The sequence below is a fragment of the Thiobacillus sp. genome (genome assembly GCF_024708915.1).
Genome location: NZ_JANJXQ010000073.1, coordinates 1 through 55,806, shown reverse-complemented (window position 1 = coordinate 55,806; position 55,806 = coordinate 1). Strand labels below are relative to the sequence as shown.

55 protein-coding genes and 3 pseudogenes (1 of these 58 only partly in view) are annotated in these 55,806 nt (G+C 65.1%); 22 read left to right on the top strand and 36 right to left on the bottom strand.

The genetic code is table 11. The features are described from left to right. The 6 genes from prmC to grxD form a co-directional block, all read left to right on the top strand. Positions 1-131 carry the 3' portion of a peptide chain release factor N(5)-glutamine methyltransferase gene (prmC, locus tag Q0L94_RS05860; protein ID WP_296751145.1) on the top strand. 751 nt of this gene lie to the left of the window's left edge, so 131 of the gene's 882 nt are visible here — the last part of the coding sequence; its start codon lies beyond the left edge, outside the window; its stop codon occupies positions 129-131. Between the two features lie 140 nt (positions 132-271). Beyond that, on the top strand, positions 272-913 hold the full coding sequence (locus Q0L94_RS05855) for a hypothetical protein (RefSeq protein ID WP_296751143.1): 642 nt from the start codon (positions 272-274) through the stop codon (positions 911-913). A gap of 4 nt (positions 914-917) precedes the next feature. Further along, positions 918-1,190, top strand: coding sequence for an HPr-rel-A system PqqD family peptide chaperone (locus Q0L94_RS05850; protein WP_296751140.1), 273 nt, complete (start codon positions 918-920; stop codon positions 1,188-1,190). Then, on the top strand, positions 1,187-2,107 hold the full coding sequence (locus Q0L94_RS05845; protein ID WP_296751137.1) for an HprK-related kinase A: 921 nt from the start codon (positions 1,187-1,189) through the stop codon (positions 2,105-2,107). Before Q0L94_RS05850 ends, Q0L94_RS05845 begins: the two co-directional genes overlap by 4 nt. A 5-nt stretch (positions 2,108-2,112) precedes the next feature. Continuing rightward, positions 2,113-3,210 carry a nucleotidyltransferase family protein gene (locus Q0L94_RS05840; protein ID WP_296751134.1) on the top strand — a complete coding sequence of 366 codons (1,098 nt, stop codon included), beginning with the start codon at positions 2,113-2,115 and terminating at the stop codon, positions 3,208-3,210. Between the two features lie 63 nt (positions 3,211-3,273). After that, positions 3,274-3,594, top strand: coding sequence for a Grx4 family monothiol glutaredoxin (grxD, locus tag Q0L94_RS05835; protein WP_296751131.1), 321 nt, complete (start codon positions 3,274-3,276; stop codon positions 3,592-3,594). Positions 3,595-3,627: 33 nt separating this feature from the next. Here grxD and Q0L94_RS05830 read toward each other — a convergent pair whose 3' ends face one another. Both Q0L94_RS05830 and Q0L94_RS05825 read right to left on the bottom strand, forming a co-directional pair. Then, entirely contained in the window at positions 3,628-4,194 is a 567-nt protein-coding gene (locus tag Q0L94_RS05830) for a hypothetical protein (protein ID WP_296751129.1), read from the bottom strand. Positions 4,195-4,273: 79 nt separating this feature from the next. Beyond that, positions 4,274-4,327: pseudogene (locus tag Q0L94_RS05825) on the bottom strand (hypothetical protein); the annotation flags it as partial. 360 nt (positions 4,328-4,687) lie between these two features. On the opposite strand from Q0L94_RS05825, the gene Q0L94_RS05820 reads away from it, so the two are divergent. Next, positions 4,688-5,218 carry a GNAT family N-acetyltransferase gene (locus Q0L94_RS05820; protein ID WP_296751127.1) on the top strand — a complete coding sequence of 177 codons (531 nt, stop codon included), beginning with the start codon at positions 4,688-4,690 and terminating at the stop codon, positions 5,216-5,218. Positions 5,219-5,248: 30 nt separating this feature from the next. Here Q0L94_RS05820 and Q0L94_RS05815 read toward each other — a convergent pair whose 3' ends face one another. The 4 genes and pseudogenes from Q0L94_RS05815 to Q0L94_RS05800 all read right to left on the bottom strand — a co-directional run bounded on the left by Q0L94_RS05815 (position 5,249) and on the right by Q0L94_RS05800 (position 7,108). Then, positions 5,249-5,932 carry an alkylmercury lyase family protein gene (locus tag Q0L94_RS05815; protein ID WP_296751124.1) on the bottom strand — a complete coding sequence of 228 codons (684 nt, stop codon included), beginning with the start codon at positions 5,930-5,932 and terminating at the stop codon, positions 5,249-5,251. A 62-nt stretch (positions 5,933-5,994) separates the two neighbouring features. Next, entirely contained in the window at positions 5,995-6,204 is a 210-nt protein-coding gene (locus Q0L94_RS05810; protein ID WP_296751153.1) for a hypothetical protein, read from the bottom strand. A 13-nt stretch (positions 6,205-6,217) separates the two neighbouring features. Then, positions 6,218-6,394: pseudogene (locus tag Q0L94_RS05805) on the bottom strand (chromate transporter); the annotation flags it as partial. Between the two features lie 201 nt (positions 6,395-6,595). After that, a complete protein-coding gene (locus Q0L94_RS05800) occupies positions 6,596-7,108 on the bottom strand; it encodes a hypothetical protein (RefSeq protein WP_296751122.1) in 513 nt (170 codons plus the stop codon). Between the two features lie 164 nt (positions 7,109-7,272). Here Q0L94_RS05800 and Q0L94_RS05795 point away from each other — a divergent pair, with 164 nt between their 5' ends. Continuing rightward, the gene (locus tag Q0L94_RS05795) at positions 7,273-8,727 is read left to right on the top strand and encodes a phospholipase D family protein (protein ID WP_296751119.1); all 1,455 of its coding nucleotides are present in this window, start codon (positions 7,273-7,275) and stop codon (positions 8,725-8,727) included. A gap of 30 nt (positions 8,728-8,757) precedes the next feature. Here the strand turns inward: Q0L94_RS05795 and Q0L94_RS05790 are convergent, their stop codons facing one another. From Q0L94_RS05790 to Q0L94_RS05765, 6 genes are all read right to left on the bottom strand, one after another. Further along, on the bottom strand, positions 8,758-8,967 hold the full coding sequence (locus Q0L94_RS05790) for a hypothetical protein (protein WP_296751117.1): 210 nt from the start codon (positions 8,965-8,967) through the stop codon (positions 8,758-8,760). 144 nt (positions 8,968-9,111) lie between these two features. Further along, entirely contained in the window at positions 9,112-9,726 is a 615-nt protein-coding gene (locus Q0L94_RS05785) for a hypothetical protein (protein WP_296751114.1), read from the bottom strand. After that, positions 9,723-10,358, bottom strand: coding sequence for an SCO family protein (locus Q0L94_RS05780; protein ID WP_296751111.1), 636 nt, complete (start codon positions 10,356-10,358; stop codon positions 9,723-9,725). Before Q0L94_RS05780 ends, Q0L94_RS05785 begins: the two co-directional genes overlap by 4 nt. A 7-nt stretch (positions 10,359-10,365) precedes the next feature. Continuing rightward, the gene (locus Q0L94_RS05775) at positions 10,366-10,959 is read right to left on the bottom strand and encodes a cytochrome c (RefSeq protein WP_296751108.1); all 594 of its coding nucleotides are present in this window, start codon (positions 10,957-10,959) and stop codon (positions 10,366-10,368) included. Positions 10,960-10,973: 14 nt separating this feature from the next. After that, on the bottom strand, positions 10,974-11,621 hold the full coding sequence (locus Q0L94_RS05770) for a cbb3-type cytochrome c oxidase subunit II (protein WP_296751105.1): 648 nt from the start codon (positions 11,619-11,621) through the stop codon (positions 10,974-10,976). Next, positions 11,611-13,266, bottom strand: a complete 1,656-nt coding sequence (locus Q0L94_RS05765; protein WP_296751102.1) for a cbb3-type cytochrome c oxidase subunit I — start codon at positions 13,264-13,266, stop codon at positions 11,611-11,613. The genes Q0L94_RS05770 and Q0L94_RS05765 overlap by 11 nt, the downstream gene beginning before the upstream one ends. Before the next feature lie 220 nt (positions 13,267-13,486). Here Q0L94_RS05765 and Q0L94_RS05760 point away from each other — a divergent pair. Then, a pseudogene (locus Q0L94_RS05760) lies at positions 13,487-13,826 on the top strand (hypothetical protein); the annotation flags it as partial. Positions 13,827-13,877: 51 nt separating this feature from the next. Here Q0L94_RS05760 and Q0L94_RS05755 read toward each other — a convergent pair. The 14 genes from Q0L94_RS05755 to Q0L94_RS05690 form a co-directional block, all read right to left on the bottom strand. Next, positions 13,878-14,249 (bottom strand): cytochrome c, encoded by a 372-nt coding sequence (locus Q0L94_RS05755; RefSeq protein ID WP_296751099.1) that lies wholly within the window; start codon positions 14,247-14,249, stop codon positions 13,878-13,880. Continuing rightward, complete coding sequence (locus Q0L94_RS05750) at positions 14,249-15,889, bottom strand: FAD-binding oxidoreductase (RefSeq protein ID WP_296751096.1); 1,641 nt, start codon at positions 15,887-15,889, stop codon at positions 14,249-14,251. The genes Q0L94_RS05755 and Q0L94_RS05750 overlap by 1 nt, the downstream gene beginning before the upstream one ends. Then, positions 15,886-16,332 (bottom strand): hypothetical protein, encoded by a 447-nt coding sequence (locus Q0L94_RS05745; protein ID WP_296751092.1) that lies wholly within the window; start codon positions 16,330-16,332, stop codon positions 15,886-15,888. Before Q0L94_RS05745 ends, Q0L94_RS05750 begins: the two co-directional genes overlap by 4 nt. A 17-nt stretch (positions 16,333-16,349) precedes the next feature. Next, positions 16,350-17,096, bottom strand: a complete 747-nt coding sequence (locus Q0L94_RS05740) for an SDR family NAD(P)-dependent oxidoreductase (RefSeq protein ID WP_296751089.1) — start codon at positions 17,094-17,096, stop codon at positions 16,350-16,352. Further along, entirely contained in the window at positions 17,093-17,326 is a 234-nt protein-coding gene (locus Q0L94_RS05735) for an NAD(P)-binding domain-containing protein (protein WP_296751086.1), read from the bottom strand. The genes Q0L94_RS05740 and Q0L94_RS05735 overlap by 4 nt, the downstream gene beginning before the upstream one ends. A gap of 84 nt (positions 17,327-17,410) precedes the next feature. Further along, positions 17,411-17,587, bottom strand: a complete 177-nt coding sequence (locus tag Q0L94_RS05730; RefSeq protein WP_296751084.1) for a hypothetical protein — start codon at positions 17,585-17,587, stop codon at positions 17,411-17,413. Between the two features lie 3 nt (positions 17,588-17,590). Continuing rightward, complete coding sequence (locus Q0L94_RS05725) at positions 17,591-19,234, bottom strand: L-lactate permease (RefSeq protein ID WP_296751081.1); 1,644 nt, start codon at positions 19,232-19,234, stop codon at positions 17,591-17,593. 48 nt (positions 19,235-19,282) lie between these two features. Beyond that, complete coding sequence (locus Q0L94_RS05720; RefSeq protein WP_296751078.1) at positions 19,283-19,501, bottom strand: hypothetical protein; 219 nt, start codon at positions 19,499-19,501, stop codon at positions 19,283-19,285. A gap of 1 nt (position 19,502) precedes the next feature. Then, complete coding sequence (locus Q0L94_RS05715; protein WP_296751076.1) at positions 19,503-21,155, bottom strand: L-lactate permease; 1,653 nt, start codon at positions 21,153-21,155, stop codon at positions 19,503-19,505. A 15-nt stretch (positions 21,156-21,170) separates the two neighbouring features. After that, positions 21,171-22,823: a gamma-glutamyltransferase gene (gene ggt / locus Q0L94_RS05710; RefSeq protein WP_296751073.1), complete on the bottom strand. Its 1,653-nt coding sequence runs from the start codon at positions 22,821-22,823 to the stop codon at positions 21,171-21,173. A gap of 16 nt (positions 22,824-22,839) precedes the next feature. After that, entirely contained in the window at positions 22,840-23,064 is a 225-nt protein-coding gene (locus tag Q0L94_RS05705; protein WP_296751069.1) for a hypothetical protein, read from the bottom strand. Further along, entirely contained in the window at positions 23,061-24,701 is a 1,641-nt protein-coding gene (locus tag Q0L94_RS05700) for an L-lactate permease (RefSeq protein WP_296751067.1), read from the bottom strand. The genes Q0L94_RS05705 and Q0L94_RS05700 overlap by 4 nt, the downstream gene beginning before the upstream one ends. Before the next feature lie 105 nt (positions 24,702-24,806). Next, complete coding sequence (locus Q0L94_RS05695) at positions 24,807-25,391, bottom strand: DUF308 domain-containing protein (protein WP_296751064.1); 585 nt, start codon at positions 25,389-25,391, stop codon at positions 24,807-24,809. Positions 25,392-25,453: 62 nt separating this feature from the next. Further along, complete coding sequence (locus Q0L94_RS05690; protein WP_296751063.1) at positions 25,454-26,998, bottom strand: hypothetical protein; 1,545 nt, start codon at positions 26,996-26,998, stop codon at positions 25,454-25,456. Between the two features lie 426 nt (positions 26,999-27,424). On the opposite strand from Q0L94_RS05690, the gene Q0L94_RS05685 reads away from it, so the two are divergent. Next, entirely contained in the window at positions 27,425-28,045 is a 621-nt protein-coding gene (locus Q0L94_RS05685) for a DUF1269 domain-containing protein (protein WP_296751060.1), read from the top strand. Between the two features lie 45 nt (positions 28,046-28,090). On the opposite strand, the gene Q0L94_RS05680 is transcribed toward Q0L94_RS05685, so the two are convergent. Beyond that, positions 28,091-28,300: a hypothetical protein gene (locus Q0L94_RS05680; protein WP_296751058.1), complete on the bottom strand. Its 210-nt coding sequence runs from the start codon at positions 28,298-28,300 to the stop codon at positions 28,091-28,093. 352 nt (positions 28,301-28,652) lie between these two features. On the opposite strand from Q0L94_RS05680, the gene Q0L94_RS05675 reads away from it, so the two are divergent. From Q0L94_RS05675 to Q0L94_RS05650, 6 genes are all read left to right on the top strand, one after another. Further along, a complete protein-coding gene (locus Q0L94_RS05675; RefSeq protein WP_296751055.1) occupies positions 28,653-30,005 on the top strand; it encodes a ferric reductase-like transmembrane domain-containing protein in 1,353 nt (450 codons plus the stop codon). 190 nt (positions 30,006-30,195) lie between these two features. After that, positions 30,196-30,690, top strand: coding sequence for a cupin domain-containing protein (locus Q0L94_RS05670; protein WP_296751053.1), 495 nt, complete (start codon positions 30,196-30,198; stop codon positions 30,688-30,690). Between the two features lie 113 nt (positions 30,691-30,803). Next, positions 30,804-31,457, top strand: a complete 654-nt coding sequence (locus Q0L94_RS05665; RefSeq protein ID WP_296751050.1) for a carboxymuconolactone decarboxylase family protein — start codon at positions 30,804-30,806, stop codon at positions 31,455-31,457. 44 nt (positions 31,458-31,501) lie between these two features. Continuing rightward, positions 31,502-32,245, top strand: coding sequence for an SDR family oxidoreductase (locus Q0L94_RS05660; RefSeq protein ID WP_296751048.1), 744 nt, complete (start codon positions 31,502-31,504; stop codon positions 32,243-32,245). 17 nt (positions 32,246-32,262) lie between these two features. Continuing rightward, positions 32,263-32,394: a hypothetical protein gene (locus Q0L94_RS05655; protein ID WP_296751045.1), complete on the top strand. Its 132-nt coding sequence runs from the start codon at positions 32,263-32,265 to the stop codon at positions 32,392-32,394. Next, complete coding sequence (locus Q0L94_RS05650) at positions 32,391-33,107, top strand: RibD family protein (RefSeq protein WP_296751042.1); 717 nt, start codon at positions 32,391-32,393, stop codon at positions 33,105-33,107. Before Q0L94_RS05655 ends, Q0L94_RS05650 begins: the two co-directional genes overlap by 4 nt. A gap of 102 nt (positions 33,108-33,209) precedes the next feature. Here the strand turns inward: Q0L94_RS05650 and ntrC are convergent, their stop codons facing one another. From ntrC to glnA, 4 genes are all read right to left on the bottom strand, one after another. Next, positions 33,210-34,628 (bottom strand): nitrogen regulation protein NR(I), encoded by a 1,419-nt coding sequence (gene ntrC, locus Q0L94_RS05645; RefSeq protein ID WP_296751040.1) that lies wholly within the window; start codon positions 34,626-34,628, stop codon positions 33,210-33,212. Positions 34,629-34,633: 5 nt separating this feature from the next. Next, entirely contained in the window at positions 34,634-35,773 is a 1,140-nt protein-coding gene (locus Q0L94_RS05640) for a histidine kinase dimerization/phospho-acceptor domain-containing protein (protein WP_296751037.1), read from the bottom strand. Between the two features lie 136 nt (positions 35,774-35,909). Beyond that, on the bottom strand, positions 35,910-36,380 hold the full coding sequence (locus Q0L94_RS05635) for a DUF4124 domain-containing protein (protein WP_296751034.1): 471 nt from the start codon (positions 36,378-36,380) through the stop codon (positions 35,910-35,912). A 117-nt stretch (positions 36,381-36,497) separates the two neighbouring features. Then, positions 36,498-37,907: a type I glutamate--ammonia ligase gene (gene glnA / locus Q0L94_RS05630; protein WP_296751031.1), complete on the bottom strand. Its 1,410-nt coding sequence runs from the start codon at positions 37,905-37,907 to the stop codon at positions 36,498-36,500. Between the two features lie 279 nt (positions 37,908-38,186). Between glnA and Q0L94_RS05625 the strand changes: the two genes are divergently transcribed. Genes Q0L94_RS05625 through mtgA form a run of 3 tightly spaced genes read left to right on the top strand, consistent with a single transcriptional unit; the run spans position 38,187 to position 40,248 of the window. Then, positions 38,187-38,642, top strand: coding sequence for a rhodanese-like domain-containing protein (locus Q0L94_RS05625; protein ID WP_296751028.1), 456 nt, complete (start codon positions 38,187-38,189; stop codon positions 38,640-38,642). 56 nt (positions 38,643-38,698) lie between these two features. Next, the gene (gene aroE, locus Q0L94_RS05620; RefSeq protein WP_296751026.1) at positions 38,699-39,550 is read left to right on the top strand and encodes a shikimate dehydrogenase; all 852 of its coding nucleotides are present in this window, start codon (positions 38,699-38,701) and stop codon (positions 39,548-39,550) included. Further along, entirely contained in the window at positions 39,550-40,248 is a 699-nt protein-coding gene (gene mtgA, locus Q0L94_RS05615) for a monofunctional biosynthetic peptidoglycan transglycosylase (RefSeq protein WP_296751151.1), read from the top strand. Before aroE ends, mtgA begins: the two co-directional genes overlap by 1 nt. Before the next feature lie 9 nt (positions 40,249-40,257). Here mtgA and Q0L94_RS05610 read toward each other — a convergent pair whose 3' ends face one another. Then, on the bottom strand, positions 40,258-41,673 hold the full coding sequence (locus Q0L94_RS05610) for an HlyD family type I secretion periplasmic adaptor subunit (RefSeq protein WP_296751023.1): 1,416 nt from the start codon (positions 41,671-41,673) through the stop codon (positions 40,258-40,260). 46 nt (positions 41,674-41,719) lie between these two features. Here Q0L94_RS05610 and Q0L94_RS05605 point away from each other — a divergent pair, with 46 nt between their 5' ends. Both Q0L94_RS05605 and Q0L94_RS05600 read left to right on the top strand, forming a co-directional pair. After that, positions 41,720-41,995, top strand: a complete 276-nt coding sequence (locus tag Q0L94_RS05605; RefSeq protein WP_296751020.1) for a BrnT family toxin — start codon at positions 41,720-41,722, stop codon at positions 41,993-41,995. Beyond that, positions 41,973-42,251 (top strand): BrnA antitoxin family protein, encoded by a 279-nt coding sequence (locus tag Q0L94_RS05600; protein ID WP_296751017.1) that lies wholly within the window; start codon positions 41,973-41,975, stop codon positions 42,249-42,251. The genes Q0L94_RS05605 and Q0L94_RS05600 overlap by 23 nt, the downstream gene beginning before the upstream one ends. A gap of 5 nt (positions 42,252-42,256) precedes the next feature. Here Q0L94_RS05600 and Q0L94_RS05595 read toward each other — a convergent pair whose 3' ends face one another. The 3 genes from Q0L94_RS05595 to Q0L94_RS05585 all read right to left on the bottom strand — a co-directional run bounded on the left by Q0L94_RS05595 (position 42,257) and on the right by Q0L94_RS05585 (position 54,280). Further along, entirely contained in the window at positions 42,257-44,401 is a 2,145-nt protein-coding gene (locus Q0L94_RS05595) for a type I secretion system permease/ATPase (protein WP_296751014.1), read from the bottom strand. A 116-nt stretch (positions 44,402-44,517) separates the two neighbouring features. After that, positions 44,518-52,959, bottom strand: coding sequence for a calcium-binding protein (locus Q0L94_RS05590; protein WP_296751010.1), 8,442 nt, complete (start codon positions 52,957-52,959; stop codon positions 44,518-44,520). A gap of 640 nt (positions 52,960-53,599) precedes the next feature. Next, complete coding sequence (locus Q0L94_RS05585; protein WP_296751007.1) at positions 53,600-54,280, bottom strand: hypothetical protein; 681 nt, start codon at positions 54,278-54,280, stop codon at positions 53,600-53,602. A 338-nt stretch (positions 54,281-54,618) separates the two neighbouring features. On the opposite strand from Q0L94_RS05585, the gene Q0L94_RS05580 reads away from it, so the two are divergent. After that, entirely contained in the window at positions 54,619-54,927 is a 309-nt protein-coding gene (locus Q0L94_RS05580) for a hypothetical protein (protein WP_296751005.1), read from the top strand. A gap of 197 nt (positions 54,928-55,124) precedes the next feature. Here Q0L94_RS05580 and Q0L94_RS05575 read toward each other — a convergent pair whose 3' ends face one another. After that, on the bottom strand, positions 55,125-55,445 hold the full coding sequence (locus Q0L94_RS05575; protein ID WP_296751002.1) for a hypothetical protein: 321 nt from the start codon (positions 55,443-55,445) through the stop codon (positions 55,125-55,127). Positions 55,446-55,806 lie beyond the last annotated feature (361 nt).

Here is a 55,806-nt window from a genome sequence, read left to right as displayed (position 1 = left end):
TGCTGGAACATGGCTACGATCAGGCGGACGCCGTCCAGGCCTTGCTGCGGGCCAGCGGCTTCCAGCGCCCCCGGAGCTGGACGGACCTGTCCGGGATTCGCCGCGTCAGCGGCGGCCATCTGTCGGAATAATTTACACGCCCGCGCCGTCCGGCAGCATGCGGCATGGTGGCGGCCTGCATGCGGTGGGCGTTTCAGGCTGGCCGATGTAATATTGGTGCGATTCTTGCTGTAATTAGCGGGACGAATCCAAACAATGATCGAGGCTTGCCATGTCTGACCGCACACCCGAAACCCACGACACGTCGCCCGAGGCGCCCCAGAACGACGCAATCGATCAGTCCCGCCGCCGACTTACCGGCGCTGCGCTGGGCGTGTCGGCGGTGTTCACGCTGGCCAGCCGCCCGGTATGGGCCAGCCAGTGCAGCATCTCGGGCATGGTGTCCGGCAACCTGTCCGCGCCCAAGGGCGCGGCCTGCGCCGGTTGCACCCCGGGTTACTGGAGCAAATGCCAGCACCTGGATTCCTGGGCCGCGACCGGCTACAGCCCGAACGATTCGTTCAATACGGTTTTCGGGGTCACGCAATACATCAACCTGAGAACCAACCAGCCCTACACCCTGCTCCAGGTGCTGGGCATGCAGGGCAACGGCAACTGCACGCCGGACAAGGTGCAGCCGAATTGCAACGCCAAACCCAACGGGCCCGCCATCGGCAACATGGGCTGCGACCCCGTTTCCGTCAACCTCGGCTTCCATGCGGTCGCCGCCCTGCTCAATTCCGCGCATCCGGACGTCAACTTCGGCTACACCCCGGGCGAATTGACCGAACTCTTCCGCAACAACCTGCATCGAGCCGCCGAACTCAAGGATTCGCTCGCCATGCTGAACGAGCGCGGCTGTCCGCTGAACTGATGCGATGGCGCCCGCTACGCCTCTCGCGTCGCGTCTGCTGAAAAGCTGGGGAGACGAAGCGGTCGTCTACGATACGGCGTCGGGCGACACCCATTATCTGAAACCCCTGACGCTGGCGTTGTATCAGCTCTGCCATGATCATCCCGGTTATACCTCGGTCGGCCTCGCCACAGCATTGGCGGCACGCCTCGGCGTGGCGAACACACCGCAATTCCATGAATCGATTGAAGACACCCTCGCCAGCCTGCGCGCAATTGGGCTGCTGAAACCCGCATGAAACTGCTGCAACTGCCCCCCGCCGAGTTGCGCAGGCAGCTGGCCGGAACCGGCGTCTGGCTGCGCACCGGGCCATTTTCGCTCAAGGTGCAGTCGCGCATCCCGCACGTGGCGGAAGGCCTGGCCGAACTCTACGGCCAGTTCGAGGTGCGCAGCGCGCACGAGGCCTTTGCCGATTTTCACGTGTCGGTCAATCCGCCCGCCAGTCTGCGCCGCTGGCTGCGCCCCCAGGTCGCTTTTTCGTTCGACGGCATGCGCCCTTTCAAGCCGCTGCCGCGCGACCAGGCTTTTCCGATGCTGGAATGGGGCCTCAACTGGTGCGTGTCGACGCAGGCGCATCACTTCCTCATCATCCACGCCGCCGTCGTCGAAAAAAATGGCCTGGCGGCGATTCTGCCCGCCCCGCCCGGCTCCGGAAAAAGCACGCTGACCGCCGGCCTGGTGCTGTCGGGCTGGCGCCTGCTGTCCGACGAACTCACCCTGATCAACCGCAAAACCGGCCTGATTCAGCCGCTGCCGCGTCCGGTCAGCCTGAAAAACCAGTCGATCGAAGTCATCCGCCAGTTCGACCCGGAAGCCTACATCAACCGTGCCTCGCACGACACCGTCAAAGGCACGGTGGCGCACATGCGGCCGCCGCGCGACAGCGTGTTGCGCCAGCACGAAGCGGCGCGTCCCGGCTGGGTGATTTTCCCCAAGTGGCAGGCCGGTGCGCCCGCCACCCTCAGCCCACGCCCGCAAGCCCAGACCTTCATGTTCCTGGCACAAAACGCATTCAATTACAGTCATTTGGGCGCCGACGGCTTTCGTGTCGGCACCGCCTTGATCGACCAGACGGCATGCTACGATTTCCGCTACGGACAATTGCGCGAGGCCGTCGCCGCATTCGACCGCCTGGCCGAGCGCCGTATTTCCTGAACCGCATGAAATCCACCTCCCGCGATCTGCTCGCCTGCACCCTGCGCTCGCCCGATTCCATCAGCCGTTTTTCCAGCAGCGAATGGGACACCCTGGTGCGGCAGGCCCGGGCGGCGGGTCTGCTGGCGCGCCTGGCGCACCGTTTTCATCGGCACGGTCTGACCGCCGCGATACCGGGCGTGGCGCGCTGGCATTTCGATGCAGCCAGAACGCTGGCCGACAAGCAGCGAACAGCCGTGCGCTGGGAGTTGCAGCAGATCCGCACCGCGCTGGCCGACCTCGACGTCCCGCTGATCGTGCTCAAGGGCGCAGCCTACGTCGCCGCCGACCTGCCCGCCGCCGAAGGGCGGCTGTTCAACGACATCGACATCCTGGTGCCGCGCGAGTATCTGCCGCGGGCCGAGTCCTCGCTCATGCTGGCCAGCTGGCACGCCAGTGGACTGTCGGAATACGACAAGCGCTATTACCGCCGCTGGATGCACGAGATCCCCCCGATGCAGCATATCCAGCGCGCCACCGTGATCGACGTGCACCACGCGATCCTGCCCGACACCGCGCGCTACCATCCCGACTCCGCCAAGCTGCGCAGCCGCGCCGTCGCGGTGGAAAGCCTGCCCGGCGTCTATGTGCTGGCGGCGGAAGACCGCATCCTGCATTCCGCCACCCATCTGTTCCACGACGGCGAACTGCCGCACGGCCTGCGCGACCTGACCGACCTCGACCTGCTGCTGCGCGACGCCGCCGTGGATCGCGAATTCTGGCCGCGCCTGGCCGCACGCGCCAGCGAACTGCAGTTGAGCCGCCCATTGTTCTACGCGCTGCGTTATCTGCGCTATTTTCTCGACACGCCCATCCCCGGCAGCATGATCGCCACGCTGGATGCCGCCGCACCCAATCGCGCCACGCTCGCCCTGATGGACAGCATTTTCAGGCGCGCGCTGGCGCCCGCCCACGCCAGTTGTGCCGATGCTTTCACGCCGGCCGCGCGCCTGGCCGCCTTCATCCGCGCCCACTGGCTGCGCATGCCTCCGCAACTGCTGATTCCGCACCTGCTCCACAAGGCATTCGTCAGCCCCTACCCGCGCACCCCCAAACCGGCTTGACGCCGACTTCGCCGCGCGTATAATTCCCGAGCATTCCAGTCAAGTATTATTCAGGAGCCTGCCATGACCCCCCTCGATCGCATTCGTGACCAAGTCACCAACAATACCGTCGTGCTGTACATGAAAGGCACGCCCCAGTTTCCGCAATGCGGTTTTTCGTCGCGCGCGGCGCAAGTGCTGCAGGCCTGCGGCCTGAAGGATTTTCTGGCGGTGAACGTGCTGGCTGATCCGGAAATCTTCGAAAACCTGAAGTACTACGCCAACTGGCCGACCTTCCCGCAGCTTTACGTCAAAGGCGAACTGATCGGCGGCTGCGACATCATGATCGACATGTACCAGAAGGGCGAGATCCAGAAGTTGCTGGAAGAAGCTCAGGCCGCCTGACGCGCCGTCCAGCACCGCGCAAAAAAGCCGACTTCATGTCGGCTCCAGACCCTGCCTCGGCGGGGTTTTTTGTTTTGCGCCGACGTCAGCCCGGCACTTCACCGGGCCGCGCCCAGCCGGCCTTAGCCAAGCTTCAGGATTCGCCGTGCGCCGTTGAGCACGACGAGACCGATGAGTGTGCCGATCACCAGATCCGGGAGGGCGAGCCCGTCCAGGCGACCAGTGCGCCGGCGGCAATCCCATGCCCATCATGAGCATGAACTGGGGCTCGCTGCCGAACACGGCGCGCCGGATCACTTCCGCCAATGCCCCCAGCGCGAGCGCTGCCTGAAGCCAGCCGGCAATGTGCGCGGCCTTCAGCTTCAGCGCCGCAGCGCGGCCTACGGCGTACAGCGCAAGCCCGTAAACCGCGGCGTCCGCGAACATGTCGAGCGAGTCAGCGATGAGGCCGGTGGACTGGGCCATGACGCCCACGACCATCTCGAAGACGAACATCGCCCCGTTGATGCCGAGCAGCAGCTTCAGCGTCCGGGCCTCGGCGGCGTCGCCCTCGGGGTCGGGGCTGAGCACCGATCCGGCGCGCTCGGTGTTTTCCAGCACGCGCGCACCCAGGTTCAGCGGAACTGAGGCGGGCCAACACCGCGTCGGGTTCTCCTTCGTGGGCCACGGTCAGCTCGCGGGCCTTCAGGTCGAACGCCAAGGCGCCCACCCCCGACGCATCCGCCAGAGCCATGCGAATGAGGTTTTCCTCGGAGGGGCAATCCATCCTGGGGACGGAGAATCGGCTCAGCCGCGAGGCGCCACCGGCGGAAACCGGCCCGGGTACGGCCTGCGAACCGCGACTGCCGGAGCAGCTATCGCCCTGGCATGTGTTCGTGGCCATGACTACAAACCCTCAAATCGATGTGGATTGATGCTGCTTCCATTCAAAACGCTCAGACAGACAGGGCGTCTGGCAACTGGAGAAAAGCCGCATGATAATTGGCGAACGGGTGTTGATGGCAGGCTGTGCCGTTCCCGCCATCCGCTCCTGCGCAGCCGAATTTTTCTGCTGGCGCCTTCGCGTACAGCCCCCCATCTTCTGGAGACCCGCATGACGAAAGGCCGCATCGTACAGTGTTCGCTGGACAGGCACGCATCGGCCATTCTGGATATCCTCAATGAAGCGATCCTGAATTCGACCGCCCTGTACGACTACGTGCCGCGGGCTCCGGAGAGCATGGGGCCGTGGTTCGCGGCCAGGGAGCAGGGCAACTTCCCGGTCATCGGCGTCGAGGACGAGGACGGCGCGCTGCTGGCGTTCGGCAGCCTGGGGACGTTTCGGGCATGGCCGGCCTACAAGTACACGGTCGAACACGCCGTGTACGTGCACAAGGACCATCGCGGCCGCGGCCTGGGCCATGAAGTCATGCTGGCCTTGATCGCAGCGGCCCGGCAGCGCGGCGTGCACGCCATGGTGGGCGGCATCGACGCGGCCAACTCGGGCAGCATTGCGCTGCACGAACGCCTGGGGTTCCGGCACGTGGGGACGCTCCCGCAGGTGGGTTTCAAGTTCGGGCGGTGGCTGGATCTGTCGTTCTACCAACTGCTTCTGGACGGGCCGCCGAATCCGGTCGACGGTTGAGCCGGACGTGCCCGCACCCTGCATGGCCTCTCAGAATCGGGCCCGTCCCGTATCATCCGCAAGCGTCCAGACGGGGCCATCCAGATGGTGGCGGGCGAACAGCTCGATCGCTTCCCGCAGCGTCCACTTGGTCCAATCTGCATCGGCGTGGCGTGCATACCATTGGCGGGCGAAGTTCCATATCTGCTCGATGGGGCGCACATCGCCCTTCGGGATGCCTCGGGACGCGCACCATGCGTCCACCTGAGCCTCGTCGCGGAACAGCAGTTGCACCGAGCACGTATAGACGACGTTGTCCCAGGCCTGCTTCATCGGGACCGGGAAATGCACGACGTAGTCGGTGTCGAGCAGCCTGCCGTTCTCGATCCGGATGACGGCGTGGTCGTCGATCGCACCCAGCCGCGTTTCGATGGTGGCCGATCCGCCGGCCAGATGCGCGAGACCTAAAGAACACCAGACACAGTTTCCCCACCATCTGCGTGTTCCGGATTTGACGACGCAGGTCGTCGGGGCCGCGGAGAACGGGTGGGCAATCCAGACCTCGTCGGAATGGGGGTGCAGCACGACGCCGTGGTTGTCGGCGAGAGCGCGCAGCGCCTGGCGGGCCTGCGCTGCATCGCAGCGGAAGCGCTCGGCGATCTCGCGCACCGTCGGCGGGCGCTGTTGCTTCAGAAAACCCGAGATGATGGCTTCGTGCAGGCTTGCATCGTTCATGGCGGTTCTTCCTTACCTGTGGTCGAGCATGTGAAATTCCGCGTCGGGGAGGCTGCTTCGCATCAGTTGCTCACCGCCATGATCCAGCCCGCCAGTCCGGCCAGCAGCACCACGAGCGCCGGCGGCATGCGCCAGACCGTCAGCAGCCCGAACAGGAGCAAGGCCAGCCCGAAATCCGCCTTGCCGTGGATGGCGCTCGTCCACACCGGGTCGTACAGGGCGGACAGCAGAATGCCGGCCATCGCGGTCTGGATGCCCGCGCGATGGCGCAAGCCCTCCCAGAATGGCGCGACCCAGTCCCAGCGCCATGCCCACCTGGCTGGTGGCCGGCCCCGGCAGGAACTGGCACAGGGCGACCAGGTCGGCGTAGCTGCGGTCGTCCAGCCAGCGGCGGCGCTCGACGAACTCCGTGCGGAAATAGCCCAGATGCGCGATCGGCCCGCCGAAGGACGTGAGCCCCAGCTTGAGGAAGGCGCCAAAAACCTCGGCAGGCGTACCGCGTGCTGCCGCGGCTTCGCGGCGTGGGACGCCGGTGGCGTCCGTCATGGGTGCATCGCTTTCCCGGTGAGTGTCCGGATGGGCGATGTGGGTTCCGGTTTTTCCTTCATGGCGAATCACGATGACGAAAAATGGATGTTCTGCCGCGGTTCAGTCCGGGCCGGTTCAATGGTCGCCCAGGAAATTCTTCAGCAGTACGATACCCAGCGACAGGGCCAGCACGGCGGCAACGATGACACCCGTGCGAAACCAGTCGGCCTGGCGGCTCCGGGCCACCGTCACCGCAGCGAGGGCGATGTAAGCGATCAATACCACGGTGATGGCCGCCGTCTCCCATGTCGCGGGCACCAGCCAGGACGTCAGGGTGAGCGCCACCCCGACGCTGGCCGCCCCGGCCACGCCGGCGGCGCTATGGAGCAGGGCTTCACGCCGGCCTTCCCCGGTATCGGTTGCGATGGCGGCCAGGCTGAAAGCGAACCAGTGCGCCACGACCAGGCCCAGAAGTATCCCCCACAACGCCCGAATCGGGCTTTCGGCGCCATGGCCGGTCTGCACGAGGGTGCCGATTGCCGCAAGCAGGCTGATCGAGACGTACAGGCCCATCGTCATCCATTCGCGTGCCAGATGACGGTCGTGCGGAACGCCGGGGGGCGGCGCCAGGTGCCGGTTACGTTTCATGGAGAAGTTGTCCTGCAAAATTCAAAGACGCAGCCGAGAAACCGACTATACCTATGCGGTGATTGATCCGGAAATACGGCGGCTCGGAGACGACCGCAGCACGTCACGCATCGGATCGGGCCGGTTGCGTGCGCCGCCCAAGCTGGGTTAAGGTCTGCCGCGCCATGAACGACAGTGCACTCGAAGCCGCCATCGCGCCGCTGGCCGCCGCGCATCCGGGATGCTCCGGCATCCATCCACTGCCCGACGGGCTCGACGCATTCGCTGCGCGCATGCTGCTGGCGCGCGCCGCCGAGCGCACGCTCGACGTGCAGTACTACATCTGGGACGACGACAAGACCGGCACGCTGCTGTTCAACGCCTTGCGCGCCGCGGCCGACCGCGGCGTGCGGGTGCGCCTGCTGCTCGACGACCACAACACGGTCGGGCTCGACGAGAAGCTGGCCGAGCTCGACACGCATCCGAACCTGGAGGTGCGGCTGTTCAATCCGCTGCGCATTCGCCGGCCGCGCTGGATCAATTACCTGATCGATTTCACGCGCGTCAACCGGCGCATGCACAACAAATCGTTCACCGCCGACGCGGTGGCCACCATCGTCGGCGGGCGCAACGTCGCCGACAAGTACTTCGACGCGACCGACGAAATCGTGTTCGCCGATCTCGACGTGCTCGCGGTCGGCCCGGTGGCGCGCGATGTCGCGGTCGACTTCGAGCGCTACTGGAACAGCGTGTCGGCGTGTCCGGTGCACCGTCTGATTCCGCGTCTGACCGATGCGCGCCGCGCCGAGCTGGCGGCGCAGGCGGCCGAGCTCGAGCGCAGCCCGGCGGTGGCCGCGTATGTGCGCGCGGTGCACGAGCTTGCGTCGCTGCGGCAACTGCTGCAGGGGCAGCTCGCGCTCGAATGGGCGCCGGTGCACGTGCTGAGCGACGATCCGGCCAAGGCGCGCGGACGCGCCGGGCGCCGGCAGCAGATGTCGTTCAGGCTCGATGCGATCGTTGGCGACTCGGTATCGAGCTTCGATCTGGTGTCGGCCTACTTCGTGCCGACCGCGCGCGGCGTCGAGGCGTTGGCGCAGCTCGCACGGCGCGGCGTCGCGATCCGCATCCTGACCAATTCGCTGGCGGCCACCGACGTCGCCGCGGTGCACGCCGGCTACGCCAAGCGGCGCCGGCCGCTGCTGCGCGCCGGCATCGAGCTGCTCGAATGGCGGCTTGCGCCGCAAGCGCCGCGCATACGCAAGCGGGTGGGGCTCGGTTCGGGCTCGGGCGGCAGCGCGGGCAAGAGCTCGGCGGCCAGTCTGCACGCGAAAACTTTCTCGGTCGATCGCCGCAGCGTCTTCATCGGTTCGTTTAACTTCGATCCGCGCTCGGCACGCCTGAACACCGAACTCGGCGTCATCATCGACAGCCCCGCGCTGGCGTGCCGCATCGCCGCCGGGATCAGCGAACATCTGGCGCAGACGGCCTGGACAGTGTCGCTGTCGCCCGACGGTGCGCTGCGCTGGCGCGGCGAGCGCGACGGGCGGCCCGAGCAGCACGACGTCGAGCCGCAGACGCGGCTCCATCAGCGCGCCGGCGTCTGGCTGCTGTCGCTGCTGCCGATCGAGTGGCTGCTGTGAGCGGGCAGGCGTTCGCTCGGCGTGCGGTGACTATTTGTTCATGTTCATGAGGTCCAGCAGCGAACAGCTCGTCTTGCGAACGAGAAGACAGTCGGCGCTGCCGGGCGTGTGCTCGAACGCGCAACTGAGGCGTTGCAACATCGCCCAGTCTTCCGCGCTGTAGGCCTGCGGCGGAAGATTGGGCGGGTAGTACACGCAGCCCGAACAAAGCTCGGCGGTGTCAGTCGGATTCGTGGACATGGTATCGAGGCGTGGCGCCGTCCTCGTCGTGATCGGGCAAGCGGATTTTACCCGTGCCATGACCGGCCTGCCTTGTGGTTTCAGATAGACCTGACGCCCCTTGTCTCTGGCCGCTGCCGGAACGCGCAGGCTGCCGGAAGATTCTCAGTGATCGCTCGCCGTCAGCTTCGCGCCCGCGCCCTCGCGCCGCACCAGCCACCAGGCCACATGCGCGAGCCAGGCCATGGCCAGCACGGCCGCCAAGGCGATGAGCCAGTGCCCCAGGCGCGCCTGGTCGTCGAGCAGGTAGGCGTTGCACAGGCGCAGCGGGGCGTCGATGTACAGTTGTCCCACCACCACCATCATGGGCAGCACATTGCCGAGGAAAAAGCCCTGCAGCACCAGCCCGGCCGCGTTCCATGACAGGCGCAACGCGGCCCCGGCCAGCAGCAGGGCGGCGCACTTGAGCGTTTCGACCAGCACGTCGTTCAGCGCCAGGTCGAGCACGCGCGGCACCATCAGCACCGACAGCACCACGCCCACGCCCGCCAGGCCGGCGATGCCATGGGCGTTCCAGCGTGCGAGGCGACGCTGCGCGCCGGGCCCCAGGGTGCCCGCCATCAGCGCACCGGCCAGCAGCCACAACGGATATTGCAGCAGCATGTGGCGCCACATGCTGGCCTCCAGCAGATGGCGCAATGGGAGGCCGGCCAGCAGCGCGAGCAGCAGCAGCCCCGCCAGCCCCTGGCGCGCAGGTGTGAACCAGGCCAGCCGCCTCATTGCGGCCTCCGCGCCAGGTGGCGCGCATAGTCCAGCGCCATCTGCTGTTCGGCCATATCGAAGATGCGCACCATGCGGCCGCGCGCGTCGAACACCAGCAGGGCGGCGTTGTGTTCGTAGTTGCCCCGGCCGTCGGGCACCACGACCACGCCCAGGCGGCGCAGCAGCGCCCGCTGCTGCGCGCCGTCCGGCACGCGCACGAAGCGCCACAGCGCCGGGTCGGCGCGCAGGCCGCGCGCATAGGCCTGCAGGGCGGCGGGGTCGTCGCGCGCACCGTCGAAACTGATGGACAGCAGCCTGACCCCGGGCGTGTGGCCTGCCGTCCGGTCGGCCTGCAGGGCGGCTTGCAGCTGCTGGAAGCTGCTGCCCAGGGACAGGCACAGGGTCTCGCAATGGGTGTAGATGAAATCCACTATCGTGGCGCCGCCATCGGTAGTCAGCAACGCGGGCAGGTCCGGCGCCGTCACGGCGGGGCCTTGCACCGCCACCGGCGGCACCGGGACGGGGCGCAAGGCCACCTCCAGGCGGCGCGCGCCCTCGTCCGTCCAGACCTGAAAATCGCAGGTCAGCCAGCGGGCGGCCGCCCAGCCGCCAAGCAGGAACAGGACGCAGAGCAGGACGGTACGCAGCATGGCCGCATCACTTCTGCAGGGTCTTGAGCGCGGCCTCGCCCTCGAACGGCGTGGTGCGGCTGCCTTCCTGGCGCGCCTCGGCAAACAGATCGGGCTGCACGGCCCCGGCCTTGTTGGACCAGTTGCCGCGGATGTAGCTGGCGATGGCCGCGAGCTCGGCGTCGCTCAAATGCTGAAAGCTGGGCATGGCGCCCGCGTACTTGCTGCCCTTGACGATGAGATCGCCCGTGATGCCGTGCAGCAGGATGTTGGCCAGCACGCGTGTGTCACCCTGCACCCATTCCGAGCCATCGAGCGGCGGGAACACGCCCGGCAGGCCCATGCCCGTGGCCTGGTGACAGGCGACGCATTGCGCGGCGAACAAGGCCTTGCCGTCGACGGCCGCACCCGGCGCGGCGGGTGCGGGGCCGGAGAGTTCGGCCACGGTGCGCTGGTCTCCATAGCGGGATAGATCCAAGGGTTCGGTGTACAGAATGTAACCCACTGCCCACAGCACCATGAAGACCACCACCAGCAGGATGACCAGCGGCATGGGCCGGATGGCTTCTTCTGGATCGATGTTTTCGCGCCGTTGCGCGCGTGTGTCCGGGTCTTGGCTCATCGCGACGGTCCTTTTCATTGCAGCGGACCCGGCTTGTCGGCCGGCGGCGCAGAGGATGGCTGGGCGCCGGGGGCCGCATGGGGCTCGGGCGGCAGGATGGGATATTCGCGCTTCAGCGACAGCAGATACTTCACCAGGTCCTGCATCTCGGGCTTGGCCACCACCACCTTGCCCGCCGGCGCGATGCCCGGCGGCAGATTGATGGCCTCCTCGCCCGGATCGAGCCTGTCCTTGACATCGAACAGATAGGGATAGGGCGGCATGATCGAGCCGGGCACATAGGCGCGCGGCTGGTACAGGTGGCCCAGGTGCCAGTCCTTGCTGGGCTGGCGCACGCCGATATTGAGCAGATCCGGCCCGGTACGCATGCTGCCCAGCAGGTGCGGCCTGTCGTAGTAGTAGTCGCCCGGTACCGAAGCGCGGCCCCAGCCGCGCTTGGCGTCCGGCGCAAAGCTCTCGGAGCGCGGCTGCTGGCTGTGGCAGTACATGCAGCCGTTGGCGATATAGACCGCACGCCCGCGCAGCTCGGCGCTGGTATAGGGTTTGAGCCCCTCGGGCGGCTTGACGTCGCGCACCTGGATGTAGGGCAGGATCACCAGCGCCGAGACGGCGATGGCGAAAGTGACCATGGCGCCGGCGGCCAGTTTGGATTCATTCTCCATGAGCCACCCCCCCGGCCTGGGGCTGCGGCGCGAACAGCGCGGCACCGGCCCGATCGGGGCCGAAGCGCAGCGCCATGGCCAGGAAGTGGCCGACGAAAATCAGGTGGCTGGCCACCATCAGGGTGCCGCCCACACTGCGCCATTGCAGCCACGGAATGGTCACGGCGACCGAGTCCATGAAGGGCCGGGACGCATCCAGCATGGCCAGCCCCTGCAGCCAGCCGCCGTAGGTGAGGCCACCGAAATAGATCAGGATGCCGACGGCCGCGAGCCAGAAGTGCCAGGAGATCAGCCTGGGGAAGGGCCATTCCCAATGCAGGATGCGCGGCATCATGAAATAGATGGCGCCAAACAGCACCATGGTGACGAAGCCGTAGGCGCCCAGATGGGCGTGCGCCACGGTGAAATGGGTGAAGTGCGCCACCTGCTGTACCGAGCGCAGGGCCTCGAACGAGCCCTGCAGCGACGACAGCATGTACATCAGGCCGCCGAACATCATGAAGCGCAGCGTGGGCGAATACAGCGCAAGGCGCATGCGTCCGCGCATCGTCAGCGCCATGTTGATCGAGAAGGCCAGCACCGGCACGATCATCATCATGCTCTGCACGATGGACAGCGTGACCAGCCAGCCCGGCACCGGCCCGCCCACCAGATGGTGTCCGCCGACCTGGGCGTAGAAAAAAGCCAGCGTCCAGAAGCCCAGAATGGACAGGTTGTACGACCTGATGGGCCGCGCAATGATCTTGGGCAGGAAGTAATAGATGGCGCCAACGGCCACCGGCGTGAACCACAGCCCCAGCACGTTGTGGCCATACCACCAGTTCATCGTCGCCTGCTGCACGCCGAAGTGCACCCCCGGCAGCTTGCCGACGATGAACAGCGTGGTGATCCACAGCAGGGCCGCAATGTGATACCAGCTCGTCACGTACAGCGACTCGGTCTTGCGGTTGACCAGCGTGTAGAGCACCGGGCCGATGATGCAGACCATGCCGGCGGCAAAGAAGATGCCGATCTGCCAGGGCATCTCCAGATACTCCAGACCATCGGTCCAGCCGATGCCGATGGCGCCGACGGCGCTGGCAACGGCCACGTTGACCAGCGCGCCGCCGATCATGATCCACATCGGGCCGATCAGCGGCCGGCGCATCAGGCGCGGCATGAGCCAGATGATGATGCCCAGCTCGGCGTTGGTGATCCAGCCGTAGAGCACGGCCGTCAGGTGCACGGTGCGGATGCGCCCGAAGGTCATCCAGGCCTCGCTCACCAGCCAGTCGGGCCAGTGCAGCTTGAGCGAGGCCGTGAGGCCGGCGATGCCGCCGAACAACAGCCACATGCAGGCAAAGGCGACGAACATGAAAACCGGAAACGCGCTGGAGCGGTCGGCGACGATGCGGTCCTCGATCTCCTGGGCGTCCGGCGGGTGGACGGAGTCGCCTGGCTCGGCCGCCACGGCCTGAAAGCGCCTGTGCCCGACCTGGCCCAGCGCCGGATCGTCGGCATGGCCGATTTCGCCGGAGACGAAGATGGCGGAAGCAGCCTTGGGATTCTCGACCAGCAGGCCCTTGCGCAGCGACCAGATGAAGGCAAACAGGGCGATGATCGATATCAGGAAGGCGCTCAGGAGGCTAAGAATGGCACTGTCCATGAATACGTGTTCCTCCGTGCGGTTGCGCCGCGCCTCATGCATTCATGAAACGCGGCGCTACCGTTCTGTCTCCCCTGATCCGCAACCCCTGAATTCCAGCCCCTGGCCTGCCGGTTTTATTTATATCACACTGTGATACAAATTCCAGAGGCTTGACGCCCGCAGCCCGGCCCCGATGTGTGAGGCAAGCCGAAAAGGATGGCGTCCGGCGGATCGTGTAATTGACGATCCGGAGGGCGAGAATGGAACGGAGACGAAGGGGAACTACACGCCCGAATTTCGGGCGGCGGCCGTCAAGCGGGTGGAGGCGACAGGCATGCCGGCAGGGAGGGCGGCGAAGCGGCGCTCGATCCCGAAAGCAGCCTGGACAACTGGGTGCGGGCGGCCATGTGCCGGGTGCTGGATGTTTCGGAGAGCGGTTACCGCGCTTGGCGGATACGCCCGCCGTCACCCGAGCGCAGGCCAATGCGCGGCTGGAAGTCGAGATCAGGGCGGCGCACGAACGGACGCGGCAGACCTCCGGCCCTGAGCGTCTGCAAGCCGATTGGGCCGACATCGGTCGCCTATATTTGGCGACCGGTGAGTCAGTTCCAAATAGAACGAAACAGACCCTATTCCGTGCCGGCCGTGTCGCGTGCCAGATAGGCACCGAGATCGGCGAGTTCCGCGTCGTTGATCTCGGTCTTGCGGAAGAAGGGCATGATCGAGATGCCGTGGCGCACAAACACCGCGACCAGCTCCGGCGTCAGTCCGGGGCGTTCGGCCAGTGCGGCCGGAACGGCGCCCTGGTAGCGGAATTCCAGTGCCTGGGTGCCGGGATGTCCGGGGCCGGCGCCGTGACAGGACACGCACCATTGCTGGTAGATCGCGCGGCCGCGCTCGATTTGCGCCGGGTCGTGCGGCTTCGCGGCTTCCTGTGCCAGGCTCGGCGACGAGCCGAAGGTCAGCGCCGCCGCGGCGGCGATCAGCAGTGCCGATTTCATCATGCCTTCCCCCGGAACCGCTTCGGCCAGATCCCGCCGCGTCCGGGCGCGATGATCCCGTTGGGGTCGATCGCGTCCTTGAGCCTGGTCCGGAATTTCAGCAGCGCGTTGTCGTTGAACGAATAGGTCTTGGCGACGACGTCCTGGAACGCCGGCCCGGTGCGGTACTCGGTCCAGCCGTGCTGTGCCGCCAGTTCCACCAGCTTCACGTACTGCTCGCGGACCTTGGCGTTGCGCGCCTTGTCGCTGCGCGAGACGAAGAACGGCACCATGAAGATGAAGGTGCGGTGCACCCAGTACGCCGGGGCGGTGAACGGGCCGACGATCGCCGGGGTGATGCCCAGTTCCTGCACCGCCTTGCCGAACACCTGGTGCGCCTTGATCAGTTCCTCGCCGCTGCGCGAGATGATCGACCCGAGCCAGACGTGGCCATCCTGGGGGTCCGGCACGACCCTGGAGCGTGCGCCGATCGAGAAGATCGACATGTTCGGGATGCCGAGCGCGACCTGGTGGTGCACCTTCTTCTTGGTCGCCTCGTCGAGCGGCAGCGCGTAGGACTCGACCTCCTCGAACTTCACGCCGTCGATGCCGGCCAGCTTCTTCTGCGCGTACTTCCAGTTGGCGTAGACCGTTTCCTTCGGCCCGTAGAAATTGAGCAGCACGCGCCAGTACTCCATGCCGCGGCTGCGCGCGTACTTCTCGAACTCTTCCGCGCTGGCGCCGCCCGGCCTGGCATGCATGTCCAGCAGTTCCTGGTCGGCCTGCACCCGCTCGGGCTCCATCATCAGCGTCATCAGGTCCAGCGGCGATGAATAGCGCGGGTTCCCGATCAGGCCCTGGTCCTCCAGGTAGTTGACGATGTCGACCAGCGGCACGATGTCGCGGTAGCGCGGCACCGAGACCTGGCACGAGAGGAAGTGCTCGGGCTCGGGCATCATCCAGAAGCCCATCTTGGTGACGATGCCGAAGTTCGATTGCGCGAACAGACCGTCGACGTAGGGACCGTAACCGTACTTGTTTTCGCCCCAGGTTTTGGCGCCCGGCACGGCGGCCATGCCGGTGCGCATGACTTCGCCGTCCGGCAGCACCACCTCCATGCCGCAGTGGGCGCCGAAGTGGTCGCGAAACTCGCCCCAGGTGTAGCCGACGCCATGATCCAGCGCGTTGCCGAGCGGACTGCCCCAGCCCGGGTCGGGGATGTCCATCATCACCTTGAGCCCGCGTTCCTGGATGTACCGGTACAGGTCGAAGTAGGACACGCCCGGCTCGACGATGCAGAAGTTGCGCTTGTCGTCGACCTCGATCACCTTGTTCATGCGCTTGAGGTCGACGATGACGCTGCCGGAGAGGTTGGGCGCCGAGCCGCCGTAGCCGAGGTTCTTGCCGGTGGAGATGGCGAACAGAGGAATCTTGTGCTGATTCGCGGCGCGCACCACCGCCTGCACCTGCTCGACCGTTTCCGGCGCCACGGCGGCGGAGGCCACCAGTTCGTCGGCCTCGTCCCACGACACGGAGTACGCGTCGCGGTAGAGCGCCACGTCCTCGTCGCTGGTGAACACCCATTGCTCGCCGACGATGCGGCGGAACGCGGCCATCGCCGCATTGAAGTCCTTCGTGCTGACGCCTGCGGGCAGTTTCATCGCGGGTTCCTTGCGAGGTTGGAGATGCGCGGCGCGATCACCCAGGGATGGAGCTGTTCGCCGCCGCTGCTCACGGGCTCGCCGCGCGAGATCACGCGCATGCCGTGGTCCCAGCCGATCCGTTCCAGCAGGAACAAGGCCGGGTACGTGGTCAGGCCTGCGATCACCGTCGGCTGCGCCCACCAGGCGTCGAGCACGCCTTCGGTCCAGAGTCCGGAGATGTCGCCGTCGAAGGCGTGGGCGGTGACGCCGCGGCTGCGCGCCGCGGCGCCGAAGGCCGCGCTGGCCGGCAGGTCGGGCTGGTAGAGGGCCGCGTCCAAGCGCGGCGTCGATGCGTCCGGCAGTGGGCCGGCGGCGCCGGCCCAGCTTGCGAGCGCGGGCCCGCCGAACGCCAGCCCGCTCACCGCGAGGCCGCTCTGGAGGAAACGTCTGCGTGTGATCATCTGCGATTCTCCCGGTGTCAGCGCGCCAGCGTGCCGCCATCGACCGGGAAGAACGCACCGGTGACGAAACTGGCCTTGGGGCTGGCGAGCCACAGCACCATTTCGGCGACCTCGCTCACTTCGCCCATCCGTCCGAGCGGATGGATCTTGTCGAGCTTGGCGCGCTCTTCCGGCGGGAAGAAGTTGATGAGATCGGTCTTGATGAAGCCGGGGCCGACCGCGTTGGCGCGGATTCCCTGTTCGGCGTAGTCGAGCGCGATCGTCTTCGTCAAACCGACGACGCCGTGCTTGGCGCTGCAATAGGGGCTGAGCCCAGCCGAGCCGACCGCGCCGCCCACGCTGGCCATGTTGACGATGGCGCCGCCGCCCGCCTCCAGCATGGCCGGAATCTGCGCGTGTACCGCGTAGAACACACCCGACAGGTCGATCCGGATGACCCGGTCCCAGGTCTCGATCGGAATCTCGGCCGCTGGCGCCAGATCGTGGCTGATACCGGCATTGTTGACGGCGATGTCGAGCTGACCGTACTCGGCCTTGGCGCGCGCCACGAGTTCCACGTGGTAGGCGGGGTCGGCCACATCGCCCTGGACGAAAATTGCGGTGCCGCCGGAAGCGTGAATCGTATCGAGGGTTTCCTGCCCGCCCTGGGCGGCAATGTCGGCCAGGACGACGCTGGCGCCTTCGCGCGCGAACGCCAGGGCGATGCCCCGGCCGAGGCCCGCGCCCGCGCCGGTGACGATCGCGGTTTTGTTCTGCAGCATCATGGTGTCTCCTCGTTCGTGTTTTCGTAAGCAAGATAGTTGATGATGCCGCTGAAGTCCTGGCCCGCGAAATCGCCCACCGCTTCCCGGCCCGATGCGGCCGTTGCTGTTCCGGCCTCGGCGGCGGCCTGCATGGCGTCTCGGGACAGATCGAACGCGGTGACGCGATGGCCGGCTCTCACCAGATTCTTGCCCATGCCCATGTGTTCCAGACCGATGATCGCGACGTTCATGAAATCTCCTGGCCAGCAGCGGTGCAACGATAAGGTGATGCTTTCCGGCTTGAGTTTAACCTTGCCGGTGTCAATGCGCGCGTCCTACCCGATTCCGTCCCCGGCCCAGCGCGTGGCCAGGGACATCACCATCGCGGCTGCGACGGCGATCAGGCCGAGTCCCCAGACCCACGCCCGGTCCTGCGCCAGGCCGGACACGATCAAGCCCAGCGCCACGGCGATCAGGGCGCTGGCGCCGAGCTGCAGTCCGCGCATACTCATCGGTCAGGCCCCCGTTCCAGCGAACCGGTACAGCCCGAGCGTGGCCAGCGAGATCAGCGCACCGGTGCCGACGGCCCACGGAACGGCCTTGCGCAGCACGCCCCCGACCAGGGACGGATCGCCGACCGTGGTCGCGCCGAGCAGCGCGTCGGCGGGCGAGATCGCGTTGCCCACCGCGCCACCCGCCACCTGCGCAGCCAGGGCGAGCGGGACCGGGACGCCTTCGGCCTCGGCGCCGGTGACCTGGAGCGGGCCGAACAGGACGTTCGATGCGGTGCTCGACGAGGTGGCCAGCGAGCCGAGCATGGCGATGAAGTTCGCCGATGCCAGATACGCCGTGCTGCCGGCCACGGCGCTCAGGCCGAGCGCGAGCACGGCGATCTCGCCCGAATGGCTCATCACCGCGCTCATCAGCATCAACGCCGTGACGCTCGTCGTCACCGGCAGGGCGTCGCCTGCCGCACGCTGCACCAGACCGGCGACGCGGGTGCCCTGCGGATAGCGGCCGTCGCGCTGGAACAGCAGGTAGCCGAGCCATGCTGCCAGCAGCAGGAAGGTGCCGGGATGGGTGAGCGGCGTGAATGCCGCATAGGCGTCCACGGCGCCCTCGACGATGCCGTATCCGGTTTCCGTGGCGGGAAACGGCGGGCCGACGCTCACCGTCTCCAGCACCTCGCGCAGCGGCGCGACGGTCAGCACGACCACCGCGATCACGCCGAGGAACAGGTAGGGCGCGAACGCGAGCGCGAGCGTCATCGGCGGCCGCTCTCCCTGCGCGCCGCCCGCGTCGGCCGACGGTTCCGGTTCCTCGCGGTCGAAGATCCGGTCGGGCTCGTCGTCGTCCTCCTGCCGGTAGAAGCGCCACTGCGACAGCAGCAGCGCCGCCACCAGCCCGGCCGCGCAGGCGATGAACATGGCAATGGGCAGCAGCGTCGGCAGCAGCAGCCACAGCAGCCCGCCGTGCAGCAGCGAAATGGCCAGGATCGCCGGCAGTCCGCGGCGCAGCGCCCAGGTGCCGCCATACAGCCAGGCGATCATCAGTCCGCCGCTGAGGTTGGCGATCGACACCAGCACGACGGCGCTGCGCAGGGTGGCGGTCGGATCGGCAACCTCCACCACCGATTCCAGTGCCATCCACGGCGCGCCGAGCGAACCGAAGGCGTTCGCCCACGCGCCGCCGATGATCGGCAGCAGCACGGCATGCAGCGGCTTCACCCCGAGCCCGAGCAGGATCGGCGCGACCACCGCCAGCGGCGCACCGAAGCCGGCGATCGACTGGATGAAGGAAGTGAGCAGCCAGGCGAACACCAGGATCACCATCAGGCGGTCGGGAATCAGCCGCAGCACGCCGCGCTGGATCGCCTGGAACGCGTTGGCGCCGTTCGCGACCCGGTACAGGATCAGCGCCGGCCAGACGATGTACAGGATGAAGATCGCATCCCAGATGCCCTTTCCGGACGCGACCGCAATCGCCTCCAGCGGCGTGCGGAACAGCGTCACCGCGACCAGCGCGGCCACCGCCAGCGCGACCGGCGCCGCGGACGAGGTCGACCAGCCGCGCCACATCAGCAGCGCCAGCAGCACCAGGATCGGCAGCAACGCGGCCAGCACCGAGGCCGGCGAGACCGGGAGCGTGCTGTCGATCATGCGCGGGGGTGGCGGCGGACAGCGTGCCCAGGCTGCGCAGTGCGAGGCTCAGACATCCTCGCCCCCGGCCGCGTACTCGCGGTGGCTGCGGTGCAGTTCGCCGAGCAGCGGCAGCGCCACGCCGGCGGCGAGCAGCGCGAAGCCGACCCAGCCGCCGCCGCCGAGTGCGCCGCTGCCCGCTGCATCGAGATGGATCAGGACCGCGCCGGCGACCACCAGCACGATCGCCAGCCCCTGCTGCCACACGGCATCCTTGAGCCAGCCCATGTCAGCCTCCCGTTCCGTTCGCGCCGACCGGCGGGAACATCCAGGCCCCGCCCAGCGTGATCAGGGCCATCGCCAGTAGCGCCAGCACCACGAACGGCATCATGGCGCGCAGGGTGTTCGCGGTCTGGCCGCTGGCGCCGACCGCGCCCAGCCCGAGCAGCACGGCGGAAATGGCGATCGACGAACCGATCGCCGCACCGGAGGTCTGCGCGGCCAGGATGAAGGCCGGGTTGAGCCCCAGCGCCTCGGCCGCCCGCTCCTGCAGTGGGCCGAACAGGATGTTGGCCGACAGGTTGCTGCCGGTGAGGAAGCCGCCGAACGCACCGATCAGCGGTGACAGCAGCGCGTACACCGGCGCCGATGCGACCTCGGCCAGGCCGGCGGCGAGCTCCAGCACCATGCCCGAGCCCTCCATCACCAGCGCCAGCGGGACGAAGGCCATCAGCGCCATGATCGTCGGGATCGAGGTCCTGAGGGTGTCGACGCCGATCTCGTCCAGCCGGCCGGCGGGGATGTAGCCGCGTTTCCGGAACACCCAGAACGCGATGATCGACGACACCAGGAGGAAGGTGCCCGGGTGGGTCAGCGGCGAGAATCCGCTGTACGCGGCGGTGGCGGCGGTGGCCACGCCGTAGCCGGTCTCCAGCGCCGGGAACGGCAGCCCGAAGCGGACCGCGTCCAGCGGCCCGCCGATGGCCGGCACCAGTTCCACCACCATGATCAGCGCGGTGAGCAGCAGGTACGGCCCGAACGCGAGCCACAGCGGCATGTCGTGGCCGGGATGGGCGGCTGCCGGCGCATCGCCGGTAGCGGCAGGCGCCGGATCGTCCTTGCGCAGCAGCGGGCTGTCGACGACGGCCGAGCGCTGCGCGTAGCGCTTGCGCGCGAGCAGGCTGACCACGATCAGCGCGACCGCTCCCGGCACCACGTTGGCCAGGTTCGGCGCGACCTGGGCGATGGCGAGCTGGCCGAGCGCCATGATCGCAGAGAGCACCAGCACCGCCGGCCAGGCCTCGCGGATTCCCTGCCAGCGGCCGTAGACCCAGGCGATGACGATGCCCGCCAGCAGGTTGGCCACGCCGAGCATGACGCTGGTCGCCAGCAGCGTCAGCGCCGGATCGGAGATCTCCGTCACCCGCGCCAGCGCTTCCCAGGCCACGCCGAGGGTGCCGAAGGTCTTGGCCCAGGCGTGGCCGATGATCGGGATCGCGACCGCCCACACCGGCTTCAGCCCGAGCGCGAGCAGCAGAGGCGCGGCGACCGCGATCGGTGCGCCGAAGCCGGTGATGCCCTGGAGGAAAGAGGGGAACACCCAGCCGAAGGCGAGCACGTGCAGCAGCACGTTGGGGGTGATCGCCTCGATGCCGCGGCGGATCGCGCCGAAGGCGCCGGCCTCGTCGCTGATCTCGTAGAGCAGCAGCGCCGGCGCGATCACGTAGGCGATGAACAGCGCGTCCCAGACGCCCTTCACCGACTGCAGCGCGACCAGGCCCGGCGAGGACTGGAACAGCGTCAGCGCCAGCGCCGCGGCCAGGAAGTAGCCGACTGCGGCCGCGCTGGTCGCCTTCCAGCGCAGGCCGATGAGCAGGATCAGCACCGCCGCCAGCGGCGCCGCCGCGGCAAGCCACAGGCCGAGGGTCAGCGGCAGGTCCATGTCGCCTCCGGGGCTCTAGTAACCCAGCGCCGCGCCGTCGCCGCGCGGGTCGGCGCCGCCTTCGTAGAAGCCGCTGTCGCGGTCGATCCGGATCGCCTGCGCATGGCCCATGGTGCCGCTCCAGCCGCCGACCATCTGCACCGGGTGGCCGCGCAGGGTCAGCTCGCGGGTGACCTCCTCGGGAATGCGCGACTCCAGCGACAAGTTGCTCGACGCCGTGCCCCAAGTCCGCCCCATCAGCCAGCGCGGGGCCTCGATCGCCTGCTGCACGTCGTAACCGAAATCGACCATGCGCGTGAGCATCGCCGCCTGCGTCTGCGGCTGGCCTTCGCCGCCCATGGTGCCGTAGGCGAGCACCGGCTTGCCGCCTTCGAGCATCATCGCCGGGATGATGGTGTGGAAGGTGCGCTTGCCGGGTTCCAGCCGGTTGGGGTGATTGTCGTCGAGCGAGAAGAACGAGCCGCGGTTCTGCATCAGGATGCCGGTGTCGCCGCCGACCGCCGATGAGCCGAAGTCGTGGTAGATCGACTGGATGATCGACACCACCAGGCCATCGGCATCGGCGGCGCAGAAGTAGCAGGTGTCGCCACCCGGCGGCTGACGACGCGCGGCGTCGCCGAAACGCAGCCCGGGTTCGAACTGATCACTCGCGCGGCGCGGATCGATCAGCCTGCGGCGCTCGTCGGCGTAGTCCTTCGACAGCAAGTGCCCGAGCGGGATGTCGACGAAGGCCGGGTCGGTCAGCCACTCGTCGCGGTCGGCGAAGGCGACCTTCACCGCCTCGACGATGTGGTGGTAGTAGTCGGCCGTGCCCTCGCCCCAGCCGGCCACGTCGAAGCCGTCGAGCAGGTTGAGGATCTGCAGCGCGGCGAAGCCCTGCGTGCTCGGCGGCATCTGCACGATGTCGCGGCCGCGGTAGGTGGAGGTGATCGGATCCACCCATCGCGCCCGGTAGGCGGCGAAGTCCTCCGGCCGCAGCGGCGAGCCGTCCGCTTCCAGTGCACGGCAGATACGGGTCGGGATGTCGCCCTCGTAGAAATCGCGCCCGCCCGCCCGGGCGAGCTGTTCGAGCGAGCGCGCCAGGTTGGCCTGGACCAGGCGCGTGCCTTCGCGCTGCGGCTCGCCGCCGGGCAGGTAGACGGCGGCGGTGTCCGGCTGCTTGCGCAGGATCGGCAGGTCTTGCACCAGCCAGTCGGCGAGCGAGCGGCTGACCGGCATGCCGTCGCGCGCGTACTCGATCGCGGCGGTGAACAGATCGGCCCAGGGCAGGCGACCGAAGCGCTCGTGGGCCGCGCGCCAGCCGTCGACCGCGCCCGGCACGGTGAGTGCGGCGAGCGCGCCGCGCGCGGGAATCTCGCGCTCGCAGCCGCGCTCGCGGTAGTACGCGCGGGTCGCCGCGCGCGCCGCCGGGCCGCTGGCCTCCAGCGCCTGCACGCCGTCGCTGCCGGGGCCGGCGATCAGCCAGAAGCCGTCGCCGCCGAGACCCGCCATGTGCGGGTAGACCGCACACAGCACGGCGTTGGTCGCGATCGCCGCATCCACCGCGCTGCCGCCGCGCTGCAGGGCATCGAGACCGGCGGCGCTGGCCAGCACGTGCGGCGCGGCCACCATGCCGCGCGGTGCGTAGGTCGGGGGGCGGCCGGTGCGCGGCCCATTGGCGTGGCTCATGGTGTCGTCCTCTCGGTCAGGAAACCCGTTCGTCTTCGACCATGCCCGCCCGGGTCGGTGGCGGTTCTGGCTTGCGTGCGGCGATGTAGCGTCCCAGCGGAGGGATCAGGCCGCCGAGCCCGAGCGCGAGCAGCCCCAACTGCCACAGCAGTGGGTGCCCCTGCGCGGTGCCCAGACTGATCAGCGGGAACGCCGCCAGCATCAGCAGCATCGACAGGCTGAGTGCGCCGAGGCGGGTCATGGCTGCCGTACTCCGCCGGTCAGCATGACCAGCAGCACCGTGGCGATGCCGGTCACGATCACCGCCACGATCGTCCACGGCAGCGTCTTGCGCAGGATGGCGCCCTCCTGCCCGGCGATGCCCGCCGTGCTCGCGCCGAGCACCACGTTGGCCGGCGCGATCGCATTGCCGATCGAGCCGCCGGCGCTCTGTGCGGCGATGATGGCGGACTGCGGCAAGCCCTTCAGCTCGGCCACCGTCGATTGCAGGTTGGAGAACAGCACGTTCGACGAGGTGCTGCTGGAGGTCATGAATGCGCCGAGTGCACCGATGCCGTTGGCCACGAAGGCGAACACATAGGCGGGCGCCACTGCGGCGATGCCCAGCGCCAGCACCTCGTTCTGCCCGGAGTGGTCCATCAGCCGCGCCATCGCCAGGAACGCGATCACCGGCACCGATGCCGGCACCGCGTCGGACACCAGTCCGCGCAGGATCGACGGGCCTTCGCCGGTGGACCATTGCCGGTAGTAGCCGTGTGCGCGGAACACCAGCCAGGTGAGCGCTGCGGTCGCCAGCAGGAAGGTGCCCGGGTGGGTCAACGGCGCGAACGGGGAATAGGCGGACACCGCCGCGTTGCCGACGCCGTATCCGGTATCCACTGCCGGGAACGGCATGCCGATGCGGAAGGCGCCCAGGGCCTCGTTGAGCGGCTTGATCGCCAGCACCGCCACCGCCACCACGCTGAGGATCACGTAGGGCACGAATGACATCGCCAGGCTCATCGGCGCCGGGCGGTCGTCGAGATTCGCCGGCCCGTCGTCGCGCATCGCCGGTCGTTCGGTGATGCCCTGCGGCGGCTCGGCGTAGCGCTTCCAGCGCGACAGCGGATACAGCGCCAGCACCGCCGCCGAGCCGGCGAGGAAGGTGCACAGCACCGGGGTGACCGGCGCCAGCAGCGCCTGCCCCACGCCCTGGATCGTGGCGATGATCAGCACCAGCGGCCAGGCATGGCGCACCGCCGGCCACTTGCCGTACATCCACACGACGGTGAAGCCGCCGAGCACGCAGGGGATGATCAGCAGCAGCCCGGACTGGAACGCGGTCGTCGCCGGGTCGGCGAGCTCGACCACCTGCTGGGTGGCGAACCAGCTCACCCCGAGCGTGCCGAAGAACTTCGCCCACAGGTGCGCGATGATCGGGATCGCGACCGCATACACCGGCCGCACCCCGTATGCCACCAGCAGCGGCGCGACGATGGCGATCGGCGTGCCGAAGCCGGCGATGCCCTGCAGGAACGACGAGAACACCCAGCCCAGCGCGACCACGATGAACAGCTCGTTGCGGCTGAAGCGGGTGATGCCCTGACGCAGTGCGTCGTAGCCGCCGGCCTGGTCGGTGACCCGGTACAGCAGCAGCGCCGGCCACACCACGTAGAGGATGAAGATCGCGTCCCACACGCCCTTCGCGCTGGCGACGGCGACGGTCTCCCACGGCGTGGCGAAGGCCAGCAGGGCCACCGCCGCGGCGGTGAACATCCCCATTGGCCCGGCCTGCGGCGCCGTCCAGCGCAGGTTGACCATCAATACCAGCAGCACCACGATCGGCAGCAGCGCCAGGATCCAGTGGATCAGATCGACAGGAAGTTGGGCGTTTTCCATCGGCGAAGTCGCTCGTCCGGTGTGGATGCGGGTCAGCCTGGCCGGGCGCTGGTGGCGCTCGCGGTCTTGTTCTGCAGCATCATGGTGTTTCCTTTTTCGATGGGCTCAGGTCGTCACGTCGCGTGCCAGGCTGCGCACCCGGAAGGCGAACACCACGCGCAGTAGGCCGATCGCCAACGCCCAGGCACCGATCATCAGCGACACGCTGAGGCCGCCGAAACCCGGTGCCCACAGCAGCAGCGCGCCGAAGGCGACCGAGAGCACGCCGGTCAGGTACAGCACCCATTCGCCTTTGACGGCCTTGCGGATACTGACGCCGAACATGAAGATCGCCGTGCCGAACAGGATCGCCTGAAAGGCGACCACGAAGACGAACAGCAGCACCGTGTTCACCGGCCCGAACAGCGCGTACAGCCCGACCAGTATGCTGATCAGGCCCACGAAGAACACCCACCAGCGGCCTTCTGCACCCTTCGCGGCCAGTGCGCGGACGACGCCGAAGATGCCGTCCACCAGCAGGAAGGCGGCGAACAGCACCGCCAGCGCGAGCAGCGCTTCGGCCGGCCGCATCAGCGCCAGGACGCCGAACAGGATGTAGAGGATCCCGCCCAGCAGGAACAGCCACCAGTTGCTTTTGGCGAAATCCAGCGCGTCCTGGAAAAAGGGTGATTGCGTGGCATTGGTATTCATGCGTTCTCCTTCGTGGCAAAAAAGTGGAATGTCGATCCTCGCGCTGCGCACCGGAAATGCGGCTAGCGGCAAGCCGCGTTTCCGGCCTGCGCCAGCGCGAGGAAGGTGATGCTCGCCGGCGCGAGTGCGAGCTTGCCAGCGTCGACGCGCTCGCCCTGTAGTGTGGGCAGCGCGTCGTCGCGGCCGAGCTTCAGTTCCTGCCCGTTGAACTGGATTTGAGTCGCATCCAGCGACGGCGCGGACAGAGTGTAGCGCGCCGCAGCGGCCGGCAGCTCGATCACGGTCGCTTGCGAGCGGCTGGTGTTGATCGCGAGGATCGCCACCCCGCCGGGCACGCCGCGCAGGCAATGCGCGTAGACGTGGCGGCCTTCGGCGAGGGGGACACCGGAATCGAGCACCGTCGTGCCCATCAGGCGGCGCCACAGCAAGGCCGCCCAATACTTGGGCTTGGGCGCGAACGTGTCCTCGTTGACCATGCCGTAATCGCTGGCGACCAGGGTGTTGTGGAACACGACGTCAACTTGCTGGCGCGCGAGCCGGCCGAGCTGGTCGAGGTAACGGAAATTGTCCAGGAAGGTGCCGGCCCACGGGTTGCCGCCGCAGGCCGCGTCCGCCGTTTCGGTGTTCCAGAAGTGCTTGCCCGGCATGGCCTGGTCGCGCACGGCGCGGTAATAGGCCAGGGTCTGGTCGGTTCGGCCCAGCCAGTCTTCCGAAAGCGCCTGCTCGGCGCTGGTCTGGTGGCCCATCGCGGCGCATCGCCGGGAGGCGGCGCCGTAGTGGTGATAGGAGAACGCATCCGCGTTGCCGGTGTAGGCGGCGAGGGCATCCGCGGTCAGCACCGCCATGTCGCCATATCCGCCATGGGCGACGCCCCATTCGGCGGTCGATTCGCCCACCGATCCGGGTGCCAGGATCTTGATGCCGGGGATTTCCTTGCGGATGAAGGCTTCGAAGATCGTGTGGTCGCGCCCATAGTCCGCGGCGCCGTAAGCCTTGGGTGCACCGCCCATCGACGCCAGCGTCGGCTCGTTGAAATATTCGGCGGCGGCGATTTTTCCGCCATGCGCCTTGGTGAAGTCGAGCCAGCGGCGCGCCTGGTCCGGCTTCCAGACGCCATCCGGACCGCGGGCGCCGTCGCCACCGGGCATCGAGGTGACGATCGGCGCATCGACCGCATTCGAGAACGCGATCGCGCCCAGCCACTGTTGTTGCGTGAGCACGCCGCCATAGCCCGCGGGCGGATCCTCGGGCGGCGTGTCGGTGTCGGCGAACCAGGTCGTATTGGCCCAAGTGCCGCTGATCCGCACATAGGCCGGACCGAGTGCCTTGGCCAACATGCGCAGCCGCTTGTTCGCCAGATCGATGGGGGGACGATATTGGTAGAGATCCGCACTCATCCCGGCCGGCGTATCGCCGCCCGGGGTTCCCGTCTCGCCGGCCGCTTGCGCCGGCATCTGCGCGATGTCGTGGTACGGCTTCCAGAAGCGGCCGCCCGTCACTTCCAGCATCTCGACGTTGTACGACTGGTAGCGCACGTCGACCGTGCCGATACGGGGCATCGTCGCCGGGGACAGCGAAACGGAATGCGCCGCGGTTGACGTCGTCAAGCCCAACGCTGCGCCAGCAATCAAACTGAGGGATCCGCCGCTCATCGTCCTTTTCCCCTGCACATGCCCACAGGAACAACCGCTCAACAACACCGCATCCAGGGCCAATGCCTGATGTACGCGAATGTTACGGCTACAGTTATGCGGAACTCCCTGATCAGCCAAGATTGCCCTACATCGAACGGCTACCGGTCAAGCCCTGATACCCATGGCCTGTGCGGTTACCGCCTCGTCTTGGTCCGACCCTGTCTCGGTTTATAGCAGGAAGCTGGAAACTTCAAAGACACGGAGAATCGAGGTGAATGAAGGCAAGCTGCTTTTCAGTGGCCCGGCTGGCGCAAAACGCCATTGACATCGGGTGGACCGCACTTATATTGCTTTAAGCAAGTCGTCCCGATCCTACCCCATTTTCAGGAGGCTCTTACCATGCAAGATAACGTCGTCGTCCTCACCTTTGCCGAAGAATCCAAGGCCTATCAGGCGCTGAGCGAACTGAAGGCTGCAGCTACCCAGACACGTCTGAAGCTGGTCAACGCGGTGGTCATCGACCGCGACGCCGGCGGCTTTCGTGCGCGCGACGGTTTCAGCGATGGCGCACCGGCTGATGGCCCGCTGGTGGGCACGCTTCTGGGATCGTTGATCGGCATCTTCGGCGGGCCGTTGGGCGTGCTGCTGGGGGGCGCCTCGGGAGCGCTAGTGGGCACGGTGGTGTCGGGCGGCCGGCTGGAAGACCGTACCAGCCTGATCGACCAGATGCTGAGCGCTGTGCCGCCGGGTGCCACGGCGGTGGTGGCCACGGTAGGCGAATTCGCCGAGGAGGTCATCGATGGTCTCGTCGCCAGTCTGGATGGCGTGGTGCTGCGCCGCCCTGCGGCTGCCGTGATGGCCGAGGTGGATGCCCTGCGCGATGCCGAGGAAGCAGCCGCCAAGGAGGCGCGTCGCGTGCTGCGCGAGAAGCGCAAGGACGAGTGGAGCGCCAAGTACGAGTCCTGGAAGGACGAGATTCAGGACCAGTGGACGGCGTTGAAACAGAAGCTCAAGGGTTGACGGCGCACATGGGCTGCCAGACGCGAGGGCGAAGGCCTGTGAGTGTCATCCATTGAGCCAAGCGACAGCGTCCGCCAGGTGAATGGCGCCGGGGAAGACAGATGCGGTTTTCCCGTAGCGCGCGGCAATCGCGGGGTATTGCTGGCGAGCAACGTCGCCATGCGGAAAAAAATGCCGTTTCATGTTGCGATATTTCTGAGTCACGACACCAACCTGCGGTGAAACAAAAGCCCGGCGGATTACCCAGGCGTCCACGGTGGCGTTGATCCTGGGGCTCAAGCCCCGCGGCTGCGTCCGGGGGGTTTGCGCGCACGCCCCTTTTTGCACCGGCGCTGTGCTGGCGGGTGCGCATGGTGGCATGCATCGATCATGGGGTATTCGTTGTCCGCTTCCTGCGCCGCGCTTGATCAATCCCTGCACGATGCGCTTCAACCGGTGCATCACAAACGAGCGTTGATGCAGCTCATTGCCGCAATCGACATGCTGGACGCACATTTTTTTCGCGCAGCGTACATTCCATTCCTACCGTGATCCCCTGTGTTGGGATATATATATCGGAATAGCCGAGTTGTTTCTCGGAAGAATCCATATTGAGTAGGGTGGGAGTATGCGAAATATCAAGCGCGCCTTGTGGGGAATGCTGGCGCTATTGACGGTTCTGTGGTTTGTCGCAGCCCCTTCGGTGTTTCAGTTGACGGGCTTTTTCGCCGTGCGCGGTGCGATAGTCCAGTACAGCGGCATCATCGCCATGGGTGCGATGAGCGTCGCCATGATCCTGGCGCTGCGGCCGCGCTGGCCGGAGCGGTGGTTCGGCGGGCTGGACAAGATGTACCGGCTGCACAAGTGGCTCGGCATCGCGGCCCTGGCTGTTTCCGTGGTTCATTGGCTTTGGGGCAAAGGGCCCAAATGGGCGGTGGGATGGGGCTGGCTGGAACGCCCGGTGCGCGGCGAAAAACCCGTGATCGAAAACCCGGTCGAGGCGCTTTTCATGAGCTGGCGCGGCACTGCGGAAGGCGTGGGCGAATGGGCCTTCTATGCCGCTGTCTTGCTGATTGCATTGGCACTGATCAAGTCTTTTCCCTACCGGCTCTTCTACAAGACCCATCGCCTGCTGGCTGTTGCCTATCTGGTGCTGGTGTTCCACTCGGTCGTGCTGACCGACTTCAGCTACTGGACTTCGCCGATTGGCATGGTCATGGCCTTGCTCCTCGCCTGGGGCACATATGCGGCGATCGTCGTCCTGCTGCGTCGCGTTGGCGCGGGCCGGCAGGTCAAGGGCAGGATCGTTGCGCTCCAGTACTATCCCGGCGTGCACGCCCTCGAGGCCGAGATCGAAGTGCCGCACGGCTGGCCCGGCCACAACCCGGGTCAGTTCGCCTTCAAGACATCGGACAGCGCCGAAGGCGCGCATCCCTACACCATTGCCTCGGCCTGGAACGACAACGATCGTCGGATCACCTTCGTCGCCAAGGAACTGGGAGACCATACCAGCCGACTGCGCGAGACGCTGCACGTCGGGCAGGAGGTGAAGATCGAAGGTCCCTACGGCTGCTTCGACTTCGACCACGGCCAGCGCCGACAGATCTGGATCGGTGGCGGCATCGGCATCACGCCGTTCATTGCCGGCATGAAGCACATCGCACAGGAGCGGCACGCAACGCCGGATCGGCCATCACCGGAGATCGACCTGTTTCATACGACCGCCGAGTACGACGAGACGGCCATCGCCAAGCTCACGGCAGACGCCGAGGCTGCGAACATTCGCATGCACGTCCTGGTCGACGCGCGCGATGGGTTTCTGACGGGCGACCGCATCCGGGCCGAGGTGCCGGAATGGCGCGCCGCCAGCATCTGGTTCTGCGGACCGGCAGGTTTCGGCGAAGCGCTGAGGAAGGACTTTGCCGCGCAGGGCTTGCCGGTGCAGGAGCGGTTTCACCAGGAACTGTTTGCGATGCGATGAACCGGGCTTTGAGCCCGGGCCGAGCCCTTGGCGGGCTTCGGCGGGAGATGAAGGCGTGTGCCTGAAACAGAACGTCGACGGGCGCTATCGTCGCTATCTTTCTCTCTTATCAGCCAATCCGATGCGAGCTAGAGTGAAAGCGTTGATCTGCCAAGCGCCCTGAACACAAGCCTTCGACGAAGGATTCCGCATGAAGCCCATGAAGCCGTTTGCAGCCGCCGCCTTGTCCCTCGCACTGATCGTTTCAGCGGCATCCGCACAGGAGAAATCGCCCATGATCACCGTCACCCCGATCGGCTCGCAGCCTTCCGTCCAGGGCCAGGCCGAATACTTCACCGGCACCGTCCGCATCGATTCGCCGTTCCAGGCGCCGCAACCGGCGCGCGTCGGCGGCGCCACGGTCACCTTCGAGCCGGGTGCCCGCACCGCCTGGCACACCCACCCGCTGGGCCAGACGCTGTTCGTCACGGCCGGCTCGGGCCTGGTGCAGGAATGGGGCGGCCCGGCGCGCACGATCAATCCCGGCGATATGGTCTGGATACCGCCGGGCGTCAAGCACTGGCACGGCGCCGCGCCCGCCACTGCGATGACCCATATCGCCGTCGCCGAGGCGCTGGACGGCAAGTCCGTCGACTGGATGGAGCAGGTCAGCGACGCGCAATACCCGACGCCGGTCAAACCGTGAGCAGCGTGGCCATGAAAGCCGCACTGACCGCAGCGGCCGCCGTTGCCCTCCTGGGGGCGACGGCAGGCCGGGCCGCTGAACCGACGAGCCCGTCCCAGCCAAGGCAGGCAACGATGAACACTGCACAGGAACAGCTTTCCGCCACACAGCAGGCCCTGATGCCGATCGCGGCGTTTGCCGCCGTGGGCGACATGGCCAGGCTCAATCGCGCGTTGGATCAGGGGCTGGATGCCGGCCTGAGCATCAGCGATGCGCGCGAAGTGCTGGTGCAGCTCTACGCCTACGCCGGCTTTCCGCGCAGCCTGAACGCGCTGACCGAGCTGATGAAGGTGGTGGATGAACGCAGGCAACGCGGCATCCGTGACGCGCCGGGCCGCGAACCCAGCCACGTCATCCCCAAAGGCGATGCGCTGCGCGCCGCAGGCCAGGCTAACCAGACCCGGCTCGTCGGCCAGACCGTGGCCGGGCCGGTCTTCGAGTTCGCCCCGGCCATCGGCGAGTACCTGCAAAGTCACCTGTTCGGCGCCATCTTCGAGCGCGACAACCTCGATTGGCAAAGCCGCGAGCTGGCGACCGTCGCCATGCTGTCGGCATTGCCGGGCGCCGAGGCGCAGTTGCAGTCGCACATGGCGATGAGCATGAACACGGGCCTGACGGCCCGGCAGATGCAGCAGGCCGTTGAGATGCTGGACGAGCGTGTCGGCGCCGACAGCGGACAGCGTGCGCGCGAGGCGCTGGCGCGCGTGCTGGCACCCGCGTCGAAATGAAGGGCGGCAAGGCGGCGGGCTTACCGTAAAAGAAGGGAACCATCATGATCAAGGACAAAGTCGTCGTCATCACCGGCGCGTCGTCCGGCATCGGCGAGGCGACGGCCAGGCTGCTCGCCAGCCAGGGTGCCCGGGTCGTGCTCGGCGCGCGGCGCGAGGACAAGCTCAAAGCGATTGCCGAGACGATCCGTCAGGCCGGCGGCCAGGCCGTGTACCAGGAACTGGACGTCACCAAGCAGTCCGACAACGACGCCATCGTCAAGCTGGCCAAGGACAGCTTCGGCCGCGTGGACGTCATTTTCCTCAACGCCGGCCTGATGCCGAACTCGCCGCTGTCGGCGCTGAGGACCGACGAGTGGCATCGCATGGTCGACGTCAACGTCAAGGGCGTCCTGAATGGCGTGGCCGCCGTGCTGCCCGAGTTCATCGCACAGAAATCGGGCCACGTCGTCGCCACCTCGTCGGTGGCGGGACTCAAGGCCTATCCGGGCGGCGCCGTCTACGGCGGAACCAAGTGGTTCGTCCGCGCCTTCATGGAAATGCTGCGCATGGAATCCGCCATGGAAGGCACCCACATCCGCACCGCGACGATCTACCCCGCCGCCATCAACACCGAGCTGCTGGAGACGATCAGCGACAAGGCGTCGCGCGAGCAGATGCAGGGCACCTACGACACCTACGGCATTTCCCCCGACCGGATCGCCAGCGTCGTCGCCTTCGCGATCGACCAGCCCGAGGACACGACGGTCAACGAGTTCACCATCGGTCCCGCGAATCAGGCATGGTGAGCGTAAATGTGCACGAAATGAACAGGCTGCTGACGGGAAAGCCTGCCGTCGTCACCGGCGGCACAAGCGGCATCGGTCTGGCCGCCGCGACGCAGACGTTTCTGAAGGGCGCCAGGCCGATACGCACCCCAGGAGAGATTTCACCATGAACCGACCCTACATCGTCTGTCACATGATGACCGCGCTGGACGGCAAGATCACCGGCCCGTACATGAATACCGCAGCCATCAAGGGGCCGGCGCAGGAATACGAGCGCACCAATGCCAGCTACCGGCCGCAAGCCTGGCTGTGCGGCCGCGTCACCACCGACGAGAACTTCACCTTCTACAAAAAACCCGCGCTGGACGAGAACGCGCCCACCGTGCCGCAGGGCGACTATGTCGCCGTCGAGGGCGCCGGGATGTACTACGTGTCGGTGGATGCGTCGGGTCGGATCGGCTGGGAGAGCAATACCCTGAAGTACGAGGATCGGCCTGCCGCGCACGTCATCGAGGTGCTGACGGAAAAGGCGAGCAATGCCTACCGGGCCTTCCTGCGCCGGATGGAAATCTCCTACATCGTCGCGGGCAAGAACCAGCTCGACTGCAAGCTCGCCGCCGAGAAGCTGAAGGCTTTGTTCAGGATCGAGACGCTGATGCTGTCGGGCGGCGGGTTCGTCAACTGGTCCTTCCTTCAGGCCGGCGTGGTCGATGAGTTGAGCCTCGTCATCGCGCCGCTGGCCGACGGCGAAAACAGTACGCCGACGCTGTTCGAGCAATCCGGCTTTCTGCCCAAGACAGCGCCAGTCGAGTTTGCCTTGAAAAGCGTGGAGAAAGGATTGGGGGACAGCGTCTGGCTGCGCTACACCGTCAAGAACAAGTAGTTTGTTGCTTCAAACGCTTGCGCAGCACTGGACGTTTCGTCGTGGCGCAGCGAAAGCGTGCTGCCATGGCGATCGCCTCGGAACACGCCAGCAGCCGGCGAATCATCCGGTTTCGTCCGCCCCGGCTGCGTCGTCCATCCCCAGCTCGTGGATCTTTCGCGTCAGGGTATTGCGCCCCCAGCCGAGCAGATGCGCGGCTTCGATGCGGCGCCCGCCGGTATGGCGCAGCGCCACTTCGATCAGCGTTTTTTCGTAAGCCTGAGTGAGTTCATCGAGAATCGCCGCTTCGCCGCGCGCCAGTCGCGCGCCCGCCTCGGCAGCCAGCCCATGCAGCCAGTCGCTGCCGGCCTGCGCGACCATACCCTGCATCAGATCGGCCGGCAGGTCGCCCGCTTCGACCACCTGGCCGGGCGCCATCACGGTCAGGTAATGGCTGACGTTTTCGAGTTGGCGCACGTTGCCGCTCCACGGCAGATTGACCAGGGTCTTGAGCGCGGTTTCCGACACCCCCTTGACCTCCACCCCGAGTTCGCGCGCGCTCTTCTGCATGAAATGCCGCACCAGCAGCGGGATGTCCTCGCGCCGTTCGCGCAGCGGCGGCAGGCGCAGCCGAATCACGTTGAGGCGATGGAACAGATCCTCGCGAAACAGGCCCTCGCGCACCCGCATTTCCAGATCCTGGTGGGTGGCGGCGATGACCCGCACATTGACCTTGATCGGGGAATGCCCGCCGACCCGGTAAAACTGGCCGTCTGCCAGCACGCGCAGCAGGCGGGTTTGCAGTTCGGCCGGCATGTCGCCGATCTCGTCCAGAAACAGCGTGCCGCCGTCGGCCTGTTCGAAGCGGCCGCGCCGCTGCGCCGCCGCGCCGGTGAAGGCGCCGCGCTCGTGGCCGAACAGTTCGGACTCCAGCAAGTCCCGGGGAATGGCGGCGGTATTCAAGGCGATGAACGGCCCGCTGGCGCGCGGGCTGTGACGGTGCAAGGCGTGCGCCACCAGTTCTTTGCCGCTGCCGGATTCGCCGGTGATCAGCACGGTGGCATGCGACTGCGACAGCCGCCCGATGGCGCGGAACACCTCCTGCATGGCGGGGGCCTGGCCGAGGATTTCCGGCACCGGCGCATCGCTGCTGGCGGGCACGTCGCGGCTGGCGTTTTCCGTCAGCGCGCGGCGCACCAGGTCGAGCGCCTGATCGACATCGAAGGGTTTCGGCAGGTATTCGAACGCGCCGCCCTGGAATGCCGCCACCGCACTGTCGAGGTCGGAATACGCGGTCATGACGATGACCGGCACCTTGGGCAGCCGCTCTCTCAGCGCCTGCAGAAATTCCAGGCCGGACACCCCCGGCATGCGGATATCCGACAATACCGCGCTGGGCTGGCTGCGCTCCAGTTCGCGCAGCGCATCGCTGGCCGAACCGAAGGTCATGCACGGAATGTCCTCGCGCAGCAGGGCTTTTTCCAGCACCCAGCGGATGGAGCGGTCGTCGTCGATGATCCAGACACAGGTTCGCTTCGGCATGATATTCAGGCAGGAAAAGGTAGAAAAATCGCAAACACGGTATGGCCGGGCCGGCTTTCGCAGTCGATGGTGCCGTGGTTCTGCACGACCAGCGTCTGCGCGACCGCCAGCCCGAGACCGCTGCCGCCTTCGCGTCCCGACACCAGCGGATAGAAAATCTGCTCGCGGATATCCTCCGGCACACCGGGGCCATTGTCGATGATCTCGACGCGCAGGCCCAGGCGATAACGCCGGCTCTCCAGCGTAATCTGGCGCGCCACCCGGGTCTTGAAAACGATCTCGCCCCGGCCATGCCCGTTACCGTGCCCATGCCCGTTACCGTGCCCATGCCCGTTACCGTGCCCATGCCCGTTACCGTGCCCATGCCCGTTACCGTGCATTGCCTGTACGGCGTTGCGCGCGATATTGAGCGTGGCCTGGATCAGCTGTTCGGCGTCGGCGCGGATTTCCGGCAGGCTGATGTCGTAGTCGCGCTGCACGACCACGCTCGGCGTTTCAGCCAGGATCAGGCTGCGCACCCGTTCCAGCACCTCATGAATATTCACCGCACCAAAACGGGGCATGCGGTGCGGCGTCAGCAAACGCTCCGCCAGCGATTGCAAACGGTCGGATTCCTTGATGATGACCTGCGTGTATTCGCGCAGGGACTCGCGCGGCAGTTCGTGTTCCAGCAATTGCGCCGCGCCGCGTATGCCGCCGAGCGGGTTCTTGATCTCGTGCGCCAGGTTGCGCAGCAATTCGCGGTTGGCCTCCTGCTGCAGGCGCGTCTGCTCCAGCCGGGCGATGCGCAGATGCGGATCGACCGCGCGCATTTCGATCAATACGGCATGCGCTGGCGTATCCAGCGGCGAAATACTGCAGCCGAGGCGGATCGGCGGATGGCCGCTCGCCGCCACATCGAGCTCGTATTCGACCACTGTTTCCAGTTCGCTGCGCGCGGTCCGGATCGCCGCCAGCAGTTCGGGGCTGCGCTCGAACACCCGCTCGACATGATCGCCCGCCAGCAACACGCCCGACACGCCAAGCAGAGTCTCGGCAGCCGGGTTGACATACACGATCCTGCCGTCGGCATCCAGCACCAGCGCGCCGGTGGACAGGCAGTCGAGACCGGAAAAGTCGGGGACGGTCGGGGGCATCGCGCTCATACGCACAGTGAAGCACCGATTGTGCCAGAGCGTGGCTGTTGGTGCTTTAGCACCTTTACAGCCACGGCCTACTCCTTGCGAGTGGAGCGTGGCTGTTGGTGCTTTAGCTCTTTGCAGCCACGGCCCCCGCGCCGGCTCACTTCAGATTGGCAAGCTCGCGCTGGATCGAGGCGATATTCTGTTCGTGCTGCTGCACGCTGGCGCGCAACCTGTTCACGCGATTGAGGTAGGTGGCGTCGGTCACGCGCTCGCCCGGCTGCAGGCGTTCGCCCAGCGCCAACTGGCGGCGCGCCTCGTCGGCGTTGCGGCGTTCGCCGGAAATTTCGTCCTGCAACACCTGGCGGCGGATGTCGTCGCGGCGTTTCTGCGTGCCCGCGTCGATGCGCGGAAAATCCGCCGGGCTGGGATTGTAGGAGGCGCGCCGGGGCGCTTTGCTGCCGGCCGGCAGCGGCGCCGGGGCACCAGGCAGATCGATGCGCTTGGCGCCCTTCTTGTAGACATCGGTAAACGTCACCTGACCGTTTTCATCGATGTACTTGTAGATTTCCGCCTGCGCGGGCGCAGCCGGGATCAGGCACAACAGAAAGAACAAGCGGGCAGTTTGCATAGGATCGAGTGTAACGTACCCGTTCGTTAACGGCCCCAACCGGGCAATCTTGACCGTCCCGCCGGACGACGCAAAAGGGGCGGCCGAAGCCGCCCCTATTTGCGATACGCGCAAAACTTACAGCGAGTAGTACATCGCGAACTCGACCGGGTGCGTGGTCATGCGGAACTTGGTGACTTCCTGCATCTTCAATTCGATGTAGGCGTCGATCATGTCGTTGGTGAACACGCCGCCGCGGGTGAGGAACTCGCGATCCTTGTCGAGCTCGTCCAGCGCCATTTCCAGGCTGTGGCAGACTTTCGGTACCTTCGCGTCCTCTTCCGGCGGCAGGTCGTACAAGTCCTTGTCCGACGGATCGCCGGGGTGGATCTTGTTCTGGATGCCGTCGAGGCCGGCCATCATCAGCGCAGCAAAGCACAGGTACGGGTTGGCGGTGGGATCCGGGAAACGGGTTTCGATGCGGCGCGCCTTTTCGCTGGAGGAAATCGGGATGCGGATCGAGGCCGAGCGGTTGCGCGCGGAATAGGCCAGCATCACCGGGGCCTCGAAGCCGGGCACCAGACGCTTGTACGAGTTGGTCGACGGGTTGGTGATCGCGTTCAGCGCCTTGGCGTGCTTGATGATGCCGCCGATGTAGTACAGGCTCAGCTCCGACAGGCCGGCATAGCCGTTGCCGGCGAACAGGTTCTTGCCGTCCTTCCACAGCGACATGTGCACGTGCATGCCGGAGCCGTTGTCGCCGACGATGGGCTTGGGCATGAAGGTCGCGGTCTTGCCGTAGGCGTGGGCGACGTTGTGCACGATGTATTTCAGGATCTGCGTCCAGTCGGCGCGCTTGGTCAGCGTGCTGAACTGGGTGCCGATTTCGCATTGGCCGGCGGTCGCCACTTCGTGATGGAACACTTCCACCGGAACGCCGGCTTCTTCCAGCGCCAGCACCATGGCGGCGCGGATGTCCTGCAGGCTGTCGACCGGGGGCACCGGGAAATAGCCGCCCTTAATGCCGGGGCGGTGGCCGGTGTTGCCGTTCTCGAATTTCTCGGCGGACGACCACGACGCTTCCTCGGAATTGATTTTCACGCCGCAGCCCGACAGGCCGTCGTGCCAGGTGATGGAATCGAAAATGAAGAACTCGGGTTCCGGGCCGAAGTAGGCGGTATCGGCGATACCGGTCGACTTCAGATACGCTTCGGCGCGCCGGGCCACCGAACGCGGGTCGCGCTCGTAGCCCTTGCCGTCGGACGGCTCGATCACGTCGCAGGTCAGGATCAGGGTGGGCTCGTCGAAGAAGGGATCCATATAGGCCGTATCCGGGTCGGCCTTCAGCAGCATGTCGGACGCCTGAATACCTTTCCAGCCGGCGATCGACGAGCCATCGAAGGGATGGCCATCCTCGAACCATTCTTCGGTGACGAATCGCGAGGGAATGGAAACATGCTGTTCCTTGCCGCGGGTATCGGTAAAACGCAAGTCAACGAATTTCACTTCGTTGTCCTGAATCATCTTGATCACATTGGCCACGGCCATGCTGAACTCCTCAAACTGAAATGGGTTGAATGACGGCGTTGCGTCCGCCGGGACCGGCTACATCAAAACGCCACACGGAAGACTGTTAGCAGCAACCGTGCCATGCGAAAAATCAGGGTCGAACCATTGTGCCATAAGGCCTACGCAGCAGGATAGTGCAGCATCCGCCGGGATTCATGCACCACAAAAGCGCACAACCATCCTGTAGAGCACCATATTGGTGCGAATTGCATCGGGCACCGGCTTTCATATACTGAAGCAATAAAAAAGGAGTCCGTCATGGGACACATCACCGACCTGCTCGAAGCCGCCCACAGCCGCAGTCAAACCCATGCCTGGCCTTTCGCCGGCGCCCTGTTGCCGCACGAAGCGCATGAATTGTGGCAGCGTGCGCCGGGGGCACGTCTGATCGACGTGCGTTCGCGGGCCGAGCTCGAACTGAACGGAGTCATTCCCGAGGCGCTGCACGTCGAGTGGCAATCCTGGCCGGGCTGGGTTTCCAACCCCCATTTTCTGGTTCAGCTGGCGCAGGCCACCGACCCGGAATCCCTGCTGATATTCATCTGCCGCACCGGCGTGCGGTCGCACCGGGCGGCCGCCGCCTGCACCGAAGCCGGCCGCAATCATTGCTACAACGTGCTGGAAGGCTTCGAGGGCGACCTCAACAAGGCCACCGGCCACCGCAACGAATTGAACGGCTGGAAACGGCGCGATCTGCCCTGGGCGCAAGCCTGATCGCCGGCACCGCGGCAGGAGGCAATGCGCGCATCAACAGTTAGAATACGGCCGCCATGACCGACCGTTACGCCGTATTCGGGCACCCGATTGCCCATTCCAAATCCCCGCTGATCCACGCCGCGTTTGCCCGTCAAACCGGGCAGGACATGACGTACGAGGCGATCCTCGCGCCGAAGGACGGCTTTGCCGACAGCGTGGCGCAGTTCGTGGCAGCGGGCGGGCGCGGCGCCAACGTTACGGTGCCGTTCAAGGAACAGGCGTTTGCCCTGGCAAACCGCCTCAGCCCGCGCGCCGAACGTGCCGGCGCGGTGAACACGCTGACGTTCGATGGCGGCGGCATCCGCGGCGACAACACCGACGGCGCCGGACTGATGGCCGATCTCACCCGCAACCTGCATTGCGCGCTCGCCGGCAAGCGCATCCTGCTGCTCGGTGCCGGCGGCGCGGCGCGCGGCGTGATCGAACCGCTGCTGGAGCAGGCGCCCGCCGCGCTCGTCATCGCCAACCGCACCATCAGCCGGGCACAGGAACTCGCCGGACTGTTCGGCCGCGGCGTCGCCGCCTGCGGCTTCGACGGCCTCGACGCCCCGTTCGACCTCATCATCAACGCCACCGCCGCCAGCCTCGCCGGTGAGCTGCCGCCGCTGTCGCCGCGCGTGTTCGCCGCGGGCGCGCTGGCCTACGACATGATGTACGGGCGCGACACCCCTTTCCTCGGCTTCGCCCGCGCGCACGGCGCAGCGACCGCCGACGGCCTCGGCATGCTGGTGGAGCAGGCGGCCGAAGCGTTTTACCTGTGGCGCGGCGTGCGGCCCGACACCGCGCCCGTCATCGCGAACCTGCGCCAAGACCGCCTGGAAGGCGAGAGTCTGGCGGCGCCCCCCCTGCGGGGGCTGCGCACGTGATCCGCACCGCATTGCGCTGGCTCGGCAAGGGCATCGTTGCGGCGATCGCGCTGGTGCTGCTGTATCAGTTGTGGATCTTCGCCCACGTGCTGTGGTGGATCGATCACAACCCCACCTCCACCGCGTTCATGCAAGCCGGCCTGGCGCGCCAGCAGGACAAGAACCCCGACGCCGGGCTGCGCCACCAGTGGGTGCCCTACGAGCGCATATCCATCCACCTGAAGCGCGCCATCGTCGCCGCCGAGGACGCCAAATTCATCGAACACGAGGGCTTCGACGTCGAAGGCATCCAGAAAGCAGTCGAAAAGAACCTGAAGAAAGGCCGCCTCGTCGCCGGCGGCTCCACCATCAGCCAGCAGCTCGCCAAGAATCTGTTCCTCTCCGGCGAACGCAGCTTCATCCGCAAGGGCCAGGAAGCCGTCATCACCCTGATGATCGAAGCCACCTGGAGCAAGCGCCGCATCCTCGAGGTGTATCTGAACGTCATCGAATGGGGCAACGGCATCTACGGCGCCGAAGCCGCCGCCCGCCGCTACTACAAGACCTCCGCCGCCAACCTCAACCGCGACCAGGCCGCCCGCATGGCCGCCATGGTGCCTAATCCGCGCTGGTACGAGAACCATCGCAGCTCGCGCGCCTATCAGCGCCGCGTCGCTGCCATCAGCCGCTACATGGGCTACGCGCAGGTGCCGCGCTAGAGACCTTCCTCAGCGCTCCCGCAAGCTCTCGCTCGTCACCTGCATCAGCGGGCTCAGGAAATACTCGATCACCCGCCGCTTACCGGTCTTGACCTCGACCGTCACCGCCATACCGGGTGTTAGCCGCACCGTCTTGTTCTCCACACGCAGCGTGTCCCTGGCAAGCTTCACCCGCGTCGAATAGATCAGCCCCAGCTTCTCGTCCTGGATAGCATCCGATGACACCTGGGTGATGGTGCCGTGCAGGGTGCCGTACTTGGTGAAGGGGAAGGTCTCCACTTTCACTTCGGCATCCTGCCCGGGATTCACAAAGCCGATGTCCTTGTTGGGCAGCATGGCCTCGACTTCGAGTACGTTGTCCTTGGGCACGATCACCATCAAGGGCTGGGCGGGCGTGACGACACCCCCCACGGTATGCACGGCGAGTTGCTGCACCGTACCCGCCACCGGCGCGGTCATGTGCATCAGGCGGCCGCGCTGGTCGGCCTTGATCAATTCCTGTTCCAGCGAAGCGGCCTTCTGTGCGGCCAGATTGTGCTGATCCAGCAGTTGCCGCCGCGTCTCGGCAGTAAGCGTGGCTTGCTGCTGTTGCGCTTCCATCAGGGCGGCGCGGATTTCCGCGACTTTGGAGCGGCTGCTGGCCAGATCCTGTTCCTGCTCGATGCGTGCCTGTTCGCGTTCCAGATAGCCATGCTGGGAAATGAAGTTCTCCTTGACCAGTTTCTGGTAGTCCTGCGCGCGCTGGCGGGCGATCGGCGCGGTTTGTTCGAGCTTGACGACCTGGTCCAGTGTCGCCTGGAGCTCGGCCCGGCGGCGAGCAATCTCGGCCTGCAATTGCAGCTGGCGGGCCTGGTATTCCTGGTATTGGCCGGATGCCTGGCTTTGCTCGGCAAGCAGGCGGCCCGCATCGGCACCTTCCAGCGGTTTCAGCCGGGGTGCCCTGCCGCCAGCCAATGCCGCCAGCAGGGCTTCTGCGCGCAACGCCTCCAGTCGCGCAGTCAGGGCTTCGTTGCGCAACCGTTCGCTGTCGGCAGCGGCAGTGGTGGCATCGAGCTCGATCAGCACCTGCCCCGGCGTGACCGCTTGCCCGTCGCGCACATGGATGGCCTTGACCACGGCGGTTTCCATTGGCTGGATGAGCTTGGTACGGTCGTTGGGGATGATCTTGCCAACGGCGGTGGCGACCACATCGATGCGGCCAAAGGTGGCCCACAGCAGCGCAATCAGGGCAAACGCCATGAGGAGCCAGAGTGTGATGCGCGGCGCGGGGTGGACCGGCGTGTCGCGCAAGGCCAGCGCGGCGGGCAGGAACTGGGCTTCGTGGGCTTGCAGCGCAGGGGCGTCGGTCTCTTTGCGCTGCGACCAGGCGTGGCGGAAGATTCTGGCGTAGCGCTTGAAGAGATCGGCGAGGGCTTGGCGTTTCATAGGTTTACAGCTTGCCTCCAACTTATTATGTACATACAATTTGAGTATGCGTATCGAATACGATACGGCCAAGAACGTCCGGAACATCCACGAGCGCGACCTGTCTTTCGAGCGTGCGCAAGAATTCAATTTCGATACCGCGATCTACACCATTGATGACCGGCGGGATTACGGCGAGACACGCATCCGGGCTTTGGGTTATCTGGATGAACGCTTGCATGCGATGGTGTTCGTCGAGATACCCGATGGCATTCGGGTCATCAGCTTTCGCAAGGCCAACAACCGCGAGGTAGCCCATTATGAATCGCAAGCCAAAACCTGATTTGATCGATGACGAGAACCCCGAGTGGACGGCTGAAGACTTCAAGCGCGCCGTTCCGTTTTCTGCCCTGCCAGAATCGCTGCGCAATACGCTGGCGCGCCGTACCCGTGGTCCGCAGAAGACGCCCCTCAAGGAACGGGTCACCATCCGCCTCTCACCCGAGGTGGTGGAGTCGTTTCGCGCCACCGGCGATGGCTGGCAGACCCGGCTCGACGCCGCGCTCAAGGACTGGCTCAAAACCCACACACCCACCTGATCCCCTCATCCCGCTTGCAGCCGATGCAGGCGGGAGTAATGCCCTGCCTCGTGTCCCAGCAATTCCGCGTGCGTGCCGGCCTCGACGATTTGCCCATGATCCATCACCAGGATGCGGTTCGCATGGCGCACCGCAGACAGGCGATGTGCGATGACGATGACGGTGCGGCCCTGGCAAATGGCCTGCATGTTGTTCTGGATGATGCGTTCGGATTCGTAATCCAGCGCGCTGGTGGCCTCGTCGAAGATCAGGATGCGCGGCTCGCTCATCAGGGCGCGGGCGATGGCAATGCGCTGCCGCTGGCCACCCGAGAGGGTTGAGCCGTGTTCGCCGACCATGGTGTCGTAGGCTTCGGGCAGCTCCAGAATGAATTCGTGCGCGCCGGCCAGCTTGGCCGCCTGGATCACCTGCTCCAAGGGTGCGCCGGGGTCAGCCAAGGCGATGTTCTCTCTGAGGGTGCGGTTGAACAGCACGTTCTCTTGTAGCACGACGCCGATTTGGCGACGCAGGCTGGATGCGTCGACCAAGGTCAAATCCATGCCGTCGATCAGAACTCGGCCGCGTTCCGGCACATACAGGCGTTGAATCAGCTTGGTCAGCGTGCTCTTGCCAGAACCCGAGCGGCCGACGATGCCGATGACTTCGCCGGGCGCAATGTCGAGGGTGATGCCTTTGAGCACTTCGGGGGTATCGGGCCGGTAGCGGAACTGCACCTGGTCGAAGGTGATGCGTCCGGTGATCGGCGGCAGGCTGCTCTTGTCGCCGGCCGCTTCGGTGGGCGCGTTGAGGATGTCGCCCAGGCGTTGCACCGAAATGCCGGTCTGCTGAAAGTCGGTCCAGAGTTGCGCCAGCCGCATGATGGGCTGGGCCACCCGGGCGGCCAGCATGTTGAAGGCGATGAGCTGGCCGACGGTGAGTTGGCCTTCGATCACCAGCTTGGCACCCAGCCACAGGGTGCCGACGGTGACGAGCTTGCCGATGAGGTTGGTGCTCTCGTGCGCCAGGGTGGAAACGATCGCCGACTTGAATCCGGCCGACACATAGCTTGCCAGTTGGGCATCCCAGCGGCGCTGCATCTGCGGCTCCACCGCCATACTTTTGAGGGTGTCGATGCCGGACACGGTTTCGACCAGAAAGGCCTGATTCTCGGCGCCGCGGTTGAATTTCTCGTGCAGCCGCGCACGCAACAGCGGCGTGACCAAGAGGGCAATGACGAAATACAGCGGAAGGGACGCCAGCACCACCAGCGTGAGCCAGCCGCTGTAGAACAGCATCACGGCAATGAACACAGCAGAGAACAGCACGTCGAGCACCACGGTGATCGAATTGCCGGTGAGGAAGGCGCGGATGTTCTCCAGCTCCCTCACACGCGCCACCGAATCGCCTACGCGGCGCGCCTGAAAGTAGCCCAGCGGCAGGTGCAGCAGATGGCGGAACAGCCGCGCGCCCAATTCAACGTCGATGCGGCTGGTGGTGTGGGCGAACACGTAGCTGCGCAAGCCCGAGAGCATCACTTCGAAGATCGACACCACCAACAGGCCGACGGCGATGACGTCCAGCGTGGTCAGCCCCCGGTGCACCAGCACCTTGTCCATCACCACCTGGAAGAACAGCGGTGTGACGAGGGCAAACAGGTTCAGCACGAACGACACCAGCAGCACTTCACCGAGCAGCTTGCGGTATTTGACGACGGCGGGGATGAACCAGGAGAAGTCGAACTTGGCCATCTCGCCGATCAGCGAGGCACGCGAGGTGAAGAGGATGAGTTCGCCACTCCATCTGGCGAGCAGCTCATCGCGCGATACGATCTGGGGCCGCTCGGCCTTGGGGTCGTGGATCAGCGCCTTGTCGGCATCGAAGCGGGCGAGGATGAAGTAGCCGCCATCGTTGTCCACGGCTATGGCGGGCAGTGGGGTACGGTCGAGGCGGTCAATCGTCGTCTTGACGACCTTGGCCTGCAACCCCAGCTGCTTGGATGCAAGGAGGATGTCGGGGCGTGCAAAGGGCTCACCCGACACCTTGAATTGATGCGCGAGCTGTTCGGGATCAACTGCTATCTGGTGGAAGCGCGCGAGCATAACCAGGCAGGCAAGGCCGGTGTCGAGCACCGGCGGGCTGGATGGTTGCGAGGACTCGATAGTGTCATTCATGGCAGTACACACGCACACGCCCTGACACTTAAACGTGTCAGGGCGTGTGTCTTTACAAATCAGGTTGTTCGTTCACCGCGCTTCAAACCCACGAGGCGCGGCCCGCTTCATTATTATTACTGCCAGTTGGCCGCGATCACCGGTGCCAGGCTGCTCTGGTAGTTGGTCGGCAAGGTGGTCTGACCGGCAGCAGGTGGCGCAAAGCTGGCCATGGCATTGACCAGGTTCTGCACGTTGCTGTCGGTCAGAGTCTTGCCGCCGTCGGTGGTCTTGAACTGTTCGACGTGATACGCATTGCCTAGGTACCAGTCCTTGATCACCAGCTTGTCGCTGGTGCCGATGATGCTGGTCTCCAGGTTGTTGCCGACCTTCTGGAACCAGATCTGATCGGCCGCCACACCCGTCAGGAACTGGGCGATGTCGGTGTTGCCTGCGGTGGCGTCGTTCTCGACGACGGTGTCGGCAGCGTAGCCGCGACCCAGGACGTAGGTGTCGTTACCGGTGCCACCGGTGAGGGTGTCGGCGCCGCCCAGGCCTTCCAGGGTGTCGTTGCCGGCCAAGCCGGAAAGGCTGTTGACGCCGCTGTTGCCCTTGAGAACGTTGTTGAGGGTGTTGCCGGTGCCGTTGACCGCACTGGTGCCAGTGAGGGTGAGATTCTCCAGGTTGGTGCCCAGGGTGTAGGTCAGGCCGGTCTCGACGGTGTCGATGCCTTCGTTGGCGTTCTCGGTAATGGCATCTGTACTGATGTCGACGACATAGGTGTCGTCGCCGGTACCGCCGAACATCTTGTCTGCCCCCGCCTTGCCGTCGAGGCGGTCATTGCCCGCTCCACCGGTCAGCGTGTTCACCGCGCTGTTGCCGATGAGGACGTTGTCCAGCGTGTTGCCAGTGCCGTTGATGGCAGTGGTGCCGGTGAGCGTGAGGTTCTCAACGTTGTTGCCCAGAGTCAGGGTCACGCTGGATTCGACGGTGTCGGTGCCCTCGTTGGCGTTCTCGGTGACGATGTCGGTGGCGACGTTGACGACATAGGTGTCGTTGCCGGTGCCGCCGATCATGGTGTCGTTGCCGGTTCCGCCGTCGAGGCGGTCGTTACCAGCGCCGCCGGTCAGGGTGTTGTTGGCGCTGTTGCCGGTGAGGGTGTTATCCAGCGCATTGCCGGTGCCGTTGATGGCAGTGGTACCAGTGAGCGTGAGGTTTTCAACGTTGTTGGCGAGCGTGTAAGTGACACTGGATTGAACCAGGTCGGTGCCTTCGTTGAGGTTCTCGGTGATGGCATCGAGGGCGTTATCGACGACATAGGTATCGTTGCCCGCGCCGCCGATCATCGTATCGGCACCCGTGCCACCGGACAGCGTGTTGTTGGCGCTGTTGCCGGTGAGAACGTTGGCAAGCGTATTGCCGGTGCCGCTGATCGCCGACGTGCCGGTGAGGACGAGGTTCTCGACGTTGTTGGCGAGCGTCAGGGTGACGCTGGACTCGACGGTGTCGGTGCCCTCGTTGGCGTTCTCGGTCACGATGTCAGTGGACACGTTGACGACATAGGTGTCGTTTCCGGCACCGCCCAGCATGGTGTCGTTGCCGGTTCCGCCATCGAGCCGGTCGTTGCCCGCGCCGCCGGTCAGGGTGTTGTTGGCACTGTTGCCGGTGAGCACGTTGTCGAGCGCGTTGCCGGTGCCGTTGATGGCGGTGGTGCCGGTCAAGATAAGACTCTCGACGTTGGCGGCCAGGGTGGTGGTCACGCTGGCCTGCACGGTGTCGAGACCCTCGTTGAGGTTTTCGGTGACGACGTCGGTGGTGCTGTCGACGATGTAGGTGTCGTCGCCCGTTCCGCCTCGCAGGGTGTCGTTGCCGGTGCCGCCATCGAGGCGGTCGTTGCCGGCCCCACCGTTGAGGGTGTCGTTGCCCGCCAGGCCGTTCAAGGTGTCGTTGCCGTCGCCACCATTGAGCGTGTCCACGCCTGAGGTGCCATTAAGCGTCAGGTTCTGCACGCTGACGGTGATGTCGAAAGTGTCCGATACCGTCAGGTTGCCGGTGTCCTTCGCGGTCACGCGCACGCTGATCGCGCCCAAGGTGCTGGGGGTGCCGCTGAAGGTACGAGTCGTGGCGTTGAAACTGAGCCATGACGGCAATGCGCTGCCATCCGCCAGAGTGGCACTGTAAGCGAGCGTGTCGCCCGCATCGGGATCGGTGAATGCGTTGGACGCGACGGTATAGCTGAAGACACCGCCTTGGGGCGCTGTCTGGTCAGGTAACGCAGTGGAGAGGATGGGGGCTCGGTTGGGGGAGCCGACATTCAGATTGACGTATTGTCCTGCCGAGTAGTTATAGTTGTCCGTGCCCCACAGCACGAATTGCAGTGACCCGACATTACCCACAGTCGGGGTACCGCTGAATGTACGCGTGACCGAATCGAAGGAGAGCCAGGATGGCAAGGCTGCACCATTCGACATGGTCGCGCTGTAAGTGATCGAATCCCACGGGTCGGGGTCGGTAATCGTGTTGGCTTCCACCGTGTAACTGAACGTGGAGTCGGCACGGGCCTGCAGAGTGGGCAGATAGCTGTTGATCGTCGGCGCACTATTGTTATTGGCGCGGTCCACCACGGTCTGGATCATGGCTTGGTCCCACACTGCACCATTGGCAAATTCCACGCGGTCGATTTTGTGATCGGAAACCTCGCTGCCGTTGACCGTGTTGGCCCCGTAGTAATTGATAAAGCCGACTTGATCGCTCGTGCCCTTGATCTTGAGGAACATGCTGGTGCCGTACTGGAAAGCCAGCACATCAGTATCGGCAATGCCCGCCCCAAAGCGGAGCGTATCGGTGGCACCCAGCAGGTCGGTGTTGTCGATGGAGTCCTGACCATCGCCCCGGTTGTATACGTACACATCGTCGCCCGCATCACCGAACAAGTAGTCGTTACCGGTGCCGCCGGTGAGGATGTTGTTGCCGAGGTTGCCCCACAGGCCATTGTTGAGTGAGTTTCCAGTTACGGTCAGGTCATCAAAGCCATCCACCGCCAGGCGCTCCAGGTTGTCGCCCAGCGTGAAGCTGACGGTGCTGCGCACGAAGTCGTCGCCCTCGTTGAGGTTTTCGACGATGACATCACCGGCATCGTCGATCTCGTAGTAATCGTCGCCCGCGCCGCCGATCAGCGTGTCCGCGCCTTCGCTGCCGAACAGCGCATCGTCGCCCGCACCGCCTATGAGCGTGTCGTTGCCGCCCAGTCCAAGCAGGGTATTGTTGGCGGCGTTGCCGGTGATGACGTTGTCGAGGTCGTTGCCGTTGCCGTGGACGACATCCCCCGTCAGCACCAGATTCTCGACATCGCTTTCCAGGATATAGAGCGTGTCGTAGCCGCGCTCGATGGTATCGATGCCCTGGCCGAAGGACTCGTTGATGCTGTCGCCCTGTTCATTGGCGATATACAGGTCGTTGCCTTCGCCGCCTGCCATGGTGTCCGCACCCAGCCCGCCGTCGATCCGGTTGTTGCCGCTGTTGCCGTTGATCTGGTTGGCGCCATCGTTGCCCGTGGCGTCGAGGTTGGCGGTGCCGGTCAGGGTGAGATTTTCCAGCGTATTGGCCAGCGTGTAGGTAATGGCGCTTTCCACCGTGTCGTAACCGCCAGACACCCCTTCCACAATTTGATCCGACGCGCTATCGATCACGTAGGTATCGTCGCCGTCGCCGCCTTCCAGGATATCCGCACCCCCGCCGCCATCCAGGCGGTTGCCGTAGATGTTACCGGTGATGTGGTTCGATTCCGCGTTGCCCGTGCCGTCGATATAACCGCCCGTGTTTTCGAGCACAAGATTCTCGATATTGGCCGACAGGGTGAAGCTGGCGCTTGCGCGAACTGTATCAACGCCTTCGCCCAGGTTTTCCTCGACGATGTCGCTGGTGTTGTCCACGCGGTAGAGATCATCGCCCGAGCCGCCCCGCAGCGTGTCCGACCCGGCTCCGCCGTCCAGTTCGTCGTTGCCCAGGCCGCCCGAAAGTACATTCGCCGCGACGTTACCGACCAGAAGATTGGCACCCGCGTTGCCGGTACCGTTGATCGCCGCGCTTCCCGACAGGAACAGATTCTCGACGGTGGCGCCGAGCGTGAAATCGACTGTGCTGACGACCGTGTCGATCCCTTCGCCTGCGGCTTCGGTCACCCTATCGCCCGCGCTATCGACGACATAGGTATCGTCGCCCAGGCCGCCTGCCAGATTGTCCGCACCGGCGCCGCCGTCGAGCACGTCATTCCCCAATCCACCCGTCAAGGTGTCGTCGCCTGCCCCCCCGTAGAGCTTGTCGTTGCCGTCGCCGCCCGCCAGCGTGTCGTTGCCCGCCACGCCATCGAGCGTATCGTCGCCCGCACCGCCGGTCATCGCATCGTCGGTCGCATAGCCGGTCAGGGTGTCGTTGCCCGTCCCACCATTGAGCATGGCCAGTTTCAGCGCATTCAAATCCAGCGTGGTTGTGCCGTTCACCGTCCGGAAGCCGAAGCTGTAGGATGCGAACACGCCGTCGTTGGCCATGATGCCGTTGAAGCGGATGCTGTCCGTGCTGCCCTTGATACGGAACAGCACGTCCGCGCCTTCGCGGATGAACTCAACGTTGTCGAGGCCGATGGCTTCCGGGACCAGCACGATATCGGTCGCCGCCAGACCGTCGAAGGGATTGCGAATCACATTGTCCTGGCCGGAGCCCGTGTCGAGCAGATACAAATTCTGTCCCGCGCCGCCTTTGAGGGTGTCGTTACCCGCGCCGCCGTCGATGAAGTCGTCACCGTCGCCGCCATCGAGGGTGTCGTTACCCGCGCCTCCGAGCAGCGTATCGGCACCCGCCAGCCCGAACAGGAGATCGTCGCCGCCGTTGCCGCTGATCGAATCCGGCGTGGCGAATCCGTACAGGATGTCATTGCCTTCGGTGCCCCCCATCAGACGGGTCTTGATGTCTTCCAGCGTCCAGATCGTGCCATCGTTGAAGACCACGCGTTCGATCTTCTGCACGTTATCGCCGTCGTTATCAAGCACACTTTGCAGGCGCAGGCTGTCGTAGATGTAATACTCGCCCACGATCTGTCCCGGCAGCGCGAGGATGACGTCGTTGCCGGCACGGCTGATCTTCACATCGGCGGCCAGCACGCCCGCTCTCATGCTAATGGTGTCGTTGCCCGCGCCGTTGGGGAAATAGCCCTGTTCCAGCACGGTATCGGTGCCGTCGCCATAGCCGAACACGTAGGTATCGTCGCCTTCGCCGCCGTTCAGCACGTCGTTGCCCAGCCCGCCTTCCAGCGTGTCGTTGCCTTGTTCTCCAAGCAGGTAATCGGTGCCATCACCGCCCTGCATGATGTCGTCGCCGTTACCGCCATATAACGTATCGGCACCGGCTCCACCACGCAGCGTGTCGAACCCGTTGCCGCCGTTCAGCACATCGTTGCCGTCGTCGCCATTGAGCACGTCGTTGCCGCCCGCGCCGCTCAGCGTATCGTTGCCGCCCGCGCCGGCCAGCGTGTCGTCGGTGGCGTAGCCGGTAAACACGTCGGCACCATCGGTAGCGTCCAGCACGCGCGCCTTGACCGTGGCGACATCCCAGACCGTGCCATCGGAAAACGTAATCTGCTCCACCGCATAAGGCGTAGTCGCGTCGTTCTGGAAATACTGCGAAACGGTCAGCGTATCCGTTGTGCCCCGGATCGTGAGCACCAGTTCGTTCCACGCCGAGCGGCGCGCCTCGATATCCGCCGGTGCAATCCCCGCAGCGAAGGCGATGGTATCGACCGGATTGCTTGCACCGTTGGCGATATATTCGTAGTTGTTGATCGAGTCCTTGCCGTATCCGCGCGCGAACACATAGGTATCCGCGCCGACATCGCCGGTGAGCTGATCGTCGCCCACGCCGCCGTCGAGCGTGTCGTTGCCATCGCCGCCGACAAGATAGTCACGTCCCGCACCGCCGCGCAGGGTGTCGTTTCCGGCTTCGCCGTAGAGGCCATCGTTGCCATCGTTGCCGTCCACCGTGTCGTTGCCTTCACGGGCATAAATGATGTCGTTACCCGCCGCCCCCGTAATCACGTCGTCCGACGTAAAGCCATACAAGGTAGAGCCCGCTTCATTGGCGACCAGCGCCAGCGCCTTCACGGCGTCTATCGTCCACACCGTGCCATCCGCAAAGCGGATTTCTTCCACCGCATAGCTGGTGGCAGCATCGTTCTGGAAATAGCCGGTAACGACGAGCTTGTCTGTCGTGCCGCTGATGCCGAGCGTGAGGTCGCCATACCAATTGCGCGTCACCACGATGTCGGCAGGCGCGATGCCCGCATCGAACACGATCGCATCCACCGGATTCGCTGCGCCCGCCGCCAGGTATTCGTAGTTGTTGATGGTGTCGCTGCCGCCGCCCCGGCCGAATCGGTAGGTATCCGCGCCGCCGTCGCCCTGAAGCGTGTCGTTGCCGAGGCCACCGATCAGCGTATCGTTGCCGCCGCCACCATAGAGCGTGTCGTTGCCATCCAGCCCGTCCAGCGTATCCGCCGACGCATAGCCCTGGCGCGTGTCGTTGCCCGCCGTGGCTTGCAACACGATGCGGTTGATGTCGGCCACCGTCCAGTTGGTGCCGTCGGCAAAGCCCAGCGAGTCGATCTGGTAACCACCGGCGCCGTCGCCATAGAAATAGCCGCCCACGGTGAGCCTGTCGGTGGTGCCGTTGATGGCGATCACCAGATCGCTACCGCTGCGCGTGAGGGTGACATCGGTGGAGGCGACATCGGCGCTCATCTGCACCGTATCGACGCGACCCGCCGTGTTGTCGTAAGCGTAGTTGATGCTGTCCTGCCCGGCGCCACGTCCAAACAGATAGAGGTCGTTGCCCGCACCGCCGTTCAGGCTGTCGTTGCCCGCGCCGCCCGCCAGCACGTCGTCGCCATTGCCGCCGTAGAGGCCGTCGTTGCCGTCGCCGCCATAGAGCGCATCGTTGCCGTTGTTGCCATAGAGCGTGTTGGCCGCCGCGCCGCCCACGAGGATGTCAGCCTTGTCCGTGCCGCTGCTGGAGAACCCGGCGGTGCCGTCGATCTTGACGCCGAAGGTGTCGTACACGGCTTGCAGTTCGGGCGTGACCGGGGTGGTGCGGATGGCGTTTTCCAGCATCGACCAGCCGGTCCAGCCCAGGCCTGCCAAAGTACTCTGTCCGTAGTGGTTAAATTCGATCAGGTCGCTGATGCCGTTGGCGGCGTTGGCCGCGATGGCGTTCTGCAGGGCTTGCTGCGCAACGCTGAAATCGAGCACAACGCCATTGGGCGTGGAGATGAGGTCGATACTATCGAGCAGGGATTTGAAACGGGTTTGCATGATCAGCGCATCATAAATCGATTCCCTGAGCGCGTCGTACGACTGGCTCAACAGATCGAGCTGAGCCTGTGTGTAGTTGATAGCCAGCGTGCCAAGCGTGACCCCCGCTATGCCGCCTGTGGTGGCGGTGCTGAAGTTCATCCCCATCACCGCCCCGCCGCCCGCCTGCGCCTCACTGGGCAGGTTGAAGAAGTGCCGTCCGTTGAAGGCTTCGAGGATGTGGATGCGCTGGTTCCATTGCGCGATGGTGTCGCGGTAGGCGGCGTCGAGCTGGGGGTTGTCCACGTCGGCGGTGAGGCCGCCCGCGGGCGCGGCTCCGCTGACCAGATGCGCAGAGCGGGTGATATTGCCGAATGAGTCGTAGCGGACGATGTAGCGGGTACCGGCCCGTGTATCGAGGGTTTCGGCATAGCCGCTGGTGTCGGCCCAGGCGTCGAGCATCGAATCGATGAGCGCCAGCTGGCTGTCGCGGGTGGGGGCGGCGCTGTATTGCGTGAGCAGGGTTTGCAGGGTGCCCGACTGGGTGGCGGCTTCGCGCAGATCGCGTACCGCACCGCTGCCGCGCATGTCGGGCAAGGCAGCGGTTTCAGGGGTGGGCGGAATGGTGGTGGTGAACTGCCGGTGGAAGGTGTCGGCAGCAAGGTTGATGTCGGCGAGACCGTGGGTCTCGCCCAGGCCACCGGTGCTGCCGTCGGTTTTGATATAGGTGCCGAGGTCAGCGATCTGGTTGCCGTTGGCAAGGGCCTGACTGTTGGCGGTCTTGGCGACGTTGATGGCGGCAATGCTGGCGTCGGTCAGGGCGGTGAGTTCGCCGGCTTGGCTGATGCCGTCCTGATTCAGATCGCGCCAGACGCGAAGATCGGCGAAGCGGGCGTCCAACGCATCAACTTTGCCGTCGGTGTTGGTGTCTTCCTGCACCAATGCGGCAAAGCCGTCGGCGGCAGTGCCGCCACCGGCAAGCGGGGTGTGGTCACCGAAGAGTTCGGCGCCGTTGTCGATGACGCCGTTGCCGTTGCGGTCCAGAACCAGGAAACCATCGTCGGGGGCGACCCAGCCGGTGCCTTCTTTGGTGCCGTTGAGGTCGTGGTCGAAGTAGACGGGACGGCTGGGGTCGAAGCCGACGGTTTCGAGGCCGTCGCCGTCGAGGTCGAGGGTGAGGGGGTCGTAACGAGGGAAGAAGCGTTGGGCGCCTTTGAAGAGGTCGGAGATGGCGTCGGACAAATCATCCAGGCCTAATTTGCCCCACAACCAGTCGCCCAGTTCCTCGCCAAAACTCTTTCCGCCTGGAGCGACATCGCCACCCGGCAAATCAAAATCTGAGCCGGGTGCCCAGTTACCCGATGGGCCGTCCTGTGATGCTGGAGGTAGACCTGCGCCCCGCAGAGCTTCGTCAATACCCGCGTTGGAGTTAGTGTTTGTCGGGCCATAATCAATACCTCTTGTATAGATGTCACCCACGGTGTCTTGGATGCTCTGCCATTCTGAAGACAGGTTGTCGCCTGTTTTGATGGTTTCACTGGGATGGGGGGTGGCAGTGCTTGATGGATCACGAGAAGGATCCCAATCCCGCGAATTTTGGTCATAGACGCCAGTTTCATAGTCGATTTTGCCGAATGAGGCACCGGCACCAACATATTCTGAGAGGGTGTAGTTTTGGGGATAAATTCCTATATATGATTCCTGACCGGCACTATTCGTGTACACAAGGTACTTGTGGTAGATCCCAAGGTTATTCTCCCCAACAGGCTTGTACCCGACTCTGATTGATTCAGTCATTTACCACCCCCCTATTTATTGATCGCAAAGCACTCTAAAGCGCGTCTAAATCCTTTGTCCGGCATTCTCAATTCGGTAAAAAGAATTACGGCACATTCGTCTGAGGCCAGATACGCCCTTCAGTGGAAATTATCTTCTCGCCGTCTGTTCGAATAGTGATAAAGGCATGCTTCTCAAAAACAAACAGACGGTGCTCGTAGCGCTTTCGAGCTGTGTAATCAACCATTGATCCAGGCGGTTGGTAAGCACGTTTGGATGCTTCGTCACGATATATGAGTAACTCTCCCCCTTCCGGCCACTTGCGAACACCTTCATGTCGGTACTCGCCTATTTCGAACCCCTGTTCTTTAAGCTGATGCAGGAGCTTGAATGCGTCTTCCATCTGCATTCCCGGAGGAAAATATTTCTGCACTACGCGCGTGACATCTTCGTTGCTTTCCTTAACAGCATACGCACCGTCCATCTCTTGAATCATCGGGTCATTCATGTTGCATCCAGTCAATAAGGGTAAGGAAAGCGCGGCCACGCAAAAGGAACAACAAAAATTGTGGAATGGCATCCCGACGACGCGCAGATTCATCCAGGAAAAAAGCGACGCTGCCCGAGGACTCAGGGACGCCCCCCTTTGTTTCATACCTTGCTGGTGAAAGGATGTCTGCTGATCATTGTTCTGCATTGTTCTGTCGTCTTCTTCATGATTTTTGTCGTGTGCGGCATCGTAATTTTCCCCGAGGTAAATCACGCAATCGTAAATCTCAGGCTGCACGTTTCAGTCCATGTCGATGGCAGCCTCATTGCCGGTGATGAGCGGGGCAGGCGCTGGATAAGCGGAGGAAATATCTGGTAGGTCTGCACGCTTGGCACTCACGTTAAAGCGCTCGGCAAAGATCGCATCACAACCCACAGTTGTCCGACCCGCATGGCTCTCCATGCGGTCATGTGATTGCACAAAATGACTCCCCCTGTTTATTGATCCCGAGTGTTGCGCACGGGTGTTCCCGGACTGTGACTTGCTGGCTTGCCGCCTGTCTATACAACTTTAGTTGTAGTTGGACATAACCAACTGTTTACACAGTAAATTATTCTTGTATTTGACTGAATTCGTTGCCACAAGACACCCCAGCACGTTACGCAATTATTAAATTGCTGATGATTCATGGGCGACAGGTGACAGGTCGTGCATTCGCCACAGCCACCCGTCCAAGTGGCGGGTTTCAATTGGAACGGGTGGCGGGTTTGAATCAGAATGAGTGGCGGTTTTCACTGGAATACGCAGCTGCTTTCGGGCAACTTGGAAACGGCCAACTGTTTCCTGAATTATTGCTAATTATTGAAAACCAATGCTTTAAGACGTGCCCATCTACTCAATTTCATGTCTCCCCTTTTCACGTTCGTATTGCCCGATTTTTCTGAAGTGTCTTCGGCCGCGAAAGCATCAGTTCGGAGCCTGACAGACTGTGCGCACGCTCGATATACAACTTTAATTGTAGGCGCGCGTAAGATTATGATTTTTAATTTATTTAGTTTACCCAGCGGGCAAATCGAGATATTGGGCGCGCTGTCCTGGCGTTCCGGCCCGCCGTCGATGTAGTCGTCGCCCAGGCCGCCAATCACCTTGTCGTCGCCGTCTTCCGCGCCCCCCCCGCGCGGTCCTGGCTTTCCGGCCCGCCGCCCTCGATGGTCTCGCTGCCCTGATTGTCGGCATAGATGCCCCACAGCCGCCTGCTGGTCCGCACCGCCCCCGCCCCTGCAAGCGGCGCCCAGTCGTCGAGTACGCCGTCGTTGTCTCGGTTGCGCTGCGGTTGCAGGTTGAAGCCGGTGGCGCTGAGGATCATGTCGCGCCCGGCGCCGCCGTAGATGGTGTCGCTGCCGGCACCACTCGCCAGCAGGTCGTCTCCCAAACCGCCTTCGAGGATGTCCTCTGTTTTCATTTCAGGCAAGTCGAGCGACAAGGAGATGGGCGCGGCAGGGGCTTCCCGTCGGGTGTCTGGAAGAGCCAAAATATTCCCGCGCGTCCCTCATCACGCCACGCTCAATGGCCCTGAAATCCAGCATTTCGCGCTTCGGGTTTTTCAAATAGCGTCCGTGCCGGCAAGTCGCCGCGACCACTCGCGTAGGGCGCGTTACAATCGCGGGGCTTTTTGACATCCGCCCCATGACCGAAAACCTCGAAAACCAGTCGCAGGACAACCTGGAAACCAGCCTCGCGCAGGTGCAGGCGCTGCTCGCCAAGATGCGGCTGGTGGAGGAGCTCGTCCACAAGCAGGGCGGGCCGCGCCAGGATCTGGTCGA

Coding starts and splice junctions, on each gene's coding strand:
- Q0L94_RS05745 (WP_296751092.1), bottom strand. CDS start 16,332: ATGATCACACGCAGACGTTTCCTCCAGAGCGGCCTCGCGGTGAGCGGG.
- Q0L94_RS05705 (WP_296751069.1), bottom strand. CDS start 23,064: ATGACCCGCCTCGGCGCACTCAGCCTGTCGATGCTGCTGATGCTGGCG.
- Q0L94_RS05750 (WP_296751096.1), bottom strand. CDS start 15,889: ATGAAACTGCCCGCAGGCGTCAGCACGAAGGACTTCAATGCGGCGATG.
- Q0L94_RS05635 (WP_296751034.1), bottom strand. CDS start 36,380: ATGCAAACTGCCCGCTTGTTCTTTCTGTTGTGCCTGATCCCGGCTGCG.
- Q0L94_RS05695 (WP_296751064.1), bottom strand. CDS start 25,391: ATGAATACCAATGCCACGCAATCACCCTTTTTCCAGGACGCGCTGGAT.
- Q0L94_RS05845 (WP_296751137.1), top strand. CDS start 1,187: ATGAAACTGCTGCAACTGCCCCCCGCCGAGTTGCGCAGGCAGCTGGCC.
- Q0L94_RS05755 (WP_296751099.1), bottom strand. CDS start 14,249: ATGAAATCGGCACTGCTGATCGCCGCCGCGGCGGCGCTGACCTTCGGC.
- Q0L94_RS05720 (WP_296751078.1), bottom strand. CDS start 19,501: ATGGGCTGGCTCAAGGATGCCGTGTGGCAGCAGGGGCTGGCGATCGTG.
- Q0L94_RS05685 (WP_296751060.1), top strand. CDS start 27,425: ATGCAAGATAACGTCGTCGTCCTCACCTTTGCCGAAGAATCCAAGGCC.
- Q0L94_RS05625 (WP_296751028.1), top strand. CDS start 38,187: ATGGGACACATCACCGACCTGCTCGAAGCCGCCCACAGCCGCAGTCAA.
- Q0L94_RS05775 (WP_296751108.1), bottom strand. CDS start 10,959: ATGAGCCAAGACCCGGACACACGCGCGCAACGGCGCGAAAACATCGAT.
- Q0L94_RS05740 (WP_296751089.1), bottom strand. CDS start 17,096: ATGATGCTGCAGAACAAAACCGCGATCGTCACCGGCGCGGGCGCGGGC.
- Q0L94_RS05790 (WP_296751117.1), bottom strand. CDS start 8,967: ATGTCCACGAATCCGACTGACACCGCCGAGCTTTGTTCGGGCTGCGTG.
- ggt (WP_296751073.1), bottom strand. CDS start 22,823: ATGAGCCACGCCAATGGGCCGCGCACCGGCCGCCCCCCGACCTACGCA.
- Q0L94_RS05640 (WP_296751037.1), bottom strand. CDS start 35,773: ATGAGCGCGATGCCCCCGACCGTCCCCGACTTTTCCGGTCTCGACTGC.
- Q0L94_RS05610 (WP_296751023.1), bottom strand. CDS start 41,673: ATGAAACGCCAAGCCCTCGCCGATCTCTTCAAGCGCTACGCCAGAATC.
- Q0L94_RS05670 (WP_296751053.1), top strand. CDS start 30,196: ATGAAGCCCATGAAGCCGTTTGCAGCCGCCGCCTTGTCCCTCGCACTG.
- Q0L94_RS05600 (WP_296751017.1), top strand. CDS start 41,973: ATGAATCGCAAGCCAAAACCTGATTTGATCGATGACGAGAACCCCGAG.
- Q0L94_RS05795 (WP_296751119.1), top strand. CDS start 7,273: ATGAACGACAGTGCACTCGAAGCCGCCATCGCGCCGCTGGCCGCCGCG.
- Q0L94_RS05655 (WP_296751045.1), top strand. CDS start 32,263: ATGAACAGGCTGCTGACGGGAAAGCCTGCCGTCGTCACCGGCGGCACA.
- Q0L94_RS05850 (WP_296751140.1), top strand. CDS start 918: ATGGCGCCCGCTACGCCTCTCGCGTCGCGTCTGCTGAAAAGCTGGGGA.
- Q0L94_RS05715 (WP_296751076.1), bottom strand. CDS start 21,155: ATGGACCTGCCGCTGACCCTCGGCCTGTGGCTTGCCGCGGCGGCGCCG.
- Q0L94_RS05700 (WP_296751067.1), bottom strand. CDS start 24,701: ATGGAAAACGCCCAACTTCCTGTCGATCTGATCCACTGGATCCTGGCG.
- Q0L94_RS05595 (WP_296751014.1), bottom strand. CDS start 44,401: ATGAATGACACTATCGAGTCCTCGCAACCATCCAGCCCGCCGGTGCTC.
- grxD (WP_296751131.1), top strand. CDS start 3,274: ATGACCCCCCTCGATCGCATTCGTGACCAAGTCACCAACAATACCGTC.
- Q0L94_RS05855 (WP_296751143.1), top strand. CDS start 272: ATGTCTGACCGCACACCCGAAACCCACGACACGTCGCCCGAGGCGCCC.
- Q0L94_RS05785 (WP_296751114.1), bottom strand. CDS start 9,726: ATGAGGCGGCTGGCCTGGTTCACACCTGCGCGCCAGGGGCTGGCGGGG.
- Q0L94_RS05780 (WP_296751111.1), bottom strand. CDS start 10,358: ATGCTGCGTACCGTCCTGCTCTGCGTCCTGTTCCTGCTTGGCGGCTGG.
- Q0L94_RS05800 (WP_296751122.1), bottom strand. CDS start 7,108: ATGAAACGTAACCGGCACCTGGCGCCGCCCCCCGGCGTTCCGCACGAC.
- Q0L94_RS05605 (WP_296751020.1), top strand. CDS start 41,720: ATGCGTATCGAATACGATACGGCCAAGAACGTCCGGAACATCCACGAG.
- aroE (WP_296751026.1), top strand. CDS start 38,699: ATGACCGACCGTTACGCCGTATTCGGGCACCCGATTGCCCATTCCAAA.
- Q0L94_RS05840 (WP_296751134.1), top strand. CDS start 2,113: ATGAAATCCACCTCCCGCGATCTGCTCGCCTGCACCCTGCGCTCGCCC.
- Q0L94_RS05735 (WP_296751086.1), bottom strand. CDS start 17,326: ATGAACGTCGCGATCATCGGTCTGGAACACATGGGCATGGGCAAGAAT.
- Q0L94_RS05725 (WP_296751081.1), bottom strand. CDS start 19,234: ATGATCGACAGCACGCTCCCGGTCTCGCCGGCCTCGGTGCTGGCCGCG.
- Q0L94_RS05660 (WP_296751048.1), top strand. CDS start 31,502: ATGATCAAGGACAAAGTCGTCGTCATCACCGGCGCGTCGTCCGGCATC.
- Q0L94_RS05665 (WP_296751050.1), top strand. CDS start 30,804: ATGAACACTGCACAGGAACAGCTTTCCGCCACACAGCAGGCCCTGATG.
- ntrC (WP_296751040.1), bottom strand. CDS start 34,628: ATGCCGAAGCGAACCTGTGTCTGGATCATCGACGACGACCGCTCCATC.
- Q0L94_RS05815 (WP_296751124.1), bottom strand. CDS start 5,932: ATGAACGATGCAAGCCTGCACGAAGCCATCATCTCGGGTTTTCTGAAG.
- glnA (WP_296751031.1), bottom strand. CDS start 37,907: ATGGCCGTGGCCAATGTGATCAAGATGATTCAGGACAACGAAGTGAAA.
- Q0L94_RS05820 (WP_296751127.1), top strand. CDS start 4,688: ATGACGAAAGGCCGCATCGTACAGTGTTCGCTGGACAGGCACGCATCG.
- Q0L94_RS05575 (WP_296751002.1), bottom strand. CDS start 55,445: ATGAAAACAGAGGACATCCTCGAAGGCGGTTTGGGAGACGACCTGCTG.
- Q0L94_RS05770 (WP_296751105.1), bottom strand. CDS start 11,621: ATGGAGAATGAATCCAAACTGGCCGCCGGCGCCATGGTCACTTTCGCC.
- Q0L94_RS05650 (WP_296751042.1), top strand. CDS start 32,391: ATGAACCGACCCTACATCGTCTGTCACATGATGACCGCGCTGGACGGC.
- Q0L94_RS05765 (WP_296751102.1), bottom strand. CDS start 13,266: ATGGACAGTGCCATTCTTAGCCTCCTGAGCGCCTTCCTGATATCGATC.
- Q0L94_RS05675 (WP_296751055.1), top strand. CDS start 28,653: ATGCGAAATATCAAGCGCGCCTTGTGGGGAATGCTGGCGCTATTGACG.
- Q0L94_RS05730 (WP_296751084.1), bottom strand. CDS start 17,587: ATGAGTATGCGCGGACTGCAGCTCGGCGCCAGCGCCCTGATCGCCGTG.